Source organism: Nonomuraea sp. NPDC005692 (genome assembly GCF_040631115.1).
Classification (GTDB): Bacteria; Actinomycetota; Actinomycetes; order Streptosporangiales; family Streptosporangiaceae; genus Nonomuraea.
Genome location: NZ_JBEXYU010000027.1, coordinates 110531 through 159000 on the forward strand (window position 1 = coordinate 110531; position 48470 = coordinate 159000).

Annotated in this window: 43 protein-coding genes (1 of these 43 cut by a window edge); 11 read left to right on the forward strand and 32 right to left on the reverse strand. The window is 73.3% G+C overall.

All coding sequences use genetic code 11. From position 1 onward, the window contains the following. The 3 genes in view from ABZ459_RS38905 to ABZ459_RS38915 are tightly spaced (at most 4 nt apart) and all read right to left on the reverse strand, a layout consistent with a single transcriptional unit that may run on beyond the window. Window positions 1-856: the 5' portion of a dihydroxy-acid dehydratase gene (locus ABZ459_RS38905; protein WP_357981622.1), read on the reverse strand. Its footprint begins 833 nt before the window's first position; only the first 856 of its 1689 coding nucleotides appear in the window; the start codon lies at window positions 854-856; the stop codon falls past the left edge of the window. Beyond that, window positions 856-2304 (reverse strand): NAD-dependent succinate-semialdehyde dehydrogenase, encoded by a 1449-nt coding sequence (locus ABZ459_RS38910; protein ID WP_357981625.1) that lies wholly within the window; start codon window positions 2302-2304, stop codon window positions 856-858. The genes ABZ459_RS38905 and ABZ459_RS38910 overlap by 1 nt, the downstream gene beginning before the upstream one ends. A 4-nt stretch (window positions 2305-2308) precedes the next feature. Further along, the gene (locus ABZ459_RS38915) at window positions 2309-4180 is read right to left on the reverse strand and encodes a thiamine pyrophosphate-dependent enzyme (RefSeq protein WP_357981629.1); all 1872 of its coding nucleotides are present in this window, start codon (window positions 4178-4180) and stop codon (window positions 2309-2311) included. Between the two features lie 201 nt (window positions 4181-4381). On the opposite strand from ABZ459_RS38915, the gene ABZ459_RS38920 reads away from it, so the two are divergent. Beyond that, on the forward strand, window positions 4382-4807 hold the full coding sequence (locus tag ABZ459_RS38920) for a MerR family transcriptional regulator (protein ID WP_357981631.1): 426 nt from the start codon (window positions 4382-4384) through the stop codon (window positions 4805-4807). Window positions 4808-4855: 48 nt separating this feature from the next. Here ABZ459_RS38920 and ABZ459_RS38925 read toward each other — a convergent pair whose 3' ends face one another. Next, window positions 4856-6292: an MFS transporter gene (locus ABZ459_RS38925; protein WP_357981633.1), complete on the reverse strand. Its 1437-nt coding sequence runs from the start codon at window positions 6290-6292 to the stop codon at window positions 4856-4858. 128 nt (window positions 6293-6420) lie between these two features. Between ABZ459_RS38925 and ABZ459_RS38930 the strand changes: the two genes are divergently transcribed. Further along, window positions 6421-6774, forward strand: a complete 354-nt coding sequence (locus ABZ459_RS38930) for a helix-turn-helix domain-containing protein (protein WP_357981636.1) — start codon at window positions 6421-6423, stop codon at window positions 6772-6774. Between the two features lie 318 nt (window positions 6775-7092). Here ABZ459_RS38930 and ABZ459_RS38935 read toward each other — a convergent pair whose 3' ends face one another. The 3 genes from ABZ459_RS38935 to ABZ459_RS38945 form a co-directional block, all read right to left on the reverse strand. After that, window positions 7093-8523, reverse strand: coding sequence for a glycosyl hydrolase family 28-related protein (locus ABZ459_RS38935; RefSeq protein ID WP_357981639.1), 1431 nt, complete (start codon window positions 8521-8523; stop codon window positions 7093-7095). A 160-nt stretch (window positions 8524-8683) separates the two neighbouring features. Further along, window positions 8684-8893 carry a hypothetical protein gene (locus tag ABZ459_RS38940; protein WP_357981641.1) on the reverse strand — a complete coding sequence of 70 codons (210 nt, stop codon included), beginning with the start codon at window positions 8891-8893 and terminating at the stop codon, window positions 8684-8686. Between the two features lie 931 nt (window positions 8894-9824). Next, complete coding sequence (locus ABZ459_RS38945; RefSeq protein WP_357981644.1) at window positions 9825-11993, reverse strand: hypothetical protein; 2169 nt, start codon at window positions 11991-11993, stop codon at window positions 9825-9827. A gap of 554 nt (window positions 11994-12547) precedes the next feature. Between ABZ459_RS38945 and ABZ459_RS38950 the strand changes: the two genes are divergently transcribed. Next, window positions 12548-13528: a hypothetical protein gene (locus ABZ459_RS38950; RefSeq protein WP_357981647.1), complete on the forward strand. Its 981-nt coding sequence runs from the start codon at window positions 12548-12550 to the stop codon at window positions 13526-13528. 15 nt (window positions 13529-13543) lie between these two features. On the opposite strand, the gene ABZ459_RS38955 is transcribed toward ABZ459_RS38950, so the two are convergent. Then, window positions 13544-14089 (reverse strand): YceI family protein, encoded by a 546-nt coding sequence (locus ABZ459_RS38955; protein ID WP_357981650.1) that lies wholly within the window; start codon window positions 14087-14089, stop codon window positions 13544-13546. An 89-nt stretch (window positions 14090-14178) separates the two neighbouring features. Between ABZ459_RS38955 and ABZ459_RS38960 the strand changes: the two genes are divergently transcribed. After that, on the forward strand, window positions 14179-14634 hold the full coding sequence (locus ABZ459_RS38960) for a MarR family transcriptional regulator (RefSeq protein WP_357981653.1): 456 nt from the start codon (window positions 14179-14181) through the stop codon (window positions 14632-14634). A gap of 124 nt (window positions 14635-14758) precedes the next feature. Here ABZ459_RS38960 and menC read toward each other — a convergent pair whose 3' ends face one another. The 12 genes from menC to ABZ459_RS39020 form a co-directional block, all read right to left on the reverse strand. Further along, window positions 14759-15877 carry an o-succinylbenzoate synthase gene (gene menC / locus ABZ459_RS38965; protein WP_357981656.1) on the reverse strand — a complete coding sequence of 373 codons (1119 nt, stop codon included), beginning with the start codon at window positions 15875-15877 and terminating at the stop codon, window positions 14759-14761. Continuing rightward, the gene (locus ABZ459_RS38970; protein WP_357981659.1) at window positions 15874-16632 is read right to left on the reverse strand and encodes a GNAT family N-acetyltransferase; all 759 of its coding nucleotides are present in this window, start codon (window positions 16630-16632) and stop codon (window positions 15874-15876) included. Before ABZ459_RS38970 ends, menC begins: the two co-directional genes overlap by 4 nt. A 53-nt stretch (window positions 16633-16685) precedes the next feature. Next, window positions 16686-18293: a helix-turn-helix domain-containing protein gene (locus ABZ459_RS38975; protein WP_357981662.1), complete on the reverse strand. Its 1608-nt coding sequence runs from the start codon at window positions 18291-18293 to the stop codon at window positions 16686-16688. Next, window positions 18290-19840: an amidohydrolase family protein gene (locus ABZ459_RS38980; protein WP_357981665.1), complete on the reverse strand. Its 1551-nt coding sequence runs from the start codon at window positions 19838-19840 to the stop codon at window positions 18290-18292. Before ABZ459_RS38980 ends, ABZ459_RS38975 begins: the two co-directional genes overlap by 4 nt. A 41-nt stretch (window positions 19841-19881) precedes the next feature. Further along, window positions 19882-21594 carry an ABC transporter ATP-binding protein gene (locus ABZ459_RS38985; protein ID WP_357981668.1) on the reverse strand — a complete coding sequence of 571 codons (1713 nt, stop codon included), beginning with the start codon at window positions 21592-21594 and terminating at the stop codon, window positions 19882-19884. Then, a complete protein-coding gene (locus ABZ459_RS38990; protein ID WP_357981671.1) occupies window positions 21587-22444 on the reverse strand; it encodes an ABC transporter permease in 858 nt (285 codons plus the stop codon). Before ABZ459_RS38990 ends, ABZ459_RS38985 begins: the two co-directional genes overlap by 8 nt. Beyond that, window positions 22441-23388, reverse strand: coding sequence for an ABC transporter permease (locus tag ABZ459_RS38995; RefSeq protein WP_357981674.1), 948 nt, complete (start codon window positions 23386-23388; stop codon window positions 22441-22443). Before ABZ459_RS38995 ends, ABZ459_RS38990 begins: the two co-directional genes overlap by 4 nt. Beyond that, window positions 23388-24947, reverse strand: a complete 1560-nt coding sequence (locus ABZ459_RS39000; protein ID WP_357981676.1) for an ABC transporter substrate-binding protein — start codon at window positions 24945-24947, stop codon at window positions 23388-23390. Before ABZ459_RS39000 ends, ABZ459_RS38995 begins: the two co-directional genes overlap by 1 nt. 121 nt (window positions 24948-25068) lie before the next feature. Further along, window positions 25069-26625: a serine hydrolase domain-containing protein gene (locus ABZ459_RS39005; protein WP_357981679.1), complete on the reverse strand. Its 1557-nt coding sequence runs from the start codon at window positions 26623-26625 to the stop codon at window positions 25069-25071. Between the two features lie 59 nt (window positions 26626-26684). Then, a complete protein-coding gene (locus ABZ459_RS39010) occupies window positions 26685-27539 on the reverse strand; it encodes a M55 family metallopeptidase (protein WP_357981682.1) in 855 nt (284 codons plus the stop codon). Window positions 27540-27541: 2 nt separating this feature from the next. Further along, window positions 27542-28975: an MFS transporter gene (locus tag ABZ459_RS39015; RefSeq protein WP_357981685.1), complete on the reverse strand. Its 1434-nt coding sequence runs from the start codon at window positions 28973-28975 to the stop codon at window positions 27542-27544. A gap of 63 nt (window positions 28976-29038) precedes the next feature. Beyond that, window positions 29039-29650, reverse strand: coding sequence for a TetR/AcrR family transcriptional regulator (locus tag ABZ459_RS39020; RefSeq protein ID WP_357981688.1), 612 nt, complete (start codon window positions 29648-29650; stop codon window positions 29039-29041). Between the two features lie 69 nt (window positions 29651-29719). On the opposite strand from ABZ459_RS39020, the gene ABZ459_RS39025 reads away from it, so the two are divergent. After that, entirely contained in the window at window positions 29720-31051 is a 1332-nt protein-coding gene (locus ABZ459_RS39025) for a M14 family zinc carboxypeptidase (protein WP_357981691.1), read from the forward strand. On the opposite strand, the gene ABZ459_RS39030 is transcribed toward ABZ459_RS39025, so the two are convergent. From ABZ459_RS39030 to ABZ459_RS39045, 4 genes are read right to left on the reverse strand one after another with little or no spacing between them, the layout of a single operon-like run. Next, on the reverse strand, window positions 31017-31703 hold the full coding sequence (locus ABZ459_RS39030) for an alpha/beta hydrolase (RefSeq protein WP_357981694.1): 687 nt from the start codon (window positions 31701-31703) through the stop codon (window positions 31017-31019). The genes ABZ459_RS39025 and ABZ459_RS39030 overlap by 35 nt on opposite strands. 2 nt (window positions 31704-31705) lie before the next feature. Next, entirely contained in the window at window positions 31706-33040 is a 1335-nt protein-coding gene (locus tag ABZ459_RS39035; protein ID WP_357981697.1) for an NAD(P)/FAD-dependent oxidoreductase, read from the reverse strand. Continuing rightward, a complete protein-coding gene (gene kynU / locus ABZ459_RS39040; RefSeq protein WP_357981700.1) occupies window positions 33037-34302 on the reverse strand; it encodes a kynureninase in 1266 nt (421 codons plus the stop codon). Before kynU ends, ABZ459_RS39035 begins: the two co-directional genes overlap by 4 nt. A gap of 14 nt (window positions 34303-34316) precedes the next feature. After that, window positions 34317-35177 (reverse strand): tryptophan 2,3-dioxygenase family protein, encoded by an 861-nt coding sequence (locus tag ABZ459_RS39045; protein WP_357981703.1) that lies wholly within the window; start codon window positions 35175-35177, stop codon window positions 34317-34319. 165 nt (window positions 35178-35342) lie between these two features. Here ABZ459_RS39045 and ABZ459_RS39050 point away from each other — a divergent pair, with 165 nt between their 5' ends. Continuing rightward, window positions 35343-35792 carry an Lrp/AsnC family transcriptional regulator gene (locus tag ABZ459_RS39050; RefSeq protein WP_357981706.1) on the forward strand — a complete coding sequence of 150 codons (450 nt, stop codon included), beginning with the start codon at window positions 35343-35345 and terminating at the stop codon, window positions 35790-35792. On the opposite strand, the gene ABZ459_RS39055 is transcribed toward ABZ459_RS39050, so the two are convergent. From ABZ459_RS39055 to ABZ459_RS39085, 7 genes are read right to left on the reverse strand one after another with little or no spacing between them, the layout of a single operon-like run. Further along, window positions 35770-37008 carry a carboxylesterase family protein gene (locus ABZ459_RS39055; protein ID WP_357981710.1) on the reverse strand — a complete coding sequence of 413 codons (1239 nt, stop codon included), beginning with the start codon at window positions 37006-37008 and terminating at the stop codon, window positions 35770-35772. The genes ABZ459_RS39050 and ABZ459_RS39055 overlap by 23 nt on opposite strands. After that, window positions 37005-37982 (reverse strand): amidohydrolase family protein, encoded by a 978-nt coding sequence (locus tag ABZ459_RS39060; protein WP_357981749.1) that lies wholly within the window; start codon window positions 37980-37982, stop codon window positions 37005-37007. Before ABZ459_RS39060 ends, ABZ459_RS39055 begins: the two co-directional genes overlap by 4 nt. A 2-nt stretch (window positions 37983-37984) precedes the next feature. After that, window positions 37985-38527 (reverse strand): 3-hydroxyanthranilate 3,4-dioxygenase, encoded by a 543-nt coding sequence (locus tag ABZ459_RS39065; RefSeq protein WP_357981713.1) that lies wholly within the window; start codon window positions 38525-38527, stop codon window positions 37985-37987. Continuing rightward, window positions 38524-38949, reverse strand: a complete 426-nt coding sequence (locus tag ABZ459_RS39070) for a RidA family protein (RefSeq protein WP_357981716.1) — start codon at window positions 38947-38949, stop codon at window positions 38524-38526. The genes ABZ459_RS39065 and ABZ459_RS39070 overlap by 4 nt, the downstream gene beginning before the upstream one ends. Then, window positions 38946-39692 (reverse strand): fumarylacetoacetate hydrolase family protein, encoded by a 747-nt coding sequence (locus ABZ459_RS39075; RefSeq protein ID WP_357981719.1) that lies wholly within the window; start codon window positions 39690-39692, stop codon window positions 38946-38948. Before ABZ459_RS39075 ends, ABZ459_RS39070 begins: the two co-directional genes overlap by 4 nt. Beyond that, entirely contained in the window at window positions 39689-40486 is a 798-nt protein-coding gene (locus tag ABZ459_RS39080; protein WP_357981722.1) for a fumarylacetoacetate hydrolase family protein, read from the reverse strand. Before ABZ459_RS39080 ends, ABZ459_RS39075 begins: the two co-directional genes overlap by 4 nt. Before the next feature lie 8 nt (window positions 40487-40494). Beyond that, window positions 40495-41928 carry a 2-hydroxymuconic semialdehyde dehydrogenase gene (locus ABZ459_RS39085; protein WP_357981725.1) on the reverse strand — a complete coding sequence of 478 codons (1434 nt, stop codon included), beginning with the start codon at window positions 41926-41928 and terminating at the stop codon, window positions 40495-40497. A gap of 173 nt (window positions 41929-42101) precedes the next feature. Between ABZ459_RS39085 and ABZ459_RS39090 the strand changes: the two genes are divergently transcribed. The 3 genes from ABZ459_RS39090 to ABZ459_RS39100 are packed head-to-tail and all read left to right on the forward strand — an operon-like array spanning window position 42102 to window position 45080. Beyond that, window positions 42102-43412, forward strand: coding sequence for an MFS transporter (locus tag ABZ459_RS39090; RefSeq protein WP_357981728.1), 1311 nt, complete (start codon window positions 42102-42104; stop codon window positions 43410-43412). Window positions 43413-43443: 31 nt separating this feature from the next. Continuing rightward, entirely contained in the window at window positions 43444-44415 is a 972-nt protein-coding gene (locus ABZ459_RS39095) for a LysR substrate-binding domain-containing protein (protein ID WP_357981731.1), read from the forward strand. A 5-nt stretch (window positions 44416-44420) separates the two neighbouring features. Beyond that, a complete protein-coding gene (locus tag ABZ459_RS39100) occupies window positions 44421-45080 on the forward strand; it encodes a GntR family transcriptional regulator (RefSeq protein WP_357981734.1) in 660 nt (219 codons plus the stop codon). Between the two features lie 11 nt (window positions 45081-45091). Here ABZ459_RS39100 and ABZ459_RS39105 read toward each other — a convergent pair whose 3' ends face one another. Beyond that, window positions 45092-46285, reverse strand: coding sequence for an amidohydrolase (locus ABZ459_RS39105; RefSeq protein ID WP_357981737.1), 1194 nt, complete (start codon window positions 46283-46285; stop codon window positions 45092-45094). Window positions 46286-46426: 141 nt separating this feature from the next. Between ABZ459_RS39105 and ABZ459_RS39110 the strand changes: the two genes are divergently transcribed. Both ABZ459_RS39110 and ABZ459_RS39115 read left to right on the forward strand, forming a co-directional pair. Continuing rightward, window positions 46427-47383: a helix-turn-helix transcriptional regulator gene (locus tag ABZ459_RS39110; RefSeq protein WP_357981740.1), complete on the forward strand. Its 957-nt coding sequence runs from the start codon at window positions 46427-46429 to the stop codon at window positions 47381-47383. A gap of 374 nt (window positions 47384-47757) precedes the next feature. Beyond that, entirely contained in the window at window positions 47758-48132 is a 375-nt protein-coding gene (locus ABZ459_RS39115; protein ID WP_357981743.1) for an STAS domain-containing protein, read from the forward strand. Window positions 48133-48470 lie beyond the last annotated feature (338 nt).

The window sequence follows — 48470 nt, forward strand, 5'->3', positions numbered from 1 at the left end:
TGGCCACCGCCAGCAGGTGGATCACGGCGTTGGTCGAGCCGCCCAGGGCCATCAGCACGGTGACCGCGTTGGCCAGGGAACCGGCCGTCACGATGGAGGACGGCCGGCGCCCCGCGCGGGCGGCCTCGACCGCCACCCGCCCCGAACGGGCCCCGGCCCGCAGCCGGTCGCCGGTGGGCGCCGGCGCGGTGGCGGTGCCCGCCGGGCTCATGCCGAGCGCCTCGGCCAGGCACGCCATGGTGGAGGCGGTCCCCATGACCATGCAGGTGCCGCCGGTCGTGGCCAGGGCGCCGCGCACGTCGGCGATGTCGCCCTCGTCCAGCTCCCCGGCCCGGTGCCTGGCCCACATCGAGCGGCAGTCGGTGCACGCGCCGAGCCGGGTGCCGCGCCAGGTGCCGGTCAGCATGGCCCCGGCCACGAGCTGCACGGCCGGGACGTCCGCGGAGACCGCGGCCATGAGCTGGGCCGGCACGGTCTTGTCGCACCCGCCGGCCAGCACCACGGCGTCCATCGGCTGCCCCTTGACCAGTTCCTCGGTCTCCAGCGCGGCCAGGTTCCTGAAGAGCATCGAGGTGGGCGACATGAGGATCTCGGGCAGCGACATGGCGGGGAAGGTCACCGGCAGGCCGCCCGCCTCCAGCACGCCGCGGGCGACCGCCTGCACGAGCTGCGGCATCTCGCGGTGGCAGGTGGTGAACCCGCCGCTGGTGTCGGCGATGCCGACGACCGGCCGGTCGAGGTCGTGCTCGTCGTACCCGGAGGAGGCCAGGAAGGCCCGGCGCAGGAAGCGGCTGAAGCCCTCGTCGCCGTAGGAGGTCAGGCCGCGGTCGACGCCGCGCGGTTCGTCGCCGGTCATCAGGCCCCCCGGAGTCGCAGGTTGACGTACTTGGCGACGGTGTAGTCCGCCAGCCCCTCGGTGCCGCCCTCGCGGCCGAAGCCCGACTGCTTGACCCCGCCGAACGGGGCCTCCGCGGTGGCGATCGTGAGCTCGTTGACCCCGACCATCCCGGTCTCCAGCTCCTCGCCGGCCCGGAAGGCGGTGGCCAGGTCCTCGGTGAAGACGAACCCCGCCAGGCCGAACGGCGTGGCGTTCGCCCTGGAGATCGCCTCGTCGAAGGTGGCGAAGGTGCTGATGGGCGCGATCGGGCCGAACGGCTCCTCGACCATCACCCGCATGTCGTCGGACACGCCGGACAGCACGGTCGGCCGGTAGTAGTGACCGCCCGGCAGGTCGGCCGGGCCGCCGCCGGCCAGCACGGTGGCCCCACGGGTCACCGCGTCCTGGACCAGCTCGTGGACGGCGTTCAGCCGCCTGGCCGTGGTCAGGGGGCCGACGTCGGTGGCCGGGTCGCGCCCGTCGCCGAGCCGGAGCCCGCGGGTCTCGTCGGCGAACGCCTCGGCGAAGGCGCCGGCGATCTCCTCGTGGACCAGGAACCGGCTGGGCGAGATGCACACCTGGCCGCTGTTGCGGAACTTGGCGCGGGCGCACAGCCGGGCCGCGCGCTCGGGGTCGGCGTCGGGGAACACCAGGACCGGCGCGTGCCCGCCGAGCTCCATCGAGACCGACTTGATCCCGTCGGCGGCCAGCCGCAACAGCTCGGCACCGACCGGGACCGAGCCGGTCAGGCTCACCTTGCGGATCACGTCGGAGGCGATCAGACGGCGGGAGATGGCCGGGCCGTCGCCGGTGACCACGTTCAGCGCGCCGGCGGGCAGGCCGGCCGCGTCGGCGATCTCGGCGATGAGCAGCGTGGACAGCGGCGCCTCGGCCGGGGCCATGACGATCACCGAACAGCCGGCCGCCAGCGCCGGGGCGATCTTGCGGACCGGCAGCAGCGCGGGGAAGTTCCAGGCGGCGAACGCCGCGACCGGTCCCACCGGCTCGCGGCGGATGAGGATGCGGGTGTCGGGGTCGCGTGCCTCGACCGTCCTGCCGTAGACGCGGCGGGCCTCGTCGGCGTACCAGTCGAACTGGTCGGCGGCGGCCAGCACCTCGCCCTCGGACTGGGCCAGCGGCTTGCCCTGGTCGAGCGTCATGACCAGGGCGAAGCGCTCGGCCTGGGCCCGGATGCCGTCGGCGATGCGGCGCAGGATCCGCGAGCGTTCCCAGGGCTGCGTCCGCCGCCAGGTCGCGAAGCCCTCTGCGGCCGCGTCCAGGGCCAGGTCGAGGTCGGACGGGCGGGCGACGGGCAGCTCCGCCAGGAGCTCGCCGTCGGCGGGGTTGTGCACGGGGAACGTCTGTTCCGCCCGGTGCCAGGCGCCGGCCACGTACATCGCGGCGGGCGGGAGCGGGTGGTGGGTCATGGGTTCACAGTCCGATCTCGTGGCGCAGCTCCTGGGTGCCCGCCACCCAGTTGCCGACGTTCCAGCGGCCGTAGGAGGGAAGGCCCCCGTCGGGGTCGGGCCCGAAGTAGACGGGGACGTGCACGAGCGACAGGCCGGGGTGGGCGCGGGCCTTGTCGAGCGCCGCCCGCAGCTCCTCCGGGGTGGTGCCGCCGGACAGGGCGTTCACCCCGCTCACCGACGACGCCCAGGCCACGTAGTCGACGGCGACGTGGTCCCAGGTGGCGTGGTCCGTGCCGTACTGGGCGATCTGGAGGCTGGAGATGGCGGCCATCCGCCGGTTGTCCAGCACCACGACGCAGCCGGTCGCGCCGTGCGCCACGCCGTCGATCAGCACCTGGGGGTTCATGGTGAACGAGCCGTCGCCGGTCACCGCCACCCCGTACCAGTCGCGGCCGGACATCGCGGTGGCCAGCACCGCGCTGGTGGCGAACCCCATGTAGCTGGCACCGGCCTCGGTGAAGGACGCCTCGGGCTCGTCCTGGGCCGACATCTGGAAGCCGTACGCCTGGACGTCACCGGCGTCGAAGAACGTGACCGCCCGTGTCTCGGCCGCCCACTGCGCGACCGTGTGCACGGCGGCGGGCTGGGTGAGCACCTCGCGCTCCCAGACCGGGTCGTGCAGCCGGGGGCGGGCCAGGCGGGCCGCCTTGACCTCCTCCCAGGCCGCCCTGGCCGCCCGGCACTCGGCCAGCCACGGGCTGTCCCGGCGCGGGCTCCCGCCGGCCGCCCGCACGGCCTCGACCAGGGCGGCCAGGCTCAGCCGGGCGTCGCCGACCAGGGCGCTGGTACGGGCGTAGTGCGTGGCCGCGTCCAGGTCGGCGTTGATGTTGACGACGTGCCGGACGCCGGGATACCCAGTGCGTGAGGAGTCCGCCTGGCAGACCGAGCGGGTGCCCACGGCGACCAGCAGGTCGGCGTGCTCCATCGCGTGGTTGCCGCTCAGCGAGCCCTTGGCGCCGCCGACCATCATCTGGCGCGGATGGCCCGAGGGGATGATGCCGAGGCTGACCGGCGACATCACGAACACGCCGTCGACCAGGTCGGCCAGCTCCTCCAGCTCGGCCCGGCATTCCGTGGCGCCGCCACCCACCTTGACCACCACGCGTTCGGCCGCCAGCAGCCGGCGGGCGATCTCCGCGTACGACGTGGCGGGGTTGGCCTCGCCGAGCCGCGGCGGCGCGCCGACCGGGAGCTCGTCGAGGTTGAAGCCCCTGATCAGCTCCGGCTGGGTGTTCAGCGGCAGCAGCAGGTAGAAGGGCCCCGGCCGGTACGGGTGGTCCACCTGGTTGAGCCCGCGGCGCAGCGCCGTGGGCAGGGCGCGGGGCGTGTGCAGCGAGTAGGCCGGGCCCATCGTGGCCGCCAGCCGCAGGAACAGCCCCTGCTCGGCCCGCGGGATCTGCTGCATGTTGGGGCCTTCGTCCTCGGTGGTCTCGTCGCCGTAGAGGTGCCACACCCCCACGCCGTCGCTCGCCGCCACGAGCGAGCCGGCCATCGCCTGCAACGCTCCCGGCCCGATCGAGGTGACCACCGCCGCCTTCTCCCCCGTGACCCACCGCAACGCCGTTGCCGCGTGGGACGCCTCGGTCTCGTGCCGGACGGCGTAGGTCTGGACGACACCGGCGTCCTGGTAGACGCGCAACACCTCGCCCAGCTCGGTCGAGCCGTGGCCGAGCACCACGACGAACCGGGTCACCCCCTGCCTGACCAGCCCGAGGACGACGGCCTCCGCCATGGTCACGTCGGCCCTGCGCGGCAGCTCACCGCGGTCCAGGGCCTCCTCGAAGCCACCGGCGCGCGCGATCGCCGCCGCCCGCGCGACGCGTTCAGCAGTCATCCTGCTCGACTCCCCCTCCACCGTTCTCCTTCGACGTCGTCGACGTTGCGGTGAAACTACAACGCCGTTGATGTATCGGCAATACCTCGTATCGGAAAAGAGGGCATGAGGGGCAAAAAGGCGGATTTTGTTGTTCATCTGACAACAAGCACCAGGTCAGCGCCGTTCGGGCCCGGTGAGCTCGCGTATGCTTGCGGTCCCATGAGTGAGCAGTTGACGATCGGCGAGCTGGCCGCACGGACCGGGGTCGCCACCTCCGCGCTGCGTTACTGGGAGGAGCTCGGGCTGATCCCGGCGCCCGAACGCGTCTCGGGGCAGCGGCGTTATCCGCCGTCGGCGGCCGAGCTGGTCGCGATGATCCTGTTGCTGCGCGAGGTCGGCCTCACGCTGCGCGAGATCAGGACGTTCGTCGCGGCCCGGTCCGAGCCGGGCGACGGGTGGCGGGAGCTGTACCGGCGCAAACTCGCCGAGCTGGACGAGCGCATCGCCCGCGCCCAGGTGGCGCGCAACGCCATCGCGCACGGCATGGCCTGCCCGCACGAGAACGTCTTCGAGTGCCCCAACTTCACCGGCGCGGTCAGGGCGCGGCTGGCGGGGGCGTCCCTGGAAGAGGCCCACCAGCACTGAACGGCCGCGGCCGCCGCATGACCTGCGGCGGCCGCGGCGGTCGGGCGGTCAGGCGATGGGCTCGGGGGTGCGGCGGGGCAGGGTGAGGGTGACCAGGAGGCCGGCGATCATCACCGCCGCGGTGAGCAGGACGACCAGGAACTCGCCGTCCGCCGTGGCGGCGCGCAGGGCCTGGCCGGTCCGGCCCGTGGTGCCGAGGTCGGCGATGACGGTGAAGACGGCCAGGCCGATGGCGTTGCCGATGTTGAGCGCGGTGGAGGCGATGCCGTTGGCGACGCCCTGTTCGCGGGCGGGGGTGCCGGTGGCGGCGGCGATCCACATGGCGGTCCAGACGACGCCCTGACCCAGGCCGGAGACGACGAGACCGGGGACCAGCAGGCCGTACCCGGCGTCGGCGTCGAAGCCGAGGGCCAGGACGGCGGTCCCGGCGATGCCGACGGCGAAGCCGATCAGCAGCGTGGCCCGGGTGCCGATCCGGGTGGCCAGGCGTTCGCCGCCCTGGGTGCCGGCGGCGATGGCCAGCGACGGGATGAGGAAGGCCAGCCCGCTCTGCAGGGCGCTGTAGCCGTGGACGCTCTGCAGCAGCACGGTGAGGAAGTACGGCAGCACGCCGAACGTGGCCATGTAGACGAAGGTGACCAGCATGCCGACGGTCAGGCTGCGGTTGCGGAACAGCCGGAACGGCATGAGCGGATCCGCGCTGCGGGCCTCGACCAGCGCGAAGACCACCAGCAGCACGACGGCCACCGCGAAGGCGCCCGCGACCAGGGGGCTGCCCCAGCCCAGCTCGGGCCCCTCGACCAGGGCGAAGACCAGCAGCGTGGACCCGCCGGTCACGGTGAGCGCCCCCGGCATGTCGAACCTGCGCCGTTCCCGCCCGGCCGGGTCACGCGGGACGACGGCCAGCGCGGCCAGCGCGACCAGCCCGGCCAGGGGGACGTTGACGAAGAAGACGGCGGGCCAGCCGAAGTTCTCGGTGAGGACACCGCCGAGCAGCGCGCCGATCGTCAGCCCGCTGGCGCCCGCGCCACCCCAGACGGCCAGCGCCCGGTTGCGCTGCCGCCCCTCGGCGAACAGGCTGTTGAGCAGCGCCAGCGTCGAGGGCAGCAGCAGCGCCCCGCCGACGCCCTGCACCGCGCGGGCGACGATGATGACGACGGGTCCTCCGGCCAGCCCGCCCGCGAGCGAGGACAGCGCGTAGAGGGCCAGGGCGAGCACGAAGACGCGGCGGCGGCCGAGCAGGTCGGCCGCCCGGCCGCCGAACAGCAGGAAGCCGCCGGCGAAGACGACGTACGCGCTGACCACGAGCTGCTGGGTCTGGCCGGGGAAGCCCAGGTCGGCGCCGATCCGCGGGAGCGCGACGAAGACGATGTTGAGGTCGAGGGCGTAGATGAGCTGGGCCAGGGCGAGCAGCGCCAGGGTCCAGCCGAGCCGGGGCTTGACGCCGTCCGCGACGGCCGCGGGCAGCGTGGATGGTGTGGACATGGAACGCCCTTCGGAGGAAGCGGGCATGCAGCAGCCCGTCGCAAGAAACGATCGTACGAGGATTTACGTACGGTCGTACTATGCCAGACCGGAAGGGAATTGTTCGACAGTCGCGGTACAGTTGAACCATGGCTTTCCGTCATCCCGACCGCGACCGGATCCGGGTCGAAGACGTGCTGTCGGCCCTGGGGAACGGCGTGCGCCTGTCCGTCGTCCGCATCCTCGACGCCGGGGGTGAGCACAACTGCACCAGCGTCCTGAACACGCTGGGGATCACCGCGAAGTCGACCATGACCCACCATTGGCGGGTGTTGCGCGACAGCGGGGTGATCTGGCAGCAGCCGTCGGGCCGGGAGAACCTGCTCGTCCTGCGGCGCGAGGACCTGGACGCCCGCTACCCCGGCCTGCTCGACGCCATCCTGTCCGGCGCCCGCACCGACGACGCCACCCAGCGGCCCGACCGTCCCGGCCCGGCCGCCTGACCTGCCGTCTGCCGGGCTTCCGCCGCCTCACCTCCGTCCGCCGCTTCGCGCCGGTGGCGGCCGTGACCGCCGCCTGGCTGGAGGCCGCCCAGGCCGCCGCTGCCCGAGCCGATCGGTCTGAGCTCCGGCCTCGGCGACGGGGTGAGCGGCTCGTGATGCTGCCGGACGCCGCCATCGAGACCGTCACCCGGGAGCCGGACGGCACCATCGTGCTGCACCACCACGACACCCGCATCCGGCTCGGCGACCCGCAGCACGCTTCAGCTCACGTCCTGATCGGTTCCAGACATCGGGCGCGAAGAGGTGATCGGGTGGCTCCTATCCCTGGTAACCGGGGATGGAGAGCTCCGGGACGGTGCTGCCGGCGCAGCGGGCGCGCTGGTCGGCGGTGGGGGCGGCGTTGCGCATGCCCACGACCGGCACCGCGCGGCCGTCGGCGTAGGTGTTGTCGGACGCGGTGAAGGCCGCCGCGTCCCCGGCGACCTGGGAGACGTCGGGGCGGCCCGGGGTCCCGGCGAGCGGGTCGAGGAAGCGGTTGCCGAAGACGGCGATCGCCTGCTCGGCCCCGGTGCCGGGGAAGTTGCGCCAGTACATGATCCCGCTGTGGTCGGCGGCGGGCGTGACCGTGCGGATGTCGTAGACGTTGCCGCAGACGACGACGTCCTGGAAGACCTTGGGGGCGTTGGTCACGTCGTAGGTGTAGAGCAGCAGCGCGGTGCCGTACAGGAGGTTGCCGGCGATGGTCGCGCCGGTGCCGTTGCGCACCTTGAGCCCGCCCCTGGCGTCCTGGGGCCAGCCGCGCAGCCAGTTGCCGGTGATCTTGAGGCCGTCGAAGCCCCAGGCGTACACGCCGTGATCGCTCTTGGCCCGGCTGCGCGGGTCGCGGTTGACGATGTTGCCGGAGACGGTCGCGTTGATGTCGCCCTTGATGCTGATGCCGCGCTGGATGTGGCCGAGGGCGGCGGGCAGGCCGGTACGGCGGCGTACCTCGGCCAGGCGCGTCGCCGGGGCCTGCGACCAGGAGCGTCCGCCGGCCCAGGTGCTCAGCCATGCCGTCGAGGACAGGTCGGCGCCCAGGACGTTGCCGCTGATCGTCAGGTCGCGGGTGCGGTAGGTGAACAGCGGGGCGCCGCCGTCCACCTGCCGGTCCGACAGGAAGATCGAGTCCTGAACCTTGGCGCCCACCACGTTGGTGAGAGCCACGGCGACCTGGGCCGAGCTCGTCTGCTGCTCGTCGCCCCCGGTGGGCGTCTCCCCGTCGCCCATGCGGTTGACGAACACGCTGCGCCGGATGATCGGCCCGGTCTTGTAGGGGCTGTTGACGTCCAGGCGCAGCCCGTCGAACACCACGTTGTCCAGTACGGGCGTACGGTCCCACCGGTTGGCGTAGGTGGTGTCGGCGAGGGCCGCGTTGGTTGTGCTGCGCAAGATGGCGGGTGTGTCGGGGTCGCCGAGGATGGAGGCGGGCTTGCTCCAGTCGAGGCCGCCGGTGATGCGGTAGAGGCCGCCCGGCAGGTAGAGGCAGCGTCCCGAGGCGTACGCGGTGGTGATCGCCTGCTGCATGCTCGCGGTGTCGTCGGCCTGCCCGTCGCCCTTCGCGCCGGCGTCGGCGACGGCGTTCAGCACGCCACCCGAGCAGGCCGGGTCCGCGGCCACCGACTCCGGCACCGCAGGAGCGGCACCGGCCATGGCCGGCTCGGCACCGAGCCCCGACACGGCGACCACGCCCGCGACCAGCGCCTTACGCATCCGCCCTGGGTTGCTTGCTCGCATCGCCCGACTTCCTCCGGTTTCCCCCGACGCCGGCCGCGACGTGGTTGCCGCGTCCGCCCGTTCAGCAAGGTGATCTTGCCATACGCGGCCGCCGCTGGGGTGGCGTGTCAAGACGCCAAGGGCCCACGAGCGACGATCATCGAGCCCGGATCCCGGTCGCCATGTGGCCGGCGGCGGGCAACCGTCCGAGGTAGATGTGGGGATGGCGGGATCGGTCCTGGAAGACGGGGTGTGAGACGTACTGGGCCCGCGGCGCCGGGATCGACAGGTGCAGCCTCTTCATCGCCGTGGCGTGGTGGATGCGGTCGAACCCCTTCTCTTCGGTCAGGCGCCCGGCGTACAGCACGCCCAGCCGTCCTCCCTCTGGCGGGAGGGAACGGGCCGGGTATGGATCAGTTCGTCGGGGACGCCCCAGGGGGGATATGGACGATGCACGCGTTCTGGGCCGAATCGTGCAGAGCGGTCAGCCGGTCCGCCATGGCCGCGGTGGGGACGACGACTGCGCGGCTGGCGGCCACCGTCTCCACCAGGACGCGATGCTGGGTGGGATGGGCGGCGGCGAAGTCGTCTCGGACACGGTGCGCGGACGAGACCAGCCCGATGCCGGAGCCTGAGCTCCCACTGACTCTGCAGGACGCCCCGGCACGACGGCTCTGCATGGATACCCTCCTCCGAACATAGAAGGCGAACGTGGCTGATACCGACCTCGCGCGGGGACGTGCTCCTGCACCGTCTACGGCATCTCAGCCATCTCGCTGCCACTGACACCCCGGCCCACACGGTCCTGACCCCGTACGCAAACGCGGCCAAGCGCCCGCCGAAGGACCTGGAGCGGTCGAGGCGGCATCGCTCACAGCGACTGGCTGGCCGCCGGCCATGAGGATGGTTCCTGGTCAATTGCGGCCTCGCTGCCGTCGGGTCGGCCGGGCAGCTCGCCATGCAGCCTGGCGAAGATTTGCCCCTTGTGCTGGCGCAAGACGATTCGTCCGCGACAGCCCTGCTCGCACCAGTATCCGATCGACGCCATCTCACCGCGGTTCTGTCCCGCGTGCAGGGTGGTTGCCTCGTCGCTGTCGCGGCGCTGCTCAGGGCGTCGGGGACGTGAGGAAGGCCCGAGGGCTAGATCAGCCAGCTGGCCCTTTGGGGCCCACACTGGTCCCAGTGAGAAGGAAGCCCTCGGATGGCCTCACACCTTGTATTGCGAGGAAGGCGGAAAGGCTAGAGAACTTTTCGAAGTGAGAAGGAAGCCCTTCCATAGCCTCGCGATCATCACCCTATCAGCCGGGGATCAGCTGGTGCAGAGTCGCCGGTGTGTAAACCCGGGCACCGGGCGGTGGATCGGCCGGCGCATGCAGTCCGATGTAGGTGGTGTGATCCCCCGTCTGGGGCTTGGCCCGCAGCAGGTCGACCAGGTGGCGTACGCGCAGGTGGTCGCGTTCCACGATGGAGCGCACCAGCAGAGCGGTGGTCACCCGGTTGCCCTCCACCTGGTTGAACCCCGGGTGGCCCTTGAGGTAGAGATGCAGCCACTTCACCCGCCAGCCGCCGTCGTCACCACGCAGGAAGGCCAGCGGTAGCGCGACGCGGCCCGCGCCACGCAGGTCGGATTTCATCCGTACCGTGCGCGGCTCGAACGGCAGGCCCTGCTGGTCGGCGTCCCTGGTCAGGTAGCCGAAGAACGCCTCTGCGGCCTCGTCGAAGGCCTCGCCGGCGAAGATGTTGACCTGCGGAATGATGATCGGCTTGGTCGCCTGGGCGAGACGGATGTTGATGAACTCGCTCGCCCCGTCGGGAGCCTGGGTGAGGTCGCCGGAGTATTGGGCGAAGTCGTTGCCGTAGTTCGTCCACGAGATGTGCTCGGGCGCGCCGTAGGCGGCGTCCAGCATCAACGCGGACAGGTCGTAGTCGGTACGCCGCTCGGCCTGCCGCCAGTAGATGAAGAAGCGCAGCAGCTCACCGTCCACACGGGTGAGCGAGCCGCGCGGCAGCATGCCGAGCCCAGGAGTGACGGCCTTGGCGGACAACGGCAGGGCGACGTCGAGCATCTCGGGGTCGACGATCAGCCGGCCGGGGGCCGGCAGCCGGCGGATGATCTCCTTGTCCAGGATGGCCGCGGCCCGCGTCACGATGTCGCCCGCCAGCGGTGGCCGCTGGTCGTCGGTCGCCCAGGCCCGGCCGTTCCGGTTGACGAACACGCGACCGGGCGCGGGGATGAGCCGGTTGGTCAAGTGCTCGCGCAGCGACAGCAGGACTCGCCCCGACGCGCTCGCCGCGGCCTTCTCGGCAGCTTCCAGCACGGGTTCCAGCACGGGTTCCAGCACGGATGCCGGTGCGGTCGCCGCGGTGCCGGTGCGCAGCAGGTGGTCCAGGCGGCGCAGCAGTGCGCCCGGCGTGTTCTGCAGCAGGTCGACGGCTGTGCCGGTACGTCCCTGCGCCAGGGCCGCCTCCACCCGGCTGCCGAGACTGCTCACGCGGCGTGCGCCTCGCGCGGCTTCAAAGACGTGCGCGGCGTGCGGGAACTGCGGGTATTCGTGGGGGTGCAGCCGTTCGCCGAGCCGCTTCCACTGCTCCCGGTGGGAAGGCACGTCGCCGAGCTTGGCGGGAGAGGCGACCGCGTCCAGGGCCTGCAGGAGGGCGCGGCGCTCGGCCCGGCGGAAGGAGCGGAACCTGGTCGGGGCGGCCAGCGTGACGTCGCCGCCGGAGGCGGCGCAGGCGAGTCTGAGCACGTCGGTGACCGTGTCGACGAGCAACGGACGGCCGCCTGCCAGGCGGGCCTCGTTGATGACGGCACGGTTCTCGCGTACCGGGATGGTGTCAGGTTCGGCGGCGCAGGAGGCGGCCAGGATGCGCAGCGCGGTCAGGTCCTCCGCCGGCAGCGGCACCGTCGAGCCCGCCAGCGACAAGTAGAGCTCACGCGTCTCCGACTCCAGGCTGCCGCCAAGGTCCAGGACGGTCACCCGGTCGCCGGCCAGCGGGATCAACTCGGCGTGCGCGGCCAGCAGGTCGGCGTAGGTGTGCTGGTAGCGGCCATAGCCGGGCAGCGCCAGCAGGTTCAGTGCGGACGGTCTCGACGAGCGCCGGAGCCGTTCCACGGCGGCGGGGTCGAGCATGGCCTCGCGCAGCAGAGCGGCCCAGAACTCCAGCGTGTCCGGCACGTTCTTGGGGAAGTCGAGAAAGTAGGCGTTGTGCTCGACATGGTCGCCGACCAGCGTACGCACGGCTGCCAGGATCCGGACGCCGAGATCGATGACGGTTTCACCGCGCAGCTCTGACAGGCGTTCCAGCAACGGCGCCGAGCAGGTGAAGCCGACACTCAGCAGCGCGACGTCGAGCTGACGCGCGGCGACCTGTCCCCACTGCTGCGGGGCTTGCCCGGAGCCGGTGGGAACGCTGCCGATGGGAACTCGCAGACGGCGGGAAATGACGAGCTTTTCCAGATCCTCCACATCGGCACCATAGTGGTGAAGCGTGCCAGTCCACCGCTGCATTTCTCCCACGGCGATCATGCGCGAACCCGGCCGAAGGTTGGACGGTGGCCCATGGGGCGAGACGACCTAGGTCGCCTCCATGAATCAGGCGTCAGCGCCGGGCGTCAGAACCCCACGCCCCGATATCGAACACTGCCCCAGGTCCGACAGGCGCCGGCGCGCGTCCGGAGGGGAGCACTGATGCTGGTGTTCGGCATGAGGAGCGGACGGCTCAGGCGTGCCTGAGCGGGCATGGGCTGATCGGGTCGTAGGCGGCGAAGGTCCGCAGATGGTTGGGAAGGGTGGCGTCCAGTCGCCGAGCTGGCCAGATGGGGCGGATTTCGCCACTCGAGCGGTGTCAGATCCCAGGGCGGCGTCATCGACGTGACATGTTGGGATGTCACGTCGGTGACCACCGCCCGGTCGGCTCTAGCGACCGAGATGTCTTACTCTCCCGGGCCGAGTTCCGTGACATGTGCGTCCAGCACGCCACCGTTTTCCAGCAGGGGGGTTCCGGCGCGTACATTGCTGTCATGTTGCTGCGCGCCGGCCGGGTCGCCGTGAGCGTGGTCGCGCTGGTGCTGGCGGCTGCCGCCGCCTTTCCGCTGGACGCCCTGGGCCCGCGGCCCGGAGCCGGCGGTTGCCCGATCTCGCCCGCCGGCAGATGGGAGGGCGGTGACCGGCCCGGGGAGCTGGTGCCCGCCGACGGCGCGGTGTCGGTGACGATGTGCGAGCTGCCCCTGCCGCATTGGCAAGGGCAGACTGGAGTGCCGGTCAGGAGACTCACCGCCGGGGTCGGCGCGATGGTCTCCGAGCTCAACGGGTTGCCCACGCGCGACGTGCTGGAGTCCGAGCTGCGCCGGCGCGAGTCGGCCAAGGGGCGCGTTCTGGGCGACGACCTCCACCTCGGCGAGGTCTGCGCCCCCGTCGGCTACGGCACCAGCCTGTCCTTCGTCGTGCACTACGGGGACGTGCGCCGGCCCGCCGTCGTGCTGGTCGATCGCAACTGCGGCACCGCCCGGTACGCGGGCCGGACGCGGTTCGGCAACCCGGGCGACGCCTTCCTCCGCCTCTACCGGGCGCAACTGGAGGCGCGGCCGACGCCCGTGTCGCTTCCCGGCTGCGCGGCCGAGCTGTCGGCCGCCGACATGTACCTGACCCGACCAGCCTGCCGGTATCGGCTCGACGGGGACGTGCTGCGGCTGCGGGCCCGGACCCGCGTCCCCGATGATCTTGAATCCGTGCGTTCGCTGATCAACGTCGCGATGGCCGTGAACACGGTGACCGACCGTGGCGGAACGGAGAGCGTCACCAACGCCACCGACTGCGGGCTCGGCAGGTTCACCCGCCCGGCCGCCCTCGACGTGGTGTGGGTGGGCGAGACCACCGGCGCCATCGCCGAGGTGCGGGTCTGGCGCGCACCCTGCCGGGCCGTGTACGCCGGATCGACGGGCGGCAGGATCCCCACCGCGGAACTGCTGTCCCGCCTGGACGCCTGGCTGGGGCGCCGATGAACCTCGGGGGCGTGGTCAGGCGGATCTGACGGCGGAGATGTCGAATTCCAGGGTGATCCGGTCGGAGATCATCACGCCGCCGGTCTCCAGCGCGGCGTTGTACGTCATGCCGAAGTCCTTGCGGTTGATCGCCGTGCCGCCCTCGAAGCCGACCCTGGTCACGCCCTGGGCGTCGACGGCGGTGCCGGTGTAGTCGAGCGGGACGGTGATCTGCCGGGTCACCCCGCGGATCGTCAGGTCGCCGGTGACCTCGAAGGCGTCGCCGCCCGCGTGCTTGACGGACGTGGACTCGAAGGTGATGTGCGGGTGGGCGGCGGCGTCGAGGAAGTCGCCGGTGCGCAGGTGGCCGTCGCGCATCTGGTTGCCGGTCTGGATGCCCGCCACGTCGAGCACCACGCGGACGGCGGAGGCCGCGGGGTTCGCCGCGTCCAGGCGGGCGGTGGCCTCCTGGAGGGGGATGCTGCCGCGCACCTTGGTCACCATGGCGTGGCGGGCGACGAACCCGAACCGGCTGTGGGCCGGGTCGAAGGTGTAGTCGCCGCTCAGCTCGCTGGGGTACATGTCGCGCTCCAATTAGTTCAGCACTGGAATATTCGGCACGACAGTACATAGATTTATTTCAGCACGCAACCTTCCAGTACGATCGGGGCATGACCCGCTGGCTCAACGACGACGAACAGCAGGCGTGGCGCAGGTTCGGGCTGGCCACCCGCCTGTTGACCGACCGCCTGGAGCGCGACCTGATGGCGGCCGCCGACATGCCGCCCACCTACTACGAGCTGCTCGTCCTGCTGTCGGAGGCTCCCGGGCGCACGATGCGCATGAGCGAGCTGGCGCAGTGGACCAACTCCAAGCCGAGCCGCATCTCGCACGCGGTCAACAAGCTGGAGCAGAAGGGGTGGGTGCGCCGGGAGCACTACGCCGGCGACCGGCGCGGGTGGCTGGCCGTGCTCACCGACGACGGGCTCGCCGCGCTCCGGGCGGCCGCCCCGAAGCACGTGGCCAGCGTCCGCGAGCACCTGGTCGACCTGCTCACCGAGGAACAACTGCGGCAACTCGCCGACATCAGCCAGGTCCTGCTCGACCACCTCACCGAGCAGGAGTGAGGGCATCCGGTCAGCCCGCGCCCGGCCGTCTCGCCGGGCGAGGGGTGACGCGTCCGGCCGGGTCCTGCTCGGTCACCTCACCGGGCGAGGCGGGACGCGTCCGGCCGGGTCCTGTGCGGTCATCTCACCGGGCGGGGGTGACGCGTACGGGCGGGTCGGTGGTGAAGGCCGCCAGCGCGTCCGGGTCCGGTGTGACGCCGACGCCGGGGCCGTCGGGCACCGTGATGGAGTCGCCGGTCAGCTCGATCGGCGCGGTGATGTCGCGCTCGTAGTAGCGGGCGGTCGCCGAGATGTCGCCCGGCAGCGTGAAGCCGGGCAGGCTGGCCAGCGCCAGGTTAGCCGTCCGGCCGAGCCCGGTCTCCAGCATCCCGCCGCACCACACCGGCACGTCCGCGGCCAGGGCCAGGTCGTGGATCCGGCGGGCCTCCAGGTAGCCGCCGACCCGGCCGGGCTTGATGTTGATGATCGAGCAGGCGCGGGCCCTGATCGCGGCGGTGGCGGAGCGGGCCGAGGTGATCGACTCGTCCAGGCAGATGGGGGTGTCCATGCGGGCGGCGAGCCGGGCGTGGCCGTCCAGGTCGTCCGGGGCGTAGGGCTGCTCCAGCAGGGTCAGGCCGTAGGCGTCCAGGCGGGCCAGGTGGCGGGCGTCGGCGGGGGTGTAGGCGGTGTTGGCGTCGGCGGTGAGCATCAGGCCGGGGCCGAACGTCTCGCGCACCAGCCGCACCGGCTCCAGGTCCCAGCCGGGCTCGATCTTGAGCTTGATCCGGGCGTACCCGGCGCCGATGTGCCGGTCCACGGTGTCGAGCAGGTCGTCGAGGGTGGCGGCGATGCCGACGGACACGCCGACGCGCACGCTGGACCGTACCCCTCCCAGGTGGGCGGCGAGCGACAGGCCTCGCGCCTTGAGCACGGCGTCCAGGACGGCCGTCTCGACGGCGGCCTTGGCCATCGGATGGCCGCGCAGGTGCGCCAGCGCGGGCGCGACGCCGGCCGGGTCGAGATTTGGCACCGCGAACAGGGCGGGCAGCAGGAAGCGGCTGATGAGGTCGGCCGCGCCCTCCAGGTACTCGGGGCTGTAGGTGGGCTCGTCGTCGGCCACGCACTCGCTCCAGCCCTCCTCCCCCTCGGCGCCGCGCACGCGCACCAGCAGCGCCCTGCGCACGGTCTGCGTGCCGAGCGAGGTGCGGAACGGGGTGATCAGGGGCAGCGCGACGGTGCGCAGCTCGGCTTCGGTGATCCTCATGCCGCGCGCTCCAGCACGTACCAGCCGTCCCTGGTGAAGGCGGCGATCCGGTAGCCGCGGGCGAGCGCGCCGCCCAGGGCGGCCCGCTGGGCGGTCCGCCACCGCGCGGCCTCCCCGGGCTGCTCGCGCCGCAGCCGTTCGGCGTCGGCGGGCGTGGCGCAGCGCAGCACGGACGCGCCGCCCGGCTCGCGCGGCGCCCCGGTCTCGTCGAGGATCACCTCGGCCTTCTCGGTCCCGTCGGCGACGAACGACTCCGGGGCCGGGGCCGGGTGCACGGGCCAGTGGGCGAACAGGCGGTCGGTGACGTCACCGCCGTTGATGCCGTCGTTCATCGGCCCGTAGAAGTCGGGCACGTACCGCTCGGCGCGCGCGCCGAGCCTGGCGAGGTTGAAGAAGGCGTTGCGGCGTACGAGCGGGTCGAAGGTCCAGGAGATGGAGTTCAGGCCGCGTTCGGCGGCCCACGCGCGCTGGTGCGCCTTGATCGCCTGGCCGATCCCCCGGCCCCGCGCCTCGGCGGCCACGCCCACGACGTGGGAGTGCAGGCTGCCCCCCTCGGCGAGGAACCCGGAGGCGGCGGCGACGAGCGAGCCGTCGAGGAAGGCGCCGCCGACGTAGCCGCCGGTGTGCTCAAGGGCGCACATGAGGTCGACGGCGACCGGCGGGTCGTCGCCCGCCCTGGTGTTCCAGACGCGGCGTAGCAGCTGGTCGGCGGCCTGGAACTCGGAGGTCCCGTGGAGGATGCGGATTTCGAGCATGGCACCAGCATTCCGCCGGACCGCCGCCGGATCGTTGGCGCGCAAGCCCAACTTCAGCCGCCGCCGTTTGTGCCGGACGCCGGGCTCCGGCCGCTGCTCGTGCCGGACGTCCCGATCTCGGCCAGCCGCAGCTGAAGGCCCAGCACGAGCCGGACGTCGGGGTCGTCGAGCGCGATCAGCTCGCCGATGCGGCGCAGCCGGTACCTGAGCGTGTTGGGGTGCAGCGACAACGCCTCCGCGGCCCTGGGCACGTCGTAGTGGGCGGCCAGCCAGGCCCGCAGGCTGCGGACGTAGTCGGTGCCGTGCCCGGCGTCGTGCTCGGCCACCAGGGACAGCGGCTCGCCGGCCGGCGCCGGACCGGACCGCATCGAGGCCGCCGCGTCCATCAGGAACAGCGCGGCGGCCAGCTCCTCGTGCAGGCCCACCTCGCCGCCCGCGAACGGGCCGCCCATCGCGAGCAGCGCCTCGTCGGCCTGCCGGGCGGCGGCGGGGATCTGCCCGAGCGAAGCGGCGACCCGTCCGACACCCGCCCGCCAGTGCCCGCCGAGCCGGTCGGTGATCCGGCCGAGGGTCTCGGCGGTGACGCGCCGCAGCAGCGCGGTCCCGGCGCCGGCCGCCACGATCGCGTACGTCCGGCCGTCCACGGCGCCGACGGCGGCCCTGATCCGGTAGACGGCGTAGGCGGTGCGCAGCAGGTCGGCGGCGTGCGTGGCGGCGAAGACGTCGGTCCGCCCGGCCGGGTCCCCGGTGGCCACGACCCTGATCGGCTCGTCCGGGCGCAGGCCGAAGGAGGCGGCCAGCTCGCCGGCCGGGCCGACGCCGCGCAGCAGCCGGCCCACCCACTCGTCCCTGGCCCGGCGGGCCTCGTCGGCGGCCAGGCTGAGACGGGCCAGATGCGGGGCGGCGGTCCTGGCGGCCTCGGCGAGCACGGCGGCGGCGTCGGGCGCGAGCGGCTCGTCCGCCTGGATGGCCCAGATCGTGCCGAGCGCCTCGCCCCTGGCCCGGACCGCGATGGCCAGCCGGGGCAGGTACTCACGCGGCTCGTGGCTCCACACGGCCTCCTCGCAGCGCAGGACGGCGGCGTACTCCTCGGCGTTCGTCGGGTGCTCGGGCACGCGCCGGCCGAGGATGCCCTCCCTGCGCAGGTCGTCGATCGGCTGGCCGATCGTGGAGTAGGCCAGGACGCGCATGGCCAGGTCCTCGATGGCCACCGCGCCCCCGACGCGGGCGGCGACCTGGTTGGCCAGCGCGAACAGGTCGCCCGCCTGGCCGCCGCCCAGGTCCGCGGCCGGGGCGACGAGCGCGAGCAGCGCGTCCACCAGGGCGTAGAGCTGGCCCCAGGCCAGGCCTGGCGCCGCGGCCAGCAGCGCCACGCCCGCGCCGCGGGCCGCCTCGGTCAGCGCGGCGGCGTCGCCGATCCCGGCCCGCACGACGACCGCGCTGACGCCCGCCCCGGCCGCGCTCTCCAGCAGGGACGGCTCCGGCTTACCGGTGGCCAGCAGCAGCGCTCCGGCGTAGGCGGCCATCGGCTCGTCGGAGCCGTGGATGACCGGCGCGCCCACCATGGCCTGGCGGCCGGCCGGCAGGCACAGCGCGCTCACCGTCTCCGCGCCGAGGCTGTCGAGCAGCACGCCGAGCGTCACCCGGCCCTGGCCGCTCACGCCCGGCCCCCGCGCAGGAGGCGTCCGTGCCGGCCGCCGGTGAACTCGCCGTCGTCGATCACCATGCGGCCGCCCAGCAGCACGTGGGTGACACCGGCCGGACGGGTGCCGGGCTCGTCGTAGGTGCCGTCGTGGCGGATGGCCGCGGGGTCGAACACGCACACGTCGGCCACCGCTCCCCTGCCCAGCCAGCCCCGGTCGGCCAGGCCGAACTGGGCCGCGGTGGCCGAGCCGACCTTCCTGATCGCCTCGGCCATCGGCACGAGCCCGCGCTCGCGCACGTACTCGCCGAGGAAGGTGGGGAAGGTGCCGTACGTGCGCGGATGGCTCGGCCCGTCGGGCGGCCCGCCGTCCGAGCCGATCGACACGAGGGGGTGCCGCATGATCCGGGTGACGTCGTCGTCGTGCATGGTGTGGAAGACGCCGTCGGCGTGCGGGTCGGCCATGAGCAGGTCGCACAGCGCGTCCCAGGGCTCGCGGCCGTCCAGCAGGCCGGCCAGCGAGCGGCCGGTGACGCCGGGGGAGGCGTGCCGCAGCAGCCGCACGTCCTCGGGGTGCGTCTCCCGCCACAGGCCGACGCCGGTCGTGCGCTCCGGGTCCTCGGCCAGCGCGCGCAGCGCCCGCCGTTCCTCGGGGTCGGCCAGCCTCCTGCGCAGCTCCGGCTCGCCACCTTCGCAGGCCGCGGGCGGCAGCAGCGCGACCAGCCCGGTGCAGAACGCCCGGTACGGGTAGACGTCGGCCCGCACGTCCACCCCGTTGACCCGGGCGGCGGTCAGCTTGTCCAGCAGCATGGCCGACGAGCCGTGCACGGCCCGGCCCGACGCCTTGCAGTGGGAGACCTGCAGCCGCACCCCGGCCGCCGCCGCCACCTCGACGGCCTCGTCCAGCGCGCCGGCCAGCCCCTCGCTCTCGCTGCGCAGGTGGGTGGCGTAGACGAGGTTCCAGCGCCGGGCCGCGCGGGCCAGCGCGATCAGCTCGCCGGTGCCGGCATAGGCGCCCGGCACGTACTCCAGGCCGCTGGACAGCCCGCACGCGCCCGCGGCGAACGCCTCCTCGGCCAGCTCGGTCATCCGTTCCAGCGCGCCGGGCGGCGGCGCGGCGTCCATGCCGCAGACGGCCGTCCGGAGCGTGTTGTGGCCGACGAGAGCGGCCAGGTTGTTGGTCGTGCCCTCCCGCTCCACGGCGTCGAGGTAGCCGCCGAAGGTGGTGAAGGCGTGCTCGCCGAAGATCCCGGGGGTGAAATGGGCCGACTCCGGGTCGGCCGGCCCGCAGGAGAAGCCGCAGTTCCCGATGATCTCGGTGGTGACGCCCTGCCACAGCTTGAACGGCTGCGCCCCGGCCATGAACGGCACGGTGTCGGAATGGCTGTGCGGGTCGACGAATCCGGGCGCGACGACCATGCCGTCCACGTCCACCACGCGGGCGGCCGGGCCGAGGTCGCGGCCGGTCGCGGTGACGCGTCCGCCGCCGATCGCCACGTCCGCGGTACGGCCGGGCGAGCCGAACCCGTCGTGCAGGGTGCCGCCGCGCAGGATGAGGTCGTGCATGCAGGTATTACCTTTCCCGGGTACGAGATGCGTCGGTCATGTCAGGGGACGGCCGCCACCAGGCGCCTGGTGTAGTCGTGGGCGGGGGCGTCCAGGACGGCGGAGGTCGTCCCCTCCTCCACGACCGCGCCCTTCAGCAGCACCACGGTCCTGGCGGCGACCTGGCGGACGACCGCCAGGTCGTGGGTGATGAACAACATCCCGGTGCCCAGCTCCCGGCCGATGCCGCGCAGCAGTTCGAGCACGTGCGCCTGGACCGACACGTCCAGGGAGGCTACCGGTTCGTCGCAGATGAGCAGCGCGGGCCGGACGGCCAGGGCCCGGGCGATGGCGACGCGCTGGCGTTCGCCGCCGGACAGCGCCTTGGGGCGGCGGGCGGCGTACGCGGCGGGCAGGCCCACCAGCTCCAGCAGCTCGCCCACGCCCATCCGGTCGGCGGGCGCGGCCCTGGCGATCGCCTCGGCCAGCGTCGCGCCGACGGTCATGGCGGGGTTGAGCGAGGTGGAGGGGTCCTGGAAGACGCACTGGACGAGCCGGTGCACACGGGCCCGCTCGCGCGGGTCCAGGGCGGCGCGGTCGGTGACGTCGAGACCGGCGAGCCGGATCCGGCCGCCGTCGGGGGTGAGCAGGCCGAGCACCGAGCGGGCCAGCGTGGTCTTCCCCGAGCCGGACTCCCCCACCAGGCCGACGGTCTCGCCCGGGTTCACGTGCAGGCTGACGCCGCCGAGGGCGGTGTGGGCGCCGTACCGTTTGCGCAGGTCCTCGATGTGCAGCAGCGGTTCGCCGGCGGCCGGGGCGGCGGGGAGCGCGGCCTCGCGCACCGCCGGGCGGGCGGCCCCGGCGGTGTCGTGCACGCAGGCGGTCAGCCGGTCACCGCCGATCGGGCGCAACGGCGGCCGGGCCGCGGTGCAGGCGTCGGCGACCCGGTCGCAGCGGGTGGCGAAGGCGCAGACGCCGGCCACCGCGTCCGCCCGCGGCACGGCGCCCGGGATGCCCACCAGGCGCTCCAGCGTGCGTTCCGCCGAGGGCAGCGCGCCCAGCAGCCCCGCGGTGTACGGGTGCGCGGGCGTCGCGGCCAGCTCAGGGCCGGGCCCCTGCTCGACGACGCGCCCGGCGTACATGACGGCGACCCGGTCGCAGACGGCGAACGCCACGCGCAGGTCGTGGGTGATGAGCAGCACGCCCATGCCCCGCGCCTCCTGCACGCGGCGCAGCAGCGCCAGGATCTCGTGCTGGGTGGTGGCGTCCAGCGCGGTGGTGGGCTCGTCGGCGATGAGCAGCTCGGGGTCGCCGGCCAGCGCGGCGGCCAGGGCGACGCGCTGCCGCATGCCGCCCGAGAGCTGGAAGGGGTAGCGCCCGGCCACGGCGGGGTCGTCGATGCCGACCTCGGCGAGCCTGCGGGCGATCTCCTGCCGGGACGTGCGCCCGCGCAGGGTCTCGGCGATGTGCGCGCCGGCCGTGCACAGCGGGTTGAGCATGGCGAAGGGGTCCTGCATGAGCAGCGAGATCCGCCGTCCGCGCACACCGCGCAGCAGCCGCTCGGACGCGCCGACGAGCTGCGCGCCGCCGACCTCGACCGACCCCTCGGCGCGCAGACCGCGCGGGAGCAGGCCGACGAGGGCGCGGGCGGTCAGGGACTTGCCGCTGCCGGACTCGCCGACCAGCCCGACGGTCTCGCCCGCGGCGACCGTCAGGTCCACGCCGTCCACGAGCACCCGGTCGCCGACGACCCGCAGGCCGCGTGTCTCAAGCATCGGAGAGCCTCTCGAAGAGCTGGTCGCCCAGCAGGGTGGCGGCGGTGGCGGCGATGGTGACCAGCGCGGCGGGCACCACCGCGGCCCACGGGTTGAGGTCGAGCAGGCCGCGGTTCTCCTCGATCATCAGCCCCCAGTCGGGTGTGCCGGCCGGCAGGCCGATGCCCAGGAAGGACAGACCGGACAGCGCGACCAGCGCGGCGACGAAGCTGAGCAGCGCGCCGGCCACGACCGTGGGCGCGATGTTGGGCAGCAGGTGCCTGAACATGATCCGGGTACGGCTGAGCCCGAGCGTGCGGGCCGCCTCGGCGTAGGCCAGCTCGCGCTGGGCCATGGTGAGGCTGCGCACCACCCGGATGTCGCCGGGCGTGAACAGCACCGCCATCGCCAGCACCGCCCAGCCGATGCCGCCGCCCAGCACGCCCACCAGGACGATCAGCATGAGCAGCCCCGGCATCGCGATGAGCAGGTCGACCACCCGCATCATGACGGCGTCGATCCAGCCGCGGCGGTAGCCGGCCAGCAGCCCGAGCGAGGTGCTCATCGCGCACGTGCCGAGCGCGACGACGAGCGGCCACAGCAGCGCCGAGCGGGCGCCGGCCAGGCAGCGCGACAACACGTCCCGGCCCAGCTCGTCGGTGCCCGCCCAATGGGCCCAGCTGGGCATCGTCGCGCCGAGCGCGAGGTCCTGCGCGGCCGGGTCGTAGGGCGCGATCCACGTTCCGAACAGGGCGGCGAACGCCATCAGCGCGAGGATCCCGCCCGACAGCAGCGTCAGCGGCCCCGGCCTGGACCGGCGCAGCCGCCGCGCCCGTCCGCCGAGGCGCACGGTGCCCGTCACGACGCTCACGCGGCCACCGCCCCGTGGCGCACCCGCGGGTCCACCGCGAGGTAGGCCAGGTCGATCAGCAGGTTGACGGCGACCACCACGGCGCCTCCCATCAGGACGAGCGCCTGGACGACGGGCAGGTCCTTCTGCCCGACGGCGCTGACGAGCAGCTCGCCGACGCCGTGCAGCCCGAAGGCCCGTTCGACGAACAGCGCGCCGGTGAGGTTGGCGGCCAGCAGCAGGCCGCCGACCGTGAGGACGGGCAGCGCGGTGTTGCGCAGCGCGTACCCGATCCAGTAGCGGGCCCGGCCGACCCCGCGCGCCCTGGCGAAGGTCATGAAGTCCTGCCCGGCCAGGTCGAGCGCGGCCGCCCGCATCTGCCTGATGACGACCGCCGCCTGCCCGGTGGCCAGCGCGATCGCGGGCAGCGTCAGGTGCGCGACCCGCTCGGCGAACGTCTCGCCCGCGCCGAAGACGGGGAACCAGCCGAGGGTGACGGCGAAGCCGTACAGCAGCAGGATGCTCATCGCGAACGGCGGGATCGCGAGGCCGACCAGCGCGGAGAGCGTGATGCCCCGGTCGAGCGGGCCGCCCCTGCGCATGGCGGCGGCCAGCCCGGCGGGCAGGCCGACGGCGAGGGTGAGGAGGATCGCGTAGCCGGCCAGGCCGGCGGTGACGGGCAGCCGGTCGGCGATGACGCTCGTGACGGGTTCGCGGCTGTAGAGGGAGGCGCCGAAGTCGCCGCGCACGGCGTCACCGAGCCAGGTGGCGTAGCGGACCGGCAGCGGGTCGTCGAGGTGGTACTGCGCGCGGACGGCGGCGCGCGACTCCGCGGTGGAGGGCCGCGGCCCCAGCAGGACCTGCTCCGGGTCCCCCGGAGCGAGCGCCAGCAGCGCGTAGGTGAGCACGGACAGCACGCCGAGCAGGAGCAACGCGGCGGCCAGGCGGCGGGCGACGAAGGCCATCAGGCACCGGCCGCCGGGCGGATGGTGCTGAAGACGTTCATGGTCCAGGTGCCGAACTGGCCGGTGAACCGCTTGCGCAGCGCGATGGCGGCCTCCTTGGTGTAGAGCGGCACGTACGGCACCTGGTCGGCGATCTCGGCCAGCACCTCCGTGACGGCGGCGGCACGGTCCGCGCCCTCGTACTTGCCGAGGTCGTCGAGCCGGGCGTCCATCTCGGCCGAGCCGTAGCCGCTGAAGTTGAAGCCCTGGGGCCCGGCCGAGGCGCGGCTGACCAGGTCGGGCAGCACCTCGCCCGGGTCGGGGGTGCCGTAGAGCAGGTCGACGAGCTGCAGCGGGGTGTCCTGGTGGCTGAACATGCGCTGCCGGTACTGCTCGGTGGGCAGCGGCTGGAGGTCGAGCTTGACGCCGATCACCGCCAGGTCGGCGGCGATGGCCTGGAGCGCCTTGACGTCGTCGCTCCCGCTGTCGTACGGCGCGGCCAGGGTGAAGCCCTCGGGGTGGGCCGACTTGGCCAGCTCGGCCTTGGCGGCGTTCACGTCGTGGGGGTAGGCGGGCAGCTTGGGCGGCGTGCCGCCGTACAGCGCGGCGATCTGCGGCTTGGGCAGCATCAGGTCGGCGATGCCGCCGTGGCCGCTGGTCATGAGCGTGGCCAGCGCGTTCCGGTCGAGGGCGTGGGCGATGGCGCGGCGTACGTGCACGTCCTTGAGCGGACCCTGGCGGACGCCGAGTGACAGGTAGGCGATGTTGTTGGCCGGGTAGAAGGTGGTGGTGACGCCGGGCAGGGCGCTCCACTTGCGCGTCTCGCTGACCTGGATCTCGTTGGTGCCGTCCACCTCGCCGGAGGAGACGGCCAGGCGCAGCGTCTCGGGGTCGCCGATCGCCTTGAGCTCGATCCTGCGCAGCGCCGGCTTGGGGCCCCAGTACAGCTCGTTGCGCTCCAGCGTCACCCCGGAGGTGAGCGAGAACTTCGTGACCTTGAACGGGCCGGAGCCGAGGGTGCCGACCTCGGGCGAGCCGAGGTCCTTCGGGTGCGCGGCGGCCAGCTTCTTCGGGACGATCTGCCAGGCCAGCGCGGCGGTGGCCAGGAAGGTCGCGCTGGGCTTGCTCAGGGTGACCTTCACCGTGCGCGGGCCGGTGACCTCGACCTTCTTGACCTGCGTGACGTAGCTGGCGGCCTGGGACGTCACGGCGGGGTCGAGGTGGCGGGTCAGGGAGTAGGCGGCGTCCTCGGCGGTGACAGGCGTGCCGTCGCTGAACCTCGGGCCCTCGCGCAGGGTGAAGACGTACGTGCGCGGGTCGGGATGGGTCCAGGAGGCTGCGATGCTCGGGATGACCCTGCCGTCCGGGCCGAGGGTCACCATCGTGTCGAGGACGGCGAACTGCACGGTCGTGGAGGCGTCGTTGAAGCCGTGGGCGATGTCGAGGCTGTTGGGGGCCGTCCCCGTCGCCCAGCGGAGCGTGTCGGGGGCCGCGCCGGAGCTCGCGGCTCCGGCGCAGCCGGCCACCAGCACGAGCAGGGCGCCCGTCGCGAGCCTGGCGAGCGCGGTTGCGGATGTCATGGAACCACCTCGGGGAGTGAGCGGGGGGAATAGTCGGACGCTAGAAGCCCGGCCTCCCTCGTTCACTGACCCGGCAGCCAAACTCTGCGCGCCCCGGCTCGTGCTGCAGGCCAACACGGCCCTAGACCAGACCTGGGGGGACGCCGACGGGCGCGGTGCCCTCGGGCTGGGCGGCGAAGCGCAGGCCGAGCAGTCCGAAGCCGCTGAGCAGCAGGTCGCCGTCCCCGTCGAGGCGCAGGGTGAACGGGCCGGCCCGCCATGTCCCGCCGGGTGCGGGGGCGACGGGGGCCTGGAAGGTCAGGCCGACGCGCAGCGTCCCCTCGTCGATCACGGCGAGCACGCCCGTCTCGTCGTTGAGCCAGGCGCCCCGCGGGGCGGGCTCCTCCCCCGGCGGGTCGCACGGCTCGTACACGTGCGGCCATCGGATCGACCCGTCGTGGCCGAACAGCAGCCGCCCGTCCTCCGGCACGAGCCAGACCCGGCCGCCCGGCACCTGCGCGTACCAGCGGCCGTCGTCGTCGAGGGCGAGTTCGAGGTCGATGGCGCCGGTCGAGGAGATCCCGCCGTCTCCGGCGGGTTCGAGCGTGAGCGTGGCGTCGGTCTCCGGGTCGTGCCAGTGCCCGAGCAGGGCGGGCCGCGCCGCCTCTGCCTCCGCCGGGCGGGCGGGGGCGGGACGGGGGGCCGGGTCCTGGCCGGTGAGGGCGCGGGCCAGGCCGAGGCTGAGGCCGACCGGGTCCAGGCCGCTGTGATTGGTCAGCACGGCCACGCCGAGACCGGACTCCGGCAGGTGGACCAGGTTGCCGACGTAGCCGTGCATGCCGCCGGCGTGGCCGTACCCGGCGGACTCGCCGACGGTCAGGTGGCAGATGCCGCGGGCGTACCGCAGGACGGCGCCGTCGGCGAGCGTGGTCCGCTCCAGCAGCGCGGCGCGCACGTCGGCGCCCAGCACCCGGCCGTCGGCCAGGAAGCCGAACCAGGGGGCGAGGTCGGCGACGCTGGTCACCAGGCCGCCGTCGCCGACCGCGCTCTCCTGCGTGTCGGCCCGCGCGCCGGCGCCGTCGTAGCCGTAGGCCATCCGCGGCAGCGGGACGGAGGCGTCGTCGCGGAAGGCGGTGTCGTCCATGCCGAGGGGGGCGAAGAGCCGCTCGTGGGCGAAGTCGGCCAGCGACCGGCCGGTGAGCCGCCGGACCACGGCGGCGGCCAGGACGTAGCCGGTGTTGGAGTAGGAGAAGCGGGTGCCGGGCTCGAACGTGGTCCGGCGCATGCCCGCCACGATCTTCATCAGCCGTTCCTCGTCCATCAGGGTGAACGGGACGCCGGTGACGGCCTGCAGGCCGTACCACTCCGGCAGGCCGCCGGTGTGCCGCAGGCACTGGTCGAGCGTGACGGGCACGCCGAGCCGCAGCTCGGGGACGTGCTCGCGGACGTCGTCCGACAGGCTCAGCCTGCCGTCGCGGGCCAGCAGCAGCAGGCACGCGGCGGTGAACTGCTTGCTGATGGAGGCGATGTCGAAGCGGGTACGGGAGTCGATCGGGACGCCGAACTCGACGGTGGCCATGCCCCTCGCCGCGGTGTGCAGCACCTTGCCGTCGGCGTAGACCCCGACCGCCAGACCCGGCCCGCCGGGGCGGAGGCCGGGAAGGGCGTCGAGCGCGCGTTCTACCTGCTCAAATTCCATCGTTCAAGTATCTGGATGTCCTGGTTCGAAACGCTTGTCCGGAGCGGCAAACCTGGAGGCTACCTGGTTGGTCTGCCGTACAGGGCCATCCTGGCGATCATGGCGTCCGCCGCCAGGTGGTAGCAGGTCGTCACGCATCCGAGCACCTCCCTCGGGGTGGTGAAGGTGGCCGCGAGCGTCTTGTCGGCGATCCGGCGCACGCCCGGCACCAGCTCGCCCAGCTCGGCGGCGGGTGTGGTGGGCATGTCGATCTCCAGCTCCAGCACGCCGGGCAGCTCGAGCGGCCGCAGCTCGCCGGCCGAGCGCACGGTCTCCGCGGCCGCCTCCTTGATCAGCCGCCGCGCCTCGGCCGGCGAGAGGCTGTCGGCCGCGGTGTGCCCGTGAGCGATCTTCACGGCGACCGTGCGCACCCCGGGGAACGCCTTGCCGGCGACGTCGCAGATGACGTCGTCGCCGGTGAGCAGCCCCACCGGCACGCCGACGGCGGCCGCCTGGAGGGCGTTGACCTCGGCCTCCGAGACGATCGCGCCGTTGAGGCGCACCTCGTAGAAGTGCGAGGAGTAGGTGTGGGCGAGCACGCCCGGCGAGCCGGCGGCGGCGTGGTAGCCGAGGAACATGGCCACGTCGTGCTCGGCCGAGATGCCCTCGGCCATGCAGTCGAGCTTGGGCGTGCCGAAGATCAGCCGGGCGCGCGGGTCGAGCTCCTCGTGCAGCAGGTTGTCCATGGTGCCGTGGCTGTCGTTGACCAGGACGCTGGCCGCCCCGGCCGCGAACGCGCCCTCGATGGCGGCGTTGGCCTCGGCGGTCATCAGGCGCTGCGCCCGCGGGTAGCCGTGGCCGGCCCGGGAGACCTGGTCCATGGTGGCGATGCCCGCCACGCCTTCCATGTCGATGGAGATGTAGACGTTCGTCATCGTCACAGGCTTTCACCGGGGAGGACGGACGGCTTCGTCGCCAGGGCAGAAACCGCCTCCCCCTCTTGCGTCTTCCGCACAGTGGCGGGGATCACGAAGGCGGCGGCGACGGCCAGCAGGCCGAGCGCCGCCGACAGCAGGTACGTGTCGACGAAGCTCTGCTCGGTGGGCACCCCGGCGACGGCGCCGGAGGCCAGCACCATGGCGCCGAGCTGCGCCCCGAACGTGCCGCCGATGCTCTTGGCGACGAAGACCACGCCGCTGACCCCGGCCGCGCGGTCGCCGGGCACGTCGGCGGCCACGGCGTTGAGCCCGGCGGTGAGCCCGATGGAGGCGCCCAGCCCGATGACCGTCACCGCGGCCATGACCTGCCAGGCGGCGGAGTGCCACAGGGCCAGGCCGCCGGTCCCGGCGCAGACGAGCACGCTGCCCAGCACCAGCACCGCGCGCCGGCCGAGCAGCCTGGTCATCGGCCCGACCAGCGGCGCGATCACGGTGCCCGCGACCCCCATGGGGAACATGTAGATGCCGATCCACAGGGTGTCGGCGCCCTGGCCGTACCCGGTGCCGGCGGGCGCGGCCAGCATCATCGGCAGGGCGACGACGAGACCGAAGGAGGCGAAGCCGAGCAGCACCCCCATGGCGGTCACCCCGGCAGGGGTGCGTCCGGCCAGCAGCCGCAGGTCCACGAGCGGGTCGGCGACGCGCAGCTCGACGACCGCCCACGGGCCCAGCGTCAGCACGGCGGCGGCGAACAGGGCGAGGGTGGCCGGGGACGTCCAGCCCCAGCTGGAGACGGCGGTCAGGCCCAGCATGACCAGGGCCACGCCGCCGCCGAGCAGCAGCCCGCCCGCCCAGTCGACGCGACCGCCGGCCGCGCGCGGGGTGGACGGCACGGTGAACCAGGCCAGCAGGGCGGCCGCCGCCACCCCGCCCGCGGCCAGCAGGAACAGCGACCGGTAGCCGAGGGCCGAGGTGATCGGCCCGGCAAGGATGAGGCCGAGCGCGCTGGCCAGCGCGGCGACGCCGACCATCAGGCCGTTGCCGGTGGCGGCGCGTTCGGGGGTGAGGGTGTCGCGGAACAGCCCCACGGTCAGGGGCAGCACGCCCAGCCAGATGCCCTCGATCGCCATGCCCGTGATCATCAGGGTGATGTTCGGCGCCAGGGCGGCGAGCAGGACCCCGGCGCCGCTGATCGCCATCAGCGCGAGCAGCACGCGCCGCTTGTCGTACATGTCGGCCAGGCGGCCGACGATGGGGGTGGCGATCGCCGAGCTGATCAGCGAGCCGGTGAAGATCCAGGCGAGCGCGCCGGGCGAGGCCCCCAGGTCCTGCTGGACGAGCGGGAGCGCGGGAGAGAGCGTCATCTCCATGGTCTGGAGGACGCCGATGAACAACACCGGTGCGCCGATGACGCCGAAGCCGGATCTGGACATGGTTCTGCCTTTCGGGGTGGGGTGACGTGCGGCCGTGTGGTCCCCCCGAACCCAGGCCGTGATCTAGGCCGGTCCGAGCACCTTCGGCGTGACCAGCGCCAGGGCGGTCTCGACGAAGAACTCCTCGTCGGCCTCGTAGGCGCCGAGCACGACGTTCTGGCCGAGCCCGGACAGCAGGGCCTTCAGGGCGCGGGCCAGGCGGAGCGCCTGTTCCGCGGTGACGGCGGCCCCACCGTGCTCGCGGCCGGTGAACAGCGCGGCGAGCTGGACCTCGGTCGACCTGATCGAGGTGTTGAGCCTGCGGTGCAGGTCGGGGTCGTTCAGGACGAGGTCGAGCACCCGGGTCTCGAACAACATCCGACCGGCGGCCTGCGGGTCGGCCGACATGCGCAGGAAGCGACGGGCGATCTCGGCCACGACCTCCGCCAGCCGCGTGCCGAACCCCCCGGCCTCGGGCGTGCGCAGGTCGAGCGGGCCGACGTAGTCGTCGACCATGGCGGCCATCAGCCCGTTCTTGCCGCCGAACAGCGAGTAGACCGCGCCCGTGGTCAGGCCGGCCAGCTCGGTGATGTCCTCCAGCTTGGCCTTCGAGCCGTCCCTGCCGACGATCTCGCGGGCCGCCTCGATCAGCGCGCGCTTGTTGGCGGCCTTGCTTTCCGCTCTGTTCAGCCGCATGACATCTCCTGCATGCCGTAAAGATAATCTGATTTACTAGAATAATCCAGATTATCAGGAGGCCCGAAAATGGACGTCGCCCCCCACATGAGCCGCGTGCCCGACTTCACCGCGTTCCCGACGGTGGACCAGATGCACGCCGAGCTCGACGAGCTCGCCGCCGCCCACCCCGACCTGGTGCGCCTGCGCCGCATCGGCACCTCCCGCCTCGGCGAGCCGCTGCGCGTGGCCACCATCGGCGCGGGCCCCCACGACGCCGTGATCATCGGCGGCCCCCACCCCAACGAGCCCATCGGCGCGCTCACCGTCAGCACGCTGCTGCGTCAGCTCATCGAGGACACCGCGCTGCGGGAGGACTTCGGCTTCCGCTGGCACCTCGTCCCCTGCGTCGACCCCGACGGCGCCCGGCTCAACGAGGGCTGGTACGCCCGCCCGAGCGACCGCCGCGCCTACGCCGAGCACTTCTACCGCCCGGCCGAGGCCGACCAGGTCGAATGGACCTTCCCGCTGACCGGCGAGGACTACTTCTTCGACCGCACGCTGCCGGAGACCGAGGCGCTGATGCGGCTGATGGACGAGGTCCGGCCCGCCCTCGTCTACTCCCTGCACAACGGCGAGCTCCAGGGCGCCTTCTACTACCTCAGCAGGAACGACCCCGCGCTCGCCGCCCGCCTGACCGCCATCGCCGCGGCCGAGGGCCTGCCCCTGCACATGGGCCCGCCGGAGCTGCCGAGCGCCGTCCAGATCGCGCCGGCGGCGTACCTGACCCCGCGGGGCGCCGAGATCGGCCCGACGTACGGCACCGGCGGCGGCAGCGTCGACTACGCCGACCGCTTCGGCGCCCTGCACCTGGTCACCGAGCTGCCCTATTGGGCCGATCCCCGCGTCGCCGACCAGACCCCGACCGGCCGGAAGTACCACGAGTCGATCAGCGACTGCGTGGCCGGGCAGCGCGACCTGATCGGCGAGCTGGCCGCCTCCCTCGCCCGCGTCGAGAGCGACCTGGCCGTGCGCTCCGCCTTCCGCCGGGCGCTGGAGGACTTCGTCGGCACCCACGACGAGTTCATCGGCGAGTGGGAGGACCTGCCCGGCACCGACCGCCCGGCCACGGTGGCCGAGGTGGTCGGCGGCCGGCAGCTCGTGCACCTCATGCGGCTGCGGTACTGCGGCACCTACCTGCGCATGCTGGACGCCGAGCTGGCCGCGGGCAACCCGACGCCCGCCGTCCGGGCCGAGCGCGCCCGGCTCGGCGCGCGCTTCGAGGAGTGGTTCGAGGAGGCCGAGGCCGACGCGCAGAGCACGCCGATCCCGCTGCGCTCGCTGGTCGCGGTGCAGCTCGGCGCGGCGCTGCTCGCGGCGGACGCCGTCAGGCGGGCAGCAGAGCGGTCAGCTCACGCCTGACCAGCGGCCAGGTACGGCTCTCCGGGTCGATGAGCACGAAGTGGCCCGCCCCCGGGACGCGCACCAGCGACGTCCCCGGGTGGGCCGCCAGGTACGACTCCGAGACCTGGAGGGGGACCCGCTCGTCCGCCGTGCCGTGCACGATCACCAGCGGGCCTCGCCGGTCCGGCAGCCGTACCGGGTCCAGGCCGGGATGGTCGTCCGGCGGCCCGCCGAGGAAGTCCGTCACCGCGCCGTCGTCGAGGTCCAGCCGCGCGGCCAGCCGCAGGTCGGCGACCGGGGCCAGGGCCAGGACGGCGGTCCCGCCCGGCGCGGCGCACATGGCGAGATGGCCGCCGGCCGAGTGGCCGACGACCACCGACGGCCGCAGCAGGCCGACCGCGGCCCGCACGTCCGCGACCGCCGCCGCCGGATCTCCCGGCCTGCGGCGGTACTCGACGGCGGCCACGCCGCACCCCGCCCGATGCAGCGCGTTGGCCATGGGCCGCAGGTGCGTCCGGTCGTACTCCGGGCGCCAGAACCCGCCGTGCACCAGCGCCACCACGGGTCCCTCACCCGGCCAGAGGTCGATCACCTGGTCGGCGTCGGCCCCGTACCGCAGGACGCGGACCGGACCGGGCGCCGGGCGGGTCAGGACGGCACGGTTCTCCACCCTCACCTCCCGCCGGACCGGCGGGAGGTGAGCCGCGCGAGCCCGGCCGCGCCCGCCGCCAGCAGCGCGGCCCCGACCCCGGCGGCCCCGGCCAGCAGCAGGTGCTGCCGCCGTACCCGCCGCCTGACCTGCGCGTACGGCACCGTGGAGAACGACACCAGCTCGTACCGCGACACGTAGCGGCCGGGCAGCGCGCGTTCGAGCCGGTGCTCCACGCTCCTGGTCAGCCGGTGCACCGGGGAGGCCACCTTGTCGCGCATCTCGACGAAGTTGGCCAGCGCCATCTCGGCGATCGCGTCGGTGTCGTCCCTGCGCCGCAGCTCGAACAGCGGCAGCGCGCGGGCCCAGTCGCCGCCGGTCTCGGTCAGGCACCGGTCGAGCACGGTCACGTCCTCGAAACCGCAGTTGGCGCCCTGGCCGTAGAAGGGCACGATGGCGTGCGCCGCGTCGCCGATCAGGCCGACCCGGCCGTCCGTCTGCCATGGCGCGCAGCGGACGGTGCCGAGCCGGCCGACCGGGTTCTCCATGTACTCCTCTACCAGACCGGGCGCGAGGGGGGGCACGTCCGGGTAGTGGGTGCGGAAGTGACGTTCGATCGCGGCCGGGCCGCTCAGCGAGGCGAAGCTCGACGTGCCGTCGGTCGGCCAGAACATCGTGCAGGTGAAGGAGCGGTCGGGGTTGGGCAGCGCGATCATCATCGAGGTGCCGCGCGGCCAGATGTGCAGGGCGCCGGGGTCGAAGGCGAACTCGCCGGCCACGGCCGGGATCGTCAGCTCCTTGTAGCCGTGGCCGAGGAAGTCCAGGCTCTCCCTGATGCCCCGGTGGGCCACCAGCTCGGCCCGTACGGCCGAGCCGGCCCCGTCGGCGCCGAGCACCACGCCGCCCGCCGCGCGCACCGGGCCGGCCGCGGTGTCGAACTCCATCGCGCCGGTCGCCGGGTCCAGGCCGGTCAGCCGGTGCCCGAAGAAGATCTTCACGCCGGGCGCGGACTCCGCGGCGTCCAGCAGCGTGTTGTTGAGCGCGCCGCGGCTGATGGAGTTGATCGAGCGCACCCCGTCGTGGCTGTACGGCTGGAAGTCCAGCGGCCCGTCCACCGGGTGGATCATCCGGCCGCGCATCGGCAGCGCGCCGGCCATGACCTTCTCCTCCAGGCCGATCCGGCGCAGCGCGTCCAGCCCGCGTTCGGAGATGGCCAGGTTGATCGACCGGCCGCGCTCGGCGAGCCCGGCGCGCGGGTCGGGCCGCCGTTCGTAGACGGTCACGTCGAGGCCGCGCCGGGCCAGGTAGCAGGCGAGCAGGCAGCCGGTCAGGCCCGCGCCGACCACGGTGACGTTCATCGGTCCTCCTCGACGCACTCGGCCAGTGCGACGGCCGCGCGCCAGCAGTCGTGGTAGGTCGAGTACAGGGGCGTCGGCGCCAGGCGGACGACGTCCGGCTCGCGGGCGTCGGCGATCACCCCGTGCTCGTGGCGCAGCCGCCGGGTCAGCTCGGCCGCGCCGCCGCGCTCGACGCGCAGGGAGAGCTGGCAGCCCCGGCGGGCCGGGTCGCGCGGCGTGACCACCGTGAGCGGCCTGGTGGGGGTGACCCGGTCGAGCAGGCTCTCCAGGTATCCGGTGAGCCGTACGCTGCGGGCCCGCAGGGCGGTCATCCCGATCCGGTCGAAGACGCCGAGCGAGGTGCGTACCGGGCCCATCGCGTAGATCGGCGGGTTGGAGACCTGCCAGGCGTCGGCGCTGGCCGGCGGCCGGGAGACCGGCGCCATCTCGAACCGGGTCGCCTGCTCGGTGCTCCACCAGCCCTCCAGCCGCTGCAGCGCCGGGTCGCCCAGGTGCCGCTGGTGGACGAACACGCCGCCGAGGGCGCCGGGCCCGGAGTTGAGGTACTTGTAGGAGCACCAGGCGGCGAAGTCCGGCCCCCACGCGTGCAGTTCCAGCGGCACGTTCCCGGCGGCGTGCGCCAGGTCCCAGCCGACGGCCGCGCCGCTCGCCCGGCCGGCCGCCGTGATCGCCGGGATGTCCATGAGCTCGCCGGTCAGGTAGTTGACGCCGCCCAGCAGGACCAGCGCGACCGTGTCGCCCTCGCGCTCCAGGAAGTCCAGCACCTCCTGGCCGCCGCCCAGCCGGACCACCGTCTCGTCCGGGTCGAGGCCGTGCAGCCGGGCCTGGCTGCGCACGGCGTAGCTGTCGGAGGGGAACGCGGTGTCCTCGATGAGGATCCGGGTCCGCGTGCCGCGCGGCCGGTAGAACGAGACCATCAGCAGGTGCAGGTTGACGGTCAGCGAGTTCATCACCACCGTCTCCTCGGGCAGCGCCCCGACCAGCCGGGCGGCGGGGCCGGTGAGCCGCTCGTGGTAGGGCAGCCACGGACGGGCCCCTTCCAGATGTCCCTCCACGCCGAGCCGGCCCCATGCCTCCAGGTCCTCGGCCAGCTCTGCCGCCGTCGCCCGGGGCTGGAGGCCCAGGGAGTTGCCGGCGAAGTAGGCGCACTCGGGGTGGCCGCCGCCGTCGGCGGGCGGGATCAGGAAGAGCTCGCGGTGGCCCGGGTCGTCGCGGTCGCGGCGGAGGGCGTCCTGCTCGGCGGGCTTCCAGTCGTCGATCACGTCTCGTCCGTTCTTCACATGTGGGTCCGGGCGGACCACAGCTCGGGGAAGACCACCCGCGCCATGCTGCGCTCCAGCCAGGCCAGGCCGTTGGAGCCGCCGCTGCCGGGCTTGGCGCCCATCGACCGGCGGACCGCCGTCACGTGCTGGTAGCGCCAGTCGCCGAACTGTTCCGCCACGTCGGTCAGCGCCTCGCCGAGCAGCCGCGGCGCGTTGCCGGGGCCGGTGTCGCGGTACACCTCGACCCAGGCCCGCTCGACGGCCGGGTGCGGCTCGTGCTCGACGGCGAAGTCGCGCTCCAGCAGCTCCTGGGGGAGGTCGTGGCCGCGCCGGGCCAGCAGGGCGATGGCGTCGTCCCACAGGCTCGGCGACTCCAGGGTCGTGAGCAGGTCGCGGTGGGTGCGGTCCTGGCGTCTGAACGGGCGCAGCAGGGCCGGGTTCTTCAGCCCCAGCAGGAACTCCACGTGCCGGTACATCGCCGACTGCAGGCCGCTGGCCTCGCCGAGCTCGTCCCGGAAGCGGTTGAAGTCGGCGGGGGTCATCCAGCGCAGGCCGCGCCAGCTCGCGTTCAGGCCCTCCAGGTGCAACGCGGTACGGCGCAGCGGGTCCAGCGCGCCCCACACGTCGTCGGCGCGCAGCCGCTCCTGTGTGTTGCGCAGCTCGAAGGCGATGAGCTTGAAGTACAGCTCCATCACCTGAGTGATCATCAGGAACGACATCTCGCCCGCGTCGTCGCTCATCGGGTGCTGCAGGTCGTGCAGCACGTCGGTGCGGACGTAGGCGTCGTAGGGGGTGCGGGTCTCGAAGTCCAGGGTGGGAGCTCCGCCCGTCGCCCTGGCTCTTTCGGCGCGTTCCTCCGCCGTGGTCGGCCGCACTGCCAAAAACTGTCGCGTCGCGTCCACGCGCTTGCCCTTCTCTTAGCCTGCTGTCCCCATGATGGCGTCGGGATGATGGAGAAGGAATGCCACATGGAAGGCGATATCGCGATATAGGCTTATGTTTTGGTATAAATCTGGATTTGAGGCTTACGAACGGAAGGCATGATCGTGGACGAGACCGACTGGGAGTTGCTGCGCGAGCTCCAGGACAACGCCCGGCTCTCCCTCAAGGAGTTGTCGCGCCGGATCCACCTGTCCGCGCCCTCGGTCGCCGACCGCGTACGGAAGCTGGAGGAGTCGGGCGTGATCACCGGCTACCACGCGACGGTGGACCCGGTGCGGGCCGGCTGGCCGGTCTCGGCCTTCATCCGCATGTCCTGCTACGGCACGCGCTGCGTGCTGCGCGACCCCGAGGTGGCCGGCTGGCCGGAGGTCCGCGAGATCCACCGGGTCACCGGCGACGTGTGCAGCATCCTGCGGATCGTGGCGGTCTCCATGGTCGCCTTCGAGGACCTGATCGACCGCCTGGCGGTCTACGGGCCGCCCTCCAGCACCATGATCCTGTCCACCCCGCTCCCCGGCCATCCCCTCACCACCCCCGACGGCCCGTGACCCCGTCCGCCTCGCGGCCGGCCGGGGTCGTCCACGGGCCCGTGCCGTCGTGGCAGAAGCGGGCGAAGGCGGTGCTCATCGAGTGGGCCAGGGCGTCCACGCGGGGGCCCGTGCCCGTCAGCGGCGTTCCGTGGGTGCCGAGGTAGAGGGGCACGTCCACCAGGTGGCAGGCGCCCAGGTCGACGCCGCCGTGGCTCATGGGTGAGCGGTGCCCGCAGACGCGGTGCCCGGCGGGGCCGTGATGGGCGTCGGCGAGCTCCTGGGCGGGCCCGGCGAAGAGCTCGCCGGTGTCCAGGCCGTCCTGGCCGATCGCGGTGAACAGGCGGGTCTCCTCGGCCGTCGTCGTCACCAGCAGCGGGACGCGCGCGGCGGCGCCCGTGCGGACGGCCTCCACCGGGTGGACGGCCAGCAGGTCGCCGTCCACGACGGGCGCGGCGGGCAGCAGCCCCGCGGCCGGGGCGCAGGCGCGTACGGCGGCCTCCTCGGCGGCCAGCAGCCCGGCGAGCGGCACGGCGTACGGGTCGCCGCCGAGCGCCGAGCGTGCCACGGAGGTCCAGGCGGCGGCCTCGGCGGGCGTGCGGAACCCGTACGGGACGGGGCTCATCGCCGCCGCCCTGGCGAACAGGCCGGGCGCGCACGTCATCAGGGCCAGCACGCAGGTGCCGCCCGCCGAGTGCCCGGCCAGGGTGACGTTCGCCGGGTCGCCGCCGAGGGCCGCGATGTTGGCGCGCACCCACTCCAGGGCCGCGATCTGGTCGCGCAGCGCCAGGTTGGCCGGCACGCCGTCGCCGTGCCAGAAGCCCGGCAGGCCGAGCCGGTAGTTCACGGTCACCACGACCAGGCCGTGGTCACGGGCGAGCGCGGTGCCGTCGTACATCGCCTGGGAGCCCGAGCCGAAGACGAACGCGCCGCCGTGCAGGAAGACCAGCACCGGGCGGCGCCCCTCGGTGGCGGGCGTCCAGACGTTGAGGAACAGGCAGTCCTCGGCCGACGTGGCCGGGTCGATCTCCAGGCCCGGCACCCAGGCCATGCGGCCGGGCCGCTGCGGGGCGGGCGGGCCGGGGGTGCGGGCGTCCGCGACGCCCGGCCAGGGGCGCGCGGGCTCCGGCGCGGCGAGCCGGCGGGCGGGCGCGGCGTAGCGCACCCCCTTGAACGTGCTCACGCCGCCGGCCCGGACGCCGCGCAACGCCCCGAGCGGCGTCTCGGCGACCGTCATCCCCCGAGCCCCAGGAAGGCGGCGGCGTTGCCGCCCAGGACGGCGGCGCGGCCCTGCTCGTCCAGCTCGGCGCAGGCGCGCACCACCGCGCCCGGCTCCTGCTCCCCCAGCGGGAACGGGAAGTCGGTGCCGAGCATGACCCGCTCGGCCCCCATCACCTCGACCAGCAGCCGCAGGGCGCGCGGGTCGAACACCGCCGAGTCCACGTAGAAGCGGTCGGTGTAGGCCGACGGCGGCCTGGGCGAGTGCTCGCGGACGATGTCGCGCTGGTGCCAGGCGTTGTCGGCCCGGCCCAGCAGGTAGGCGAAGCTGCCGCCGCCGTGGCAGAAGCACAGCCGCAGCGAGCTCGGCAGCCGCTCGAACGCCCCGGACAACATCAGCGACAGGATGCCGAGGTGGGTCTCGGCCGCCATGCCGACCAGCCACGGCAGCATGTGGCCGCGCATGCGGTCGGCGCCCAGCATGTCCCAGGGGTGGACGAGCACCGGCATGTCCAGCTCGGCGCAGTGCGCGAGGAAGGCGACGATGTCGGGGTCGTCCAGGTTGCGCTCGCCGACGTGGTTGCCGATGTGCACACCTCGGTGACCGGCGGCCTTGGCCTCGGTGACGGTCCTGGCGGCCAGGGCGGCGTCCTGCAGCGGCACCTGGCACAGCGGCAGCAGCCGGTCGGGGGCCTGCGCGCAGTGGTCGAGCACGCGCTCGTTGACCATGGCGCACCACTCGGCGGCACGGGCCGGCTCGGCCGCGTAGCCGAACAGCAGCGGGGTCGAGGAGACCGCCTGCACGGCCACGCCGGTGCGGTCCATGGCGGCCACGCGGGCCCCGGCGTCCCACAGCTCCGGCGTGACCGGACGGTAGTCGTCCTCGCCGCTCATCATCATGCCGTCGCGCAGCCACGGCTCACCGGCCCCGGCGAGCGTCCTGGCCTCCTCGCGGGAGATCCGCGGGAAGACGTGCGCGTGCACGTCGATCATCGTCACCGGACCACCGGCCGCAGGTGGTCCGGCCAGTCCTTGCCGGGGTGCTCGGCGCCGCAGTGGGGGCACGTGCGGTCGCCCTCGTGGAAGGCGCGGAAGACCGGCGGCAGGTCGTCGACGATCGACTGGAGCTGCACCTCGGCGCGGTGGACCAGGCGGTGGCAGTTGACGCAGTACCACTCGAAGGCGTCCAGCGCGCCCTGCGGGCGGGCGAACTCCACGACCAGGCCGATCGAGCCGGGCACCGGCCGCTGCGGCGAGTGCCGCACGTGCGGCGGCAGCAGGAAGACGTCGCCCTCGCCGATCTGCACGTCCACCGGCGGCTTGCCCTCCTCCTCCATGACCCGCAGCACCATGCCGCCCCTGAGCTGGTAGAAGAACTCCTCGATCGGGTCGTCGTGGAAGTCGGTGCGCTGGTTGGGCCCGCCCACGATCGTCACCATGAGGTCGGCGTCCTTCCAGATCTGCGCGTTGCCGACCGGCGGCTTGAGCAGGTCCTGGTGCTCGTCGATCCACTTGTTCAGGTTGAAGGGGGGGATCATGCCTGGCTCCTTTGGGGGATGAGGGCGGTGCAGGAGATCTCGATCAGCAGGTGCGGGTGCGGGAGCTGGTGGACGGCGACCGTGGTGCGGGCGGGGCCGCTCTCGTCGAAGTACTCGCCGTAGACCTCGTTGTAGCCGCCGAAGTCGTTCATGCTGACCAGGTACGCGGTCACGTTCACCACGTCGTCCAGGCCGCCTCCGGCGGCGGCCAGCAGGTCGGCGATGTTCTCGATCACCGCCCTGGTCTGCTCGCGGATGTCGAGGCTGGTGGTGCCCAGCTCGTCCGCGCTCGCCCCGGCGAAGGAGCCGTCGGGGCGGCGCGAGCTGGTGCCCGACACGAACACGAAGTCGCCGGCCCGCTTGACGTGCGGGAACCGGCCGCGGGGCCGGGCCTTGCCCTCGACCAGCAGCGCGTCGCTCATCGGGTGGTCACCTCCACGTGTCCGAGGCCGGCGGCGGCGACGCGTACGTGCGCCCCGGCGGGCAGCGGCACCGCCGCCGTGGCCGCCCCGGCCAGGACGATCCAGCCGGCCTCCATCTCGATCCCGGCGGCCCTGGTCAGCCGGGCGGCCGCGGTCAGCGCGCGCAGCGGGTGGCCGAGGATGGCCGCCGACGAGCCGCCGGCGACCTGGCGGCCGTCGATCTCCATGACCAGGCCGAGGTTGCCGATGTCGCCGGCGTCCTTCGGGCGGCGCCAGGGGCCGACGCCGAAGCCGCTGGCCGAGGCGTTGTCGGCGATGACGTCGGGCAGGGTGAAGCTGAAGCCCTCGTAGCGGGAGTCGAGCACCTCGTACCCGACCGCGACGCCGCCGACGGCCGAGGCCACGTCGGCAGTGCCGCGCACCGGCCGGTCCAGCAGGAACGCGATCTCGGGCTCGATCCGCGGGTGGATCAGGCCGGCGGTGTCGAGCCGGGACTCCACCAGCATGGCGTCGGTGAGCAGGCCCCAGATGACGTCGTCCACGCCCATCTGGGCCATCTTGGCGCGGCTGGTGAAGCCCATCTTGACGCCGATGAGCCGCTCGCCGCGGGCCAGCCGCCGCTCGATCAGGGCGCGCTGCACCTCGTACGCGGCGGGCACGTCGAGGTCGGCCGCGTCGGTCAGGCGGGGGATGGCGCGGCCGGTCAGGGTGGCCTCGTCCAGGCGTTCGGCGAGCGCGTTCACCGCTCCTCCTTCTCGTCGTCGGCGGCGAAGGCGGCGCGCACGTCGCCCAGCCCGTCGATGCGGGCCTCCAGCACGTCGCCCGGCCGCACCGGGACGACCGGACCGAGCGCCCCGGTCAGCACGGTGTCGCCCGCCTGGAGCGGACGGCCGAGCGCGGCCAGCGTGTCGGCCAGCCAGACCGCGGCGTGCAGCGGATGGCCCAGGCAGGCCGCGCCGACGCCGGTCGAGACCTGCTCGCCGCGCCGTTCGATGACCATCCCGGCCAGCCGCAGGTCCACGTCGCGCAGCGGGACCGGGCGGGTGCCGAGCACGTACAGGCCGGAGGAGGCGTTGTCGGCGACCGTGTCGGCCAGGGTGATGTCCCAGTCGCGGATGCGGCTGCCGACGACCTCGATCGCGGGCAGCGCGAACGCCGTCGCGGCGATCACGTCGGCGACCGTGTGACGCTCGTGCGGCAGGTCGCGGTCGAGCACGAGCGCGACCTCGGCCTCGGCGCGCGGCTGGAGCACCGCGCCGGCCGGGATCTCCGCGCCGTCGGGCACCGCCATGTCGGCGAACAGCACGCCGAAGTCGGGCGAGCCGACGCCGAGCTGCGCCTGCACGGCCTTGCTGGTCAGCCCGACCTTCCGGCCGGTGATCCGCCTGCCCTCGCCGAGCCAGTGCTCGGTGAGCAGGCTCTGCACCGCGTAGGCCGCCTCCAGGCCGTCGACCAGGTCGCGGACCGGCTCGCACGGGCGGCCGGACGCGTACGCCTCCAGCAGCCGCGCCGCGGCGGCGCGATGGTTGTCTGTCACTTCTGTCCTCATATCTTGACGCACACGTTGACGGGCTCGGAGAAGAAGTCGAGCGAGTACTCGCCGCCCTCACGCCCGATGCCGGAGGCCTTCACGCCGCCGAACGGGGTGCGCAGGTCGCGCAGGTTCCAGCAGTTGACCCAGACGATGCCGGCCTGGATCCGGGGTGCCACGCGGTGGGCGCGCGACAGGTCGGTGGTCCACACGGTGGCGGCCAGGCCGTACGGGCTGTCGTTGGCCAGCCGGACGGCCTCGTCCTCGTCGTCGAAGGGGGCGACGTGGCAGATGGGGCCGAAGACCTCCTCGCGGACGGTCCTGGCGTGCGGCGGCAGGCCGGTGATCACGGTGGGCTCGACGTGGAAGCCGTCGTCGCGGGCGTCGCCGAACTCCGGCACGCCTCCCCCGGCCAGCACCGTCGCGCCCTCCTCGACGGCCAGCCGGTAGTAGGACAGCACTTTGTCGCGGTGCTGCGCCGAGATCATCGGCCCGTAGCCGCGCAGGCCCCTGGCCCGCTCGGCCAGCGCCCGGGTGAACGCCTCGAAGATCGGGCGCTGGACGTAGACGCGCTCGGTGCACAGGCAGATCTGGCCGGAGTGGGTGAAGCTGGAGCGGATCGTGCCCTCGACGGCCTCCTCCAGGTCGGCGTCGGCGAAGACCAGGGCCGGGTTCTTGCCGCCGAGCTCGAAGGAGACCGGGGTGACGTGCGCGGCGGCGTTGCGCATGATGGCGCTGCCGGTGGCCGAGGCGCCGGTGAAGGCGATGGCGTCCACGCCGGGGTGCGCGGTCAGGTGCTCGCCGGCCGCCCCCGCACCGTGGCCGTGGACCAGGTTGAACGCGCCGGCCGGCAGGCCCGCCGCGTCGATCACCTCGGCCAGCAGGGTGGCGGTGGAGGGGGTCTCCTCCGACGGCTTGGCCACGACGGCGTTGCCAGCGGCCAGGGCCGGTGCGACCTTCCAGGTGAGCAGCAGCAGCGGCAGGTTCCACGGCGAGATGACGGCGACCACGCCGAGCGGGCGGCGCACGGTGTAGTTGAGCGCCTGCCCGCTGCCGCTCCAGGCCGGGACGCTGGTGGGGTAGGCGCGCTCGGGGCGGCCGTAGGCGAGGTCGGCGTAGGCGCGGAAGTTGCCGGCGGCGCGCGGGATGTCCACCGTCGCGGCCAGCTCGCGCGGCTTGCCGGTGTCGGCGGCCTCGGCGTCGACGAACTCCTCGAACCTGGCCTCGATCCCGTCGGCGATCCGGCGCAGGTACGCGCACCGCTCCTCGGTGGAGGTGGCTCCCCAGGGGCCGTCGAGGGCGGCGCGGGCGGCCCGGACCGCCTCGTCGACGGTCTCGCGGGACGCCTCGGGGACGGCCCCGACGGTACGGCCGTCGACGGGCGAGATGAGGGGGAAGTCCGTCCCCGCCGTCGTGAAGACGCCGTTGACGTAGTGCGCGGGCTTCATGGTCGACATTCTGCTGATAGCTCGCCATAACAGTCCAATACCGAAATATCGCCTGGCTATCTTTATTTCGTTATATGTCGGTTCTGCTATGCCTGCCGACCGAATAGGTATTCGTTCTGGCATACCACCAGCGTGCATCCTCTTCCGTACCCTCATTCGGAAGGCACAGAGAGATGGACACAGATCGCCGCCTGGCCGCCCGCCGCGTCTCGCGGGCCGCCTTCATCGGCACCGCCATCGAGTGGTACGACTTCTTCCTCTACGGCACCGCTGCGGCCCTCGTCTTCAACAAGCAGTTCTTCCCCGCCATGGACCCGGTCGCCGGCTCCATCGCCTCCTTCGGCACCATGACCGTGGGATTCCTCGCCCGCCCGCTCGGCGGCATCGTCTTCGGCCACTTCGGCGACCGGATCGGGCGGCGCAACACGCTCGTCGTCTCGCTGCTCATCATGGGGATCGGCACCACGCTGATCGGCGTGCTGCCGACGTACGACAGCCTGGGCGTGTGGGCGGCGGTGCTGCTCGTGGTGATGCGCATCGCCCAGGGCATCGGCCTGGGCGGCGAGCTCGGCGGCGCGGTGGTGCTGACGATGGAGCACGCGCCGAAGGGGCGGCGCGGCCTGTTCGGGGCGTTCCCGATGATGGGCACCCCGGCGGGCATGTTGTGCGCCAACGCCGTCTTCCTCGGCACGTCCTCGCTGCTGGGCGAGGAGAGCTTCATGGCCTGGGGCTGGCGGGTGCCGTTCCTGCTCAGCATCGTGCTGGTGGCGGTCGGGCTGTACCTGCGGCTGCGCATCGAGGAGAGCCCCGACTACGCCGACCTGGTCGAGCGGCGCAAGCCGGTCAAGCTGCCGATCGCGGTGGTGCTGCGCGACCACTGGCGCGAGGTGGTGCACACGATCGGCGTGATCATCGGCAACAGCGCGGTGGCCTACATCTTCATGGTCTACATCCTCGGCTACGGCGAGGCCGCGGCCGGCCTGTCGCGCACGTTCCTGCTCAGCTGCGTGATCGGCGGCGCCGCCGTGTGGCTGGTGACCGCGCCGCTGTGGGCCCACCTCGGCGACCGGCACGGGCTGCGTTCCGTCTTCACCTGGGGCTCGGTGGTGCTGCTGGCCGGCGCCCTGGCGATCCTGCCGGTCGTCAACACCGGCAACAAGCCCTTCATCGCGCTGTTCATGGTGGTGATGGGCGCGGTGCTGGCCATGACGCACGCGCCGCAGGGCACGCTGACCGCCAGCTTCTTCCCGGTCGCGATCCGGTACTCCGGCACGTCGGTGGCCTACCAGCTCGCCTCGCTGCTGGGCGGCGGCATCACGCCGCTGGTGGCCGCCTCGCTGTTCGCCTCGACCGGGACCTCGCTGTCGATCACCGCCTACCTGGCCGTGGTGACGGTCATCAGCCTGGTCGCCGCCCTGGTGATCCCCCGCAACGACGCCGAACGCCTGGGTGACCAGCCGGTTGCCGCCGACATAGCGAAATAGGGCAGGTTAGCCCTGGTCATATGATGATTTCGTGATATCTCGTCCGCTGGACCTGCTGAGCGGCCGGCTCAAGCTGCGGCATCTCGTGCTCGTGACCACCATCGCCGAGCAGGGCGGCGTCCTGCGCGCCGCCGAGCACCTCCACCTGGCCCAGCCCGCCGTGACCCGGGGGCTGCGGGAGGTGGAGCAGATCCTCGGGGTGGAGCTGTTCACCCGCGGATCGCGCGGCGTCACCCCCACCCTCTTCGGCGAGGCGTTCATCGAACACGCCCGCGCCGTGCAGGCCGAGCTGCGCCGCGCGGGCGAGCGCATCGCCGGCCTGGCCGACGGCACGGCCGGCACGGTCACCGTCGGCACCCTGCTGGCCGCCACGAACGTGCTGCTCCCCCGCTCCATCGCCGCGCTCAAGGCCGAGCGGCCGGGCATCACCGTGATCGTCAAGGAGGGCACGTTCGACTCGCTGGCCCCCCAGCTCACCGGCGGCGACCTCGACCTGATCCTCGGCCGGCTCAACCCGATCGAGGACCGCCCGGACCTGCGCCAGATCCCGCTCTACAACGAGCCCGTGCTGCTGGTCGCCCGCGCCGGGCACCCGGCGGCGCACGCCCGCGCGCTGGCCGGCCTGCTGGACTACCCGTGGATCCTGCCGCTGGAGCAGACCTCGCTGCGGCGGGAGCTGGAGCAGGTGTTCCACCGCAACGGGCTGCCGCTGCCACCCGACCGCACCGAGTGCACCTCGATCCTGACGATCCGCTCCCTGCTGCTCGGCACGGACATGATCGCCGCGCTGCCCGCGCTCTTCGTCAGGACAGACCCCCAGCTCCTCGAACTCCAGGTGCCGCTGCCGTCGGTGCGCCGCTCGGTCGGCGCCACCCTGCCCGGGGCCCGCGCCCTGACGCCCGCGGGCAAGGTCATGCTCGCCCACCTCCAGCAGCAGGCACGGCGCCTCGACACCGGGCAGGACGCCGACGACGCCGACGGCCCGGCGCCGGTGGGAGACTGAGGGGCATGGTGGCAGGAGCCGGGTTCGAGCCCGAGTCCGTACGCGTCATCCGGCGGCTGCGCGACGACATCCTCGACGGCGTCCGCCCGCCGGGCAGCAAGCTCGTCGAGCGCGACCTGGCCACCGAGCTCGGCGTGAGCCGGGTGCCGGTGCGCGACGCCCTGGCCACCCTGGCCGCCGAAGGGCTGGTGACGTTGCGGCCCCGCACCTGGGCCGTGGTGCGCGAGTTCACCGCCCGCGACGTCGCCGACCTGGTGGAGGTGCGTTCGGCGTTCGAGGCCGTCACCTTCCAGCTCGCCGCCCGGCGGCACGACGCGCAGGGCCTGCGGCGGCTGCGCGCCGACCTCGACGCGGAGCTGCGGGCGGCGCGCGCCGGCGACGCGATCCGCGCCCGGCGGGCCGCCGCCGACTTCCACGAGACGGCCACCGCCATCGCGGGCAACGACCTGCTGGTCGAGCTGGGGCAGGTGCTGCGCAGCCGGATGCGCTGGCTGCTCGGCCGGCACGACGACCTCCAGGTGGTCGCCGACGAGCACCGCGAGCTCTTCGAGGCGATCGCCGCCCGCGACGTGACCCGCGTCGGCGAGCTGGTCGCCCGGCACGGGGCGACCAGCGGCCGGCTCATCAGGGAGCACGCCGACCGGCGGCGATCCGGCGGTCCCTGACCCCGCGTAAGTCAGGCGCCCAGGAGCACTTCGCCGTCGCGGGCGACCACCCGGCCGCCGGCGACCACGAGCGCCCGCGGCGGCACCCGCACGAGCGCGTCCGGCACGTTCTCGGCGTCGACGAGCACGACGTCGGCCCGCGCCCCCGCGACGAGGTCGTGCCGGTCCCGGTGCACGAACGGCGCCGCCTTGCTCGTGGCCAGCTCCACGGCGGCGGTGAGCTCGTCGTCGGAGCGCAGCCCGTGCAGCCGGGCGAAGCCGAGGGCGATGCGCAGCAGGTCGCCGTCACCGAACGGCGACCACAGGTCCCTGATCCCGTCGGTGCCGAGGCCGAGGCCGATGCCGCGCTCGGCCATGCCCCGCCACGGGAGGGGCGCGGTGCGCACCGGCGCGACCGTCGCCCAGGAGATGCCCGCCGCGGCGAGGTCGTCGAGCAGGCCGCGCCGGCGTTCGGGGGCCAGGTCGCCGAGGGCGAAGCCGTGGGAGACGGTGACCTTGCCCTGAAGGCCGGTCCTGAGGGTGCGGTCGATGATCAGCTCGTACTGGAAGGCGCCGAGCTCGCCGCCGTCGTGCAGGTGGATGTCCAGGCCGACGCCGCGGCGCTCGGCGATCTCGAACAGGCCGTCGAGCTGGGCGACCGGGTCCCGGTCGATGGTCGCGGGGTCGATGCCGCCGATGCTGGTGGCGCCCGCCTGCGCCGCCTGGTCGAGCAGGTCGAGCACGCCGGGCCGGCGGATGACGCCGTCCTGCGGGAAGGCCACGATCTCGACCTCGATCGCCCCGTCGAGCCGCTGCACGGCCTCGCGGACGGCCTCGATGCCGCGCAGCCCGACCCCGAGGTCGACGTCGACGTGGGTGCGGGTGGCCGTGGTGCCGTGCCGCAGGAACTCACGCAGCACCGCCACCGTGCCGTCGACGCCGGGGATGCCGTACTTGTCCCGTTCGGCGCGCTCGTGCTCGATGCGGCCCTGCGTGGTCGCCACGCCGCCGTACGACACCCAGGGCCGGCCCCACCAGCTCTTGTCGACGTGGGCGTGGGCGTTGACGAAGCCGGGCAGGGCCAGCAGGCCGCGGCCGTCGATCAGCTCGCCGGCGGGCGGGGTGGTCCCGGCCGGGAGCACGGCGGCGATCCGGGTACCGTCGATGGTCAGGTCCACGGGGGCGCCGCCCCAGGGGCGCACGTTGGAGATCGTCCAGGAAGTCACCCGGAAAATGGTATACCAAAAGCGGATCGTCCCTGGCAGAGGGCCCTGTCCCGTCCTCGTCCAGCCGTTGTCGTAGGTGCCTGCGAAAATCGGCACGGGCCGCGGCAGGCGCGGTCTCACCGACCGGAAAGAGGTGGTCCGATGGACCCAGAGGTCTTCGACAGCCGTGACATCGGCCAGACGGAGGAGTTCCTCAGCAAGGCATACGCCAAGATGCGCATCGGCTCCGACGTGAAGAACCCCCGCACCCGGATCTCGCGCCAGGTCATGGGCTCGGTCAGCATCGACCGGCTCCACCTCGAATACGCGATGAGCTACGACGTCAACCCGCTCGGCAAGGTGTGCCTGTGCGCGGTCGAGACCGGCACCATCGCCCAGCAGGTCGCCGGCGGGCCGGACGAGCTCTTCGGCCCCGGCGACACGGTGCTGTTCGCCCCGCACGACCTGCCCTACGCCGGCGAGATCCGCCGCTCGCGCTACGACATCATCATGTTCGACCCCGCGCTGCTGCAGCAGGTGGCCGGCACGCTGCCGGGCCGCCGGGCCGAGCCGGTCCGGCTGGTGGGGCACCGCCCGGTCTCCGCCGCCGCCGGCCGCCATCTGCGGCGCACGCTCGCCTATCTGCGCGACGACGTCCTGGCCGCCCCCGAGCTGGCCGCCGAGCCGCTGGTCGTCTCCACCGCCGGGCAGCTCCTGGCCGCCAGCGTGCTCACCACCCTGCCCACCAACGCCGACGACGCCGCCCCCGGCGCCACCCGTCCCGAGGCGCTGCGCCGGGCGACGGCCTTCATCGACGACCACGCCGACCTGCCCATCGGCATCGACGAGATCGCCACCGCCGCCCGGGTCAGCGCCCGCGCCCTCCAGTACGCCTTCCGCCGGCACCTCGGCACCACCCCGCTGGGATACCTGCGCCAGGCCCGGCTGGCCCGCGCGCACGCCGAGCTGAAGGCCGGCGGTCCCGCCACCACGGTGACCGCCGTCGCCGCCCGCTGGGGCTTCTTCCACCCCGGGCGCTTCGCCCAGCTCTACCGGGCCGCCTTCGGCTGCTCGCCCGGCGACACCCTCCGCTCCTCGGCCGAGCCTCGCCGCGATTGATCCTCTGGTGCCCGTTTCGTTCTATGGACAGGAGTGAGCCGGATTCTTCGTCTCATGTGCTGACCCGCCACCGCTGAAGGCTCAAGGGTTGGAGGCGAGCACCGATCGCCGCGGCACGGAGGAGATGATCGCGATTGAGTCCCGGCCGTAGCGGCGACATGGCGCGTCCGCGGCGAGGGCATAGCCGCAGGCCAGGCGATCGAGAGGCAGCACAGTCGGGGTGGCCGCGCCCTCCGGGCGACCGCGTCGGACATGTGATCGAGCCGATCCCACCGCCGGTCTGTGATGCCTGACCTCCTTCGTCGGCCGCCACACCCGTCCGCCTGCCGTTCCGGCCGGACGGGCCTTCGTGCTGCCCGGCCTCCGGTGAAAGCGTGACGCCTCTGAGCATGAGCTGCCGCGACCTGCCCGGCGGCGTGCTGGTGACCGTGATCGGCGAGCTCGACTCCTCAAGCTCACCGCGGCTGGAGTCCTTCACCGAACGGCACCTGCGGCCCGGGGCGGGGATGGTGCTCGACCTGGGCGGGCTGACCTTCATGGACAGCCGCGGCCTGCACGTGTTGTTACGCCTCAACGCCGCGGTGCTCGAAGGGGGCGGCGTCCTTCGCCTGGCCGGCGTGCAGGAGTTGCCCGCGCGTGTGCTCCAGGTCACCGGCGTGTGGTCCTCGCTGACCGTCCACGCTCAGGTGGGCGACGCCGTGGCCGCGATGGGCGCGCAGCGCCCCGGCAGTCTCCGCGAGTCGTCGTGAGTGGCCCGCGCCGCATCTCGGCGTTCGGGACTGAAGATCATGAGTGCCGGCTCTAGAATCCGGATGACCAACAACCACGACTGTTCCGTCAGTGACCTCGATCATGGCCTCCTGATTGGGGCCGTTCGCGAGGTCACCGGCAGGACAGTCCTGACACGTCGTAGGACACGAGGGTGACATGAGCGAAGCGATGACCGGTGGCTCCCGTTCCGCGTCCGGGGGCGCCGAGGTCGGCGAGCTTCGGCTGCGTCAGCTGCTCGGCGGGCTGACGGCGGTCCGTGACGGTGATTTCCGTACTCGTCTGCCCGAGGATGCCGACGGGTTGCTGGGTGAGATCG

Bases quoted from the DNA above. Each gene is read 5' to 3' on its own strand.
- ABZ459_RS38910 (WP_357981625.1), bottom strand. From the start codon at position 2,304: ATGACCCACCACCCGCTCCCGCCCGCCGCGATGTACGTGGCCGGCGCC.
- ABZ459_RS38915 (WP_357981629.1), bottom strand. From the start codon at position 4,180: ATGACTGCTGAACGCGTCGCGCGGGCGGCGGCGATCGCGCGCGCCGGT.
- ABZ459_RS38920 (WP_357981631.1), top strand. From the start codon at position 4,382: ATGAGTGAGCAGTTGACGATCGGCGAGCTGGCCGCACGGACCGGGGTC.
- ABZ459_RS38925 (WP_357981633.1), bottom strand. From the start codon at position 6,292: ATGTCCACACCATCCACGCTGCCCGCGGCCGTCGCGGACGGCGTCAAG.
- ABZ459_RS38930 (WP_357981636.1), top strand. From the start codon at position 6,421: ATGGCTTTCCGTCATCCCGACCGCGACCGGATCCGGGTCGAAGACGTG.
- ABZ459_RS38935 (WP_357981639.1), bottom strand. From the start codon at position 8,523: ATGCGTAAGGCGCTGGTCGCGGGCGTGGTCGCCGTGTCGGGGCTCGGT.
- ABZ459_RS38950 (WP_357981647.1), top strand. From the start codon at position 12,548: ATGTTGCTGCGCGCCGGCCGGGTCGCCGTGAGCGTGGTCGCGCTGGTG.
- ABZ459_RS38955 (WP_357981650.1), bottom strand. From the start codon at position 14,089: ATGTACCCCAGCGAGCTGAGCGGCGACTACACCTTCGACCCGGCCCAC.
- ABZ459_RS38960 (WP_357981653.1), top strand. From the start codon at position 14,179: ATGACCCGCTGGCTCAACGACGACGAACAGCAGGCGTGGCGCAGGTTC.
- menC (WP_357981656.1), bottom strand. From the start codon at position 15,877: ATGAGGATCACCGAAGCCGAGCTGCGCACCGTCGCGCTGCCCCTGATC.
- ABZ459_RS38970 (WP_357981659.1), bottom strand. From the start codon at position 16,632: ATGCTCGAAATCCGCATCCTCCACGGGACCTCCGAGTTCCAGGCCGCC.
- ABZ459_RS38980 (WP_357981665.1), bottom strand. From the start codon at position 19,840: ATGCACGACCTCATCCTGCGCGGCGGCACCCTGCACGACGGGTTCGGC.
- ABZ459_RS38985 (WP_357981668.1), bottom strand. From the start codon at position 21,594: ATGCTTGAGACACGCGGCCTGCGGGTCGTCGGCGACCGGGTGCTCGTG.
- ABZ459_RS38995 (WP_357981674.1), bottom strand. From the start codon at position 23,388: ATGGCCTTCGTCGCCCGCCGCCTGGCCGCCGCGTTGCTCCTGCTCGGC.
- ABZ459_RS39000 (WP_357981676.1), bottom strand. From the start codon at position 24,947: ATGACATCCGCAACCGCGCTCGCCAGGCTCGCGACGGGCGCCCTGCTC.
- ABZ459_RS39005 (WP_357981679.1), bottom strand. From the start codon at position 26,625: ATGGAATTTGAGCAGGTAGAACGCGCGCTCGACGCCCTTCCCGGCCTC.
- ABZ459_RS39010 (WP_357981682.1), bottom strand. From the start codon at position 27,539: ATGACGAACGTCTACATCTCCATCGACATGGAAGGCGTGGCGGGCATC.
- ABZ459_RS39015 (WP_357981685.1), bottom strand. From the start codon at position 28,975: ATGTCCAGATCCGGCTTCGGCGTCATCGGCGCACCGGTGTTGTTCATC.
- ABZ459_RS39020 (WP_357981688.1), bottom strand. From the start codon at position 29,650: ATGCGGCTGAACAGAGCGGAAAGCAAGGCCGCCAACAAGCGCGCGCTG.
- ABZ459_RS39025 (WP_357981691.1), top strand. From the start codon at position 29,720: ATGGACGTCGCCCCCCACATGAGCCGCGTGCCCGACTTCACCGCGTTC.
- ABZ459_RS39035 (WP_357981697.1), bottom strand. From the start codon at position 33,040: ATGAACGTCACCGTGGTCGGCGCGGGCCTGACCGGCTGCCTGCTCGCC.
- ABZ459_RS39050 (WP_357981706.1), top strand. From the start codon at position 35,343: ATGATCGTGGACGAGACCGACTGGGAGTTGCTGCGCGAGCTCCAGGAC.
- ABZ459_RS39055 (WP_357981710.1), bottom strand. From the start codon at position 37,008: ATGACGGTCGCCGAGACGCCGCTCGGGGCGTTGCGCGGCGTCCGGGCC.
- ABZ459_RS39060 (WP_357981749.1), bottom strand. From the start codon at position 37,982: ATGATCGACGTGCACGCGCACGTCTTCCCGCGGATCTCCCGCGAGGAG.
- ABZ459_RS39065 (WP_357981713.1), bottom strand. From the start codon at position 38,527: ATGATCCCCCCCTTCAACCTGAACAAGTGGATCGACGAGCACCAGGAC.
- ABZ459_RS39070 (WP_357981716.1), bottom strand. From the start codon at position 38,949: ATGAGCGACGCGCTGCTGGTCGAGGGCAAGGCCCGGCCCCGCGGCCGG.
- ABZ459_RS39085 (WP_357981725.1), bottom strand. From the start codon at position 41,928: ATGAAGCCCGCGCACTACGTCAACGGCGTCTTCACGACGGCGGGGACG.
- ABZ459_RS39090 (WP_357981728.1), top strand. From the start codon at position 42,102: ATGGACACAGATCGCCGCCTGGCCGCCCGCCGCGTCTCGCGGGCCGCC.
- ABZ459_RS39100 (WP_357981734.1), top strand. From the start codon at position 44,421: ATGGTGGCAGGAGCCGGGTTCGAGCCCGAGTCCGTACGCGTCATCCGG.
- ABZ459_RS39110 (WP_357981740.1), top strand. From the start codon at position 46,427: ATGGACCCAGAGGTCTTCGACAGCCGTGACATCGGCCAGACGGAGGAG.